Origin of the sequence: Vibrio sp. V33_P6A3T137 (assembly GCF_009904835.1) — a bacterium.
Classification (GTDB): domain Bacteria; phylum Pseudomonadota; class Gammaproteobacteria; order Enterobacterales; family Vibrionaceae; genus Vibrio; species Vibrio metschnikovii.
The window spans coordinates 1-57,671 of the sequence record NZ_WXWK01000138.1 but is presented as its reverse complement, the minus strand read 5'-3'; the positions used below and the strand labels follow the sequence as shown (position 1 = coordinate 57,671).

Here is a 57,671-nt window from a genome sequence, read left to right as displayed (position 1 = left end):
GTTATCATGGGTGATTGATGATCTGGGCATTTACTATGATGCTACTCGCCCGTCAGCTTTAGAGCGATTACTTGTTGAAGGTCAGTTTAGCGGACAAGATTTGCAAAGAGCTGAACGGCTGATTGAGCGTTTAGTGACGTTGAAAGTCAGTAAATACAACGTCGGTGATCATCATTGGCAGCGGCCTCAGCAGCAGCGGGTGATTTTGGTGCCGGGACAAGTGGAATCGGATGCCTCGATTCGTTATGGCTCGCCGATACTAAAAACCAATCTTGCCTTATTACAAGCAGTGCGAAACGCAAACCCTAACGCTTATATCGTTTATAAACCGCATCCGGATGTCCAAGCCGGCTTGCGTTTACAAGGGCAAGGCGAGCAAACCGCGGCTCAGTTTGCTGATGAGGTAATCGGCAATATTGATATGGCGTATCTGCTGGATCATATAGATGAAGTGCATACCTTAACGTCATTGACCGGTTTTGAAGCTTTATTACGCAGGATTCCTGTAACCTGTTATGGTCAGCCGTTTTATGCTGGTTGGGGGCTAACGGCTGATATTTATCCTCATGCTCGCCGCGAAATAGCTCGCTCTCTGCCAGAATTGGTGGCGGCAACGTTAATTTATTATCCTTTTTATGTCAGCCCATCCAGTGGCTATTATTTAACCCCAGAACAAACCATTGATTGGATGCATCAGCAACGTCAAAACACCGTTGAGCAGCGATCGCTATCGCGATGGCTGTTTCGTCAATGGCTGAAGTTGCGAAGAAGTTGAGTTGTTGGTCATTTTCTGCATCCCCATTTATATGGGGATGAATTTACTGACGATTCTTTTGCAACTTTAAGCCGCTCGGGCATTGAAGATTATAATAATTCAATACATTGCTTAGTATTTATTGTGGCCATTATCGCTTTAAACACGATCTCATGTCCGGCATCATTTAAGTGCACACCATCATAATCAAAATCGGATTTTAGAAATCCGTGGTCATTTTGTAAGTGACTGAACGTTTCTACAAAGCAAGGACTTGATAGCGGTTGGATGAGTTCATTAAATCGAATCAGTCTTTTTTGCAGCGATAAATTCTGTCTACGAGGTTGCGAGGATAAGATTAGGACTGGAATGTTTGACTCTAACAACTCACTACGTAAACGCAATAAATTGACTACGGGTTCTTGCTCTGCATAGTTTAAGGCTTGGTCGTTACCAGGGTAATTTAAGATAACTAAATCAGGCTTATAATTGAATGCACTATCGATATTGTGTCGTGGGTCCGGTTGGAAGCGTTTCCCATCAACACTACAACGTTTGCTCAGAGCATGATAAGTCGTGTGACCACCTTTTGCGATATTATGAATAGTGACCCCTTGTGGAGCTAATTCAGCTCGCAATAAACTAACCCAGTTTTTACTGGGGTGGCTTGCACCCGCACCCGCGGCAGAAGATGACCCCATCACGACCCAGAGCTGATTTGTATTTAAACGGTAAGGTAAGCGTTGTTGTGGATTGAGATTGAAACTACCACAATCGACTAAATCATTTTTTAATGGTGGCGCACTGGTGGGTTCTTCATCACTACAGCCTGATAGAGTAAAAATCAGTATAAGTAAAAATAAGATACGAGAAATCATGATGTCTTTTTAAAGTGGTTGATAATCATGATATTTTGTCAGAAAAACATCAAATATTAAACAAGTTTCATTTGAAGTGGCATTTAAATTTCTGAGGATTATAGCCTAGGTGTCGTAGATTTCGTTTACTATTCTGTTGTATACGGTATTCAGATCTTGGCCGCTGATTTTTTGAGTTTATGTAATGATCTTCATCATGGGTTCTAGATTTCCGTTTACATAGAACCTAGATCCTTCGATCCTTTATGTTTCGTTTCAACTCTCATTTCATACTAAATTCACAATTAAACCGTTCCAATTCATTCATCTGATCTATATTTTAATGTTGAGCATTTAATCAGCCAAGGCATTAAACTGGCGTGGACATCGGATCCCTCTCAGTCTTTTATCTGGCATGTTTCCGCAAGTTATTTACAAGCTCAAGACATGATGAGTGGCCGGTTACATGGGCAAGTAGGGCAAACGGGAAAGAATGATTATGATGGCCTACTCGAGTTAGATTATGCCTACAGTGAAGATGTATTATTAAAACGCAAGGTACAAGCGCCCTCCAGTTACTTTGGTTATACCAGTGATATCGGCATTCATTGGCAGTTCCACGAGCGAGCATTCCTCTCCTTACTAGCGCAAGATTTCTACAGCGGCATTTATTGGCGTGATATGCCTTATACGGTTGCTACCGCTAATACGGCAACGGCGGAGACCGATGAAAATGGTTTTGTTTCGATTAAACCTTTGGTGAATGGGGTCGAAGGATTTCGCGATTATACTCAGCGTCTCCCCGTTAAGTATCATGCTCGATTCGGTTATCTTTCTGGACAACATGCTTACAGCATCAAAAACGTTTATGTCGATCGACTCTGGTTAACCGACTTGGAATGGTCAACTCAATGGCGAGATAATCTCCGTTCCCGTTTGAGTTATAATTGGCAAACCAGAGCCATTGGAGTGGAAGGTCAATGGCGATGGTTTACTTTTGGTGTTCAAAGTGATCAACTGGATTATCAACAAGCAACAATATTGAATCTTAAGCTCGGTATGGTGATACCATTTTAATCTTCTTTATTGATCAGAACTTCGACTTTCTGTTTGTATTTAATCTCAATGCTTCACTCAGCCTTCGGTAACTGCGCTAATAAAAAGGGCAGTAACAATAAACCAATCACGCTGGCACAAAGAGCAATGGCGATGAAAAAGCCGTTCCAATGATAAGTTTCTAGAATCATCGCTAATGGATAACCGGCGAGGGCTGCGCCCATGTAGGCAAATAAGCCGACAAATCCGGTTGCAGCACCTGCTGAATCTTTATGTGAACACTCTGCGGCGGCCATGCCAATCAACATTTGTGGGCCAAACACAAAAAAGCCAATACAAAATAGTGCGGCGGATTGAAAGATAAAATGGGTCATTGGCATTAACCATAAGGCGGCCACAGAAAGGAAAATACCGCTGGCGAACAATAGATTCATTGGTCCACGATTGCCAGAAAAAAGCTTGTCCGACCCCCAGCCTGCGACAAGAGAACCAATAAACCCACCCACTTCAAACAGTGATAACGCGGCATTGGCATTAATCAGGCTGTAATGATGCTGCTCGGTTAAATACAAATTTCCCCAATCATTGATCGCGGTGCGCACGATATACACCAAGATATAACTCGCGGCAAGTAACCAGATATAGGGGTTACTAAAGACATATTGCGCTAAAATCTCTCGATAGCTCAGGTTCTTGCCTTCATTTTCTTGCGCAAGTTCAAGGGTGTCTTTGCGCCAGCGGCCGATGCTTGGTAAGCCTAATGAGACGGGTTTATCCCTAAGTCGCCAGCAGAGTACGATGCCGATCAGCACGCCAATCACTCCCGGCCAAATAAAGCCGTGTCGCCAGCCAAAATGCAGGGTTAAAAATCCGACTAAAATAGGGATCAATGCGCCGCCAACATTATGCGCCGTATTCCAAATGGCCCAATACCAGCCTCGTTCAGATCGTGAATACCAGGTGGTTAACAGCTTTGAGCAAGCTGGCCATCCCCAACCCTGAAACCAAGCGTTCAAGACCCAGAGCAAAATAAAGACGCTGAGCGAACTGGAAAAACCAAAAGCGATGTTAATCAATCCGGTGGCGATTAAGCCCAGCCCCATAAAGTAGCGAGGATTTGCCCGATCTGAGATGGTGCCAGAGAGAAACTTTGAACAGCCATAGGTGATATAAAAAAGTGTCCCGAGCAGTCCTAAATCGCCTTTATCCAATCCTAAATCAGTCAGCAAACTCGGCGCGGCGTAATTGAGTGTGCGCCGAGTAAAATAAAAGCCAGCGTAGCCCAAATACATGCCGATCATGATATGCAATCGCCAATGATCGTAGGTGGCTTTGATGGTATGTGGATTAGTCAGCGCTGGTGGCGTGGTTGAGTGATAAAGAAAACGAAACATAAGCGATGTCATACCCTAGGCAATTGAATGTGCAAATGGGTTCCGCTAGGAAGTATTGGTTGCGATTGTAGCTTAAAGTGTCCGCCGAGCGCTTGTACGCGCTCTTGCATGCCTTTAATTCCCATTCCCTTGAGTGGGTCGATTTTACTGATCCCGACACCATCATCTTTAATCGTCAAAGACACCTGTTTGTCGATGTTTAAGTCAATCTCAATATGGCGCGCATGAGCGTATTTGCGGGCATTATTAAGCGCTTCTTGGCAGAGTCGAAATACAGTGACTTGCAAAGTATCGCTCAGTTGCTCCGTTGGCCCTTTGCTAGTTAAACGAACCTCAATGCCATTGTGAGCAAATTCCATTTCACGAATGAGCTGCCCAATCGCTTCTAATAGCTGTAAATCATCCAATGATTGCGGCCTAAGTTTACTCAGCAGTCGTTTGGTGGTGTCATAAACGTTAAGCGATAAAGACTCGATAGTATTGGCACTGTCTTCACGCATCTGGGCTTGTTCGGTGCGTTTGATAATGCTCGCTTGGGTGCGAATGGCGGTGATGCTTTGGCCAATTTCATCGTGTAATTCACGCGCGACTTCTTTTCTGACCGATTCTTCGGCTCTGACCAATTGTTGAGAGAGTGACTGATTGCGGTATAACTCTTTACTCAGTTGGCGATTGAGATCTTGCAGTCTTTGTACGGCGACGCCAAGGAAAATGCCCGTCAGGCTTTGCGCGGAAATCGACAGCAGTAAATCGGTGATGGCTAAGTTAGAGACATCATTTCGCGTCGCGATTAAAGCAACGCTATTGAGTAGGGTTGCTAATAACGCGCCTTGCCAACCGTAGCGAAAAGCCAACACGATGATCGGGATAGCAAGACAAAAAGGGGCAAAGCGGCGTAGCTCTTCTGGTAGGCTGGTTTGTAGAATAATACTGACCGTAAATAAGAGACTACACAGCAAAACCGCTTTGACATTAAAACTGGGTTTTCGGCGGATCAGTTGTACGGAAAGTGGTAACCAACGTGTTTGAAACAGATAATTCCATAGTAAGTAGCAGGTTGGCACAAGCATTAATCCACCGGTTAAACTGACTAACCAAGTGAGGTAGATTGAAGGGACATGGAAGCTTACTGAAGCGGTATTGAGGGTGGCGCATAGCGCAATGGTCAGACAGATCACCGTTAAACGCCGCCATTGATCGCCATGATAATAGCGCTGAGCAAAAGCGGTGATCGGGATACTCAATCCACTGGCAATCAAAATTGTTAGCCACTGCGGTTGTGCCAAGAGCAGCGCTAAACTGATGGTCAGCGCCCACTCGGTGAAGTACAGAATCGGCCAATAGCGATGGGAACAATGGAGCGCAATTCCTAATCGCAAAGCAAAAGGGAAAAATAGGATCGCCAATTCAGGATCGTTGACAAAGTAAAAACCAATCACCCATAAGCAAAACCAAGTGCAAGCGATGAGGCAAAAGCTACATACGGCGGTAAAAGGATGTAAGCGCATTAGGTTAAGTTGTGATGAATGAGGTTCGCCAAAGCAACGGTGTTACTCACGCCGAGTTTTTCCATGCCGTTCGCTCGATGGACATGAACGGTTTTTGGACTCAGCCCTAATTGTTGGGCGATCGTTTTTACGTCGATACCATCGGCGAGCAATTGACACACTTCTCGCTCACGTGGAGTCAGTGATGATAGCGGTGAAACGGGATGTTTCGGTGTCACTAAACGGCTGGCAATATCGGCGGTTAGATAACAGCCACCACTCGCGCAGGTCTTAACCGCTTGGATTAATTCATCAGGGCTACAGCGTTTACTTAGGTAGCCTTTAGCACCGAGCTCCAACGCTTTTTCTACCATGGCGGGAGAATCGTGAACACTAAGCATAATCGCCGCCAGCCCGGAGGGCAGGTCCGCCAATAAACTAAAGCCACTTTCATTAGCCATTGAAATATCCAATATCACTACATCGGCATGGCAGCTTGGTAGACCTCGCCGAGCGTCATCAAGGGAACCAAAAGAGCCGACAACTTGAATATCTGGGTCTAAATTGAGCAGTTGGGCAAAGCCTGAGCGGACGATGACATGATCATCGACGAGTACCACGTTGTGCATAAAATTGAATCACTCTGTAACCAAGAGGGTAAATTAACGCTAAATAGGCGGACTGGCAATCGGTAGTTATTGAGCTTCTCCCCATCACATCGTGGATGGATGTCATAGGGAGAGTTGTGAAGAGGTTAAGCTTGTGAGCTTGCGAGAGATAATAAGCGTTTTTTCTCTTTACGGATTTTCTTCTCTTCGGCAATTGCGACAAACGCCAGTAGACCAATGCAGAGGAAAGCCGAGGTATCGAGCGCGGCAAAGGTGCCTTTCCAACCGGTTAAGCCAAAAATCGGCGTGCCATCAGCGATCATCCCTAAGCCTAATTTTGCAAAGCTATCACCAATCAGATAAGCAAAGGTGCCTTTGACACCATCGGCCACTGAGATGGCTTTTTTCGGCACGAAACCGACCGCAGCAACACCGATCAACAACTGAGGGCCAAACACTAAAAAGCCTAAGGCAAAGAGTGAAGAAAGGTACATCAATTCGCTGGTGGCGTGTTGATAAAACTCTAAGGTCATGATGATCAACGCAAGCGATACACAGGCAACTAAGGCCCGGCGACCATTCGCTAAATCGGATAAGTATCCCCACATTAAGGTTCCGACCAGCGCACCGACTTCAAACATGGTAAAGCCGGAAATCGCGACTTCTTTTGATAGTCCCAGCTCTTGGAAGGCATAAACCGTGGACCATTGGTCGATACCAATACGTACCACGTAGAGAAAGATGTTGGCAAAACAGAGCAACCAAATCACTTTGTTTTTTAGTATATATTCAACAAAGATTTGCCATTGTGTCATCTGGTTTTCTTCGGCGGCGGTATCTTCTTCGCTGATGGCCTCATTAAACAGTTCTTCTACTTTACCTAAACCATAGGCTTCTGGTGAGTCACTACCGTAACGTAGGCCAATAAAACCGATGACAATCGCCAGTAGTGAAGGGAAAACGAACATGCCGATCACATGGCCATCAAATAAGTAGTTAGCGCCAAACAAAGCGACCCCAGCTGCGCCAGCACCTCCCACGTTGTGTGACATATTCCACAGGCCCAAATAAGAGCCACGTTTATTACGCGGGGTCCATTTGGTGATGGTTGAATAACTCGATGGTCCACCAGTACTTTGGAATAGGCCGCTTAAAGAGTAAAAGGCGATCATCAAAAACAGACTGACGCTACCGCCGCCCAGACTGAAACTGAAGCCCAGCATGGCGATACCGGAGAGAATCAGCATAAAAGGCAGAAATTGTTTGGTATTTTTTCCATCGGCATAGTAAGACACCACCGTTTTACCGATGCCGTAAGTAATTGAGAAACCAAGGCCAATTAAGCCCAGCTCCGTCATCGATAAACCATAAGTCGAAATCAAATCATTTTGGGCAATATTGAAGTTTTTACGCACCAAATACATTGCCATATAGCCAATAAAGACCACCAAATAAGATTGGATAAAGGGTTTAAACCACATTTTCCGTCTGACTTCGAGTGGAAGATCTAACGTCGGTTTTCTGACCTGTTCTAGAAATTTCAACATAATACGTTCTCTTTGCCGTATAAATAAAAGGGGTATTTAAGCGTTGTCGCAAAGTGTATGGCTTGTTGGCTGGTTGAGCATGAGAGAGGGTCTTAGATCAACTAAGAAAAAGTCTTAGAAACGGCAAGGTGTTGTACAAAGCGTGAATGTAATCACGTTTAAATCGATTCACGGTGAGGTACGGATAATGAACGTCATGGTCTTCACTTGCTGTCAACGGATCACACCAAGTTACTTGAGTATCAGACTGCAAACAGAAAACCAATTTGAGAATTAGGCTAAATTTTTAAATTAAAAGAGACAAAAAGCTCCGGTGGTTTTAAAAAAATAGCCTACGGTTATAAGAACCACATAAATACCGTCATCGTTGTTCTCCTACATTTAGAAAGTCGTTTGTTCACCAAGGAGGTGAATTGTGAGTCTGTCGTTAAAAAGTAAACTGATTGGCACCAGCGTTTTCGCGGTCGCCTTTATGGCGCTGGTGCTGACGACGCTAGCCGCCAACCAATTAAAGCACGAAACGGCGGTCAGCTTGCAGGCTCGGGTCAATGGCATCGCCAAATCTGCCACTAGCGCAATTAACCAGTGGTTAACCATTCGTGGCAGCATTGTCACCTCGGTGATTCCGCATACAGGACAGGAGAATTTTTTACCTTTTTTACAGCAAGGCCAACAAGCGGGCGGATTTGATTTACTCTATTTTGGTACTGAGCAAGGCAGCATGCATCGCTCGATTCCTGAACGCGGTGCTTCTGATACCAGTTATGATCCGCGTACTCGCGGTTGGTATCGCGATGCGAAGGCGCAGAATCGACAGATATTGAGCAACGTTTATGCTGATGCGATTACTCGCCAATTAATGGTCACAATTGCTGAACCTATTTCTCGTAATGGACGCCTATTTGGGGTAATTGGTGCCGATGTATTGATTGAACAATTGGTTAAAGATGTGATTGCCATCGACGCAGGAGCAAAATCGTCGGCGTTATTGGTTAATGGCAATACAGGCAATATTATTGCTCACCGCAATGCCGATTTGATTTTAAAACCGCTCAACACTTACAGCTCGAATTTAACCATGGCGGTGATTAACCAATCGATTAAGGATAATCAGGTTCAAGAAGTGAAGGTCGGTGGCGTTGATAAGTTTTTCTTTTTCGCCAAAGTACCCGGCACTGAATGGCTATTAGGTATTGAACTTGATAAATCTGTTGAACTGGCCACGATGAGTAGCTTAATGCGTCAATTGATCATCACGGCCGTTATTATTACCGGTTTGGTGGCCGTCTTGGTTGCATGGTTAGTCGGTTTCCTGTTTCGAGATCTTAACCGTGTATCGAGCGCTTTGGCCGAAATAGCTGAAGGGGATGCGGATTTAACTCAGCGTATTGAGCCTCGTTATCAGGATGAAGTCGGTGCATTAGCCAATAACTTTAATAAATTTGTTAATAACATGCATAGCATGATCACCCGATTACAAGACGTATCGCGTGGCTTAAATTTACAAGCGGAAAGTACGGCAGAACAAGCTCATGAGCGAAGCTTACGGATCACCGTGCAACAAGACGAGATTAACATGGTTGCGACAGCGATTAATGAAATGGCGGCAGCCACTCAAGAAATCGCCAGTAATGCGGATAATACTGCGGCTACCGCATTGGATACGGTGAAAATATCTCAGCATGGCGCAGAGCAAGTTGAGCATACGCAAGCGTCGATAGGCAATCTTTCTAAAGAAGTCTTGGTGGCGAAAGGTGTCATTGAAAACCTCAATCAACATGCACAAAACATCAATGCCATATTATCGGCAATTCAAGGCATTGCAGAGCAAACCAACTTATTGGCACTGAATGCGGCAATTGAAGCGGCCAGGGCGGGTGAGCAAGGCCGTGGCTTTGCAGTGGTAGCAGATGAAGTGCGAGTTCTGAGCCAAAGAACTCATGACTCAACTCAAGAGATCCAGAAAACCATCGAAACGTTGCAGAAAACGACGGCACAGGCGGTGGGTATCATGAACGACAGTAGCAAGTTATCGGAAAGCAGTGTCGAAGATGCCAATGTTGCTGCGCAAAGTTTGGCGCAAATCAGCGCTTCTGTCGGAACGATCAGCGATATGGCGACTCAGATAGCCACTGCGGCAGAAGAACAAGCTTCCGTAACAGAGGAAATTACCCGTAATACACAAGCCATTCGTGATGTCTCTGATGGCCTCGCCAATGAAGCCAAAGAAGCGTCGCATCAAGCGTCGCTGCTATCGAAGTTATCTAAGGAACTACAAAGCGAAATTAACCGCTTTAAGTTGTGAGTCGATCAAGCCTAGGTTTGAGATGACCTAGGCTGCTTTGGGGCAAGTAAAAAGGTGTTGGTTAGCACCTGTGCCCCTTCTTGATTGCCGCTCTCGGTTTTTTCTACCATCCTCGCCGCTTTGTTGCTTTCCCCTCTCGTTATCCAGTACACTTTCAAGGTCTTTTTTCCTCCATCATTAGAGTGACTATGTTACAGAACCCTTTGCAGCTTCGTCTTGAGAAGTTTGAACCTTGGCAACAGATTACCTTTATGGCTTGCCTTTGTGAGCGCATGTATCCTAATTACGCTCTATTTTGTCAGCAAACAGAATTTGCTGATGCACGTCGTTATCGTGATATTTTGGATAGCGTTTGGGAATTAATGACCGTTAAAAATGCCAAGATTGACTTTGATCGTCAGCTAGAGAAGCTCGAAGAATTGATCCCAACGACGGAAGCGTTTGAGCTGTATTTAGTCTATCCGGCGATTGACGCTTGTGAAGCGCTAGCGACGTTATTGCATGGTTTGCTTGATCGAGATGATCTCTATGAATCGATGCAAAAAGTCAGTCAAATATCGGTGCGTACGGTGGCTCAGTTAGAAGAAGCGCAAACCGGTGAATTGATCACCAATGACAACCAAAAGAGCAATGAAGCGGTATGCGCCGAATGGGATGTGCAATGGGCGATTTTTAGACCCTTGCGTGAAGTTACCGAGCGAGACATTGAATTGATTAAAGACCTGCGCCATGAACTGCGTGATGACTGTATGAGCAATATTGGTTTAACGTTAGGCTAGTTACCCCGATACTCTGTTTATTTACGGCGCTACGTCGCTTGAGTATTGCGAGCGATATTCATCATCCAACCTCAATTTTAAGGAGTGTCCCATGCTGGAATCAATGGCTCAATGGCTGAGTCAGTATGATATTGAGTTATCAAGAATTATCCCTATTGCTGAGGCTTTGGGATTGATTGTACTGATTGCTGTTGCGATTCATGTATTCCTTCATCGGGGGGTGGTGAGATGGTTAAAACAACATGCCGATGACTCTCAAGCCTCTTGGCGACATGTGTTGTTTGCTGGCAATTTATTCAGTCGCATTGCTTTGTTGATCCAAGGTGCGGTCATCGGTGTGCAAACCCAACTGTGGTTATCACAAGACAGCGCTTTGCGTGAGGTGATACTGACCTTGGTGGCGTTATGGGTGGTGGTATATGGGCTGTTAGCCTTTTACTCGTTGCTTAATGTGTTGGAAATCTTGCTATCGAGAACCGCCGTTGGCCGCACGATGCCATTACGAGGGTTAAACCAAAGCCTCAAAATCATTTTATTTATTATTGCCACGTTATTAGTGACGTCGATATTAATCGGTAAGTCGCCGGTACTGCTTCTCAGTGGTGTCGGTGCGATGACGGCGGTGATCATGTTGGTGTTTAAAGACCCAATTTTGGGCTTAGTGGCGGGGGTGCAGTTATCAGCCAATAAAATGCTCAGTGTCGGTGATTGGTTAGAGATGCCCAAATATGGCGCAGATGGCGATGTGATTGACATCAGCTTAACCACGGTCAAAGTGCAAAACTGGGATCGTACCATCACCACAATTCCAACTTATGCGCTGATCTCCGACTCTTTTAAGAACTGGAAGGGGATGCGTGAGGCTGGTGGTCGACGCATTAAGCGCAGTGTTTTAGTGGATGCGACGAGTGTTCAGTTTTTAACGCAACAGGCTATTGAGCGCTTAACTCATGCCCAGTTATTAGAACCGTATATTAAGCAAAAAATACAAGAAATTACCGTTTATAATCGTGAGCATCAGGTTGATGAAAGTAGCCCTATTAATGGCCGAAGATTAACGAACTTAGGCAGTTTTCGCGCTTACTTAGAGCGTTACTTACGGGCTCATCCAGAGATTCATCAGCATATGACCTTGATGGTCCGTCAGCTTGCACCGACCCATGAAGGCATCGCCTTAGAACTGTACTGTTTCACTGCCACGACCGTTTGGGTTGAGTATGAGCGCATTCAGTCGGATATTTTTGATCATCTTTATGCGGTCTTACCTGAATTTGGTCTGCGTGTATCTCAAGCTCCGACGGGCAATGATTTTCGTCAATGGCAAAAAGCGTCGTAAGTCGACGCTTTTAACGGTCAGAAGATGAAGTTAGCGGCTATTTGGCTCATCCTCGTCTCGGCTTTCAATGACACCATGAGCCTGTTTCCATTGTTCCCAGCGTTCAGTCGCTAATTGCTGCATATCGGTGACTTTGTCTGCTTCGTCAAGGATCTCTTCACCGACAAGGTGTTCAAACACATCTTCTAGGGTTAGCAAGCCTTGCACGCTGCCATATTCATCGACGACTAACGCGAGCTGCTGACGTTTTTTCATCATCTGATCAAACGCTTTCGGTAAGGTTTGTGTGTTAAGCACAACATGCAACGGGCGCATCACATTACCGAGCTTCTGAGCGCCTTGATGGTTTTGTTGCCATTTGAATAGCTCTAGTCTGTGCACAAAACCAATCACATTATCTGTCTCTCCGCTATAAATCAGTGGTCGTGAAAATGGTGTGTCACTATGTTCATGCAAAAACTCATCAATGCTCATATCGGCACTGACTCTGAAAAGTACCGTTCGCGGTGTCATGACTTGAGTGACGGGAACATCGCTAATGGAGAGCAGATTGTTGAGTATTTTCGACTCTCCTTCGGCTAGCTCGCCGCTTTCGTTAGCCATTAATGCCATCGCGGAGAGTTCATCACGTAGTTTTATCGATGGTTGCTGAGGGGCTAAACGTTTCGTGATCTGTTGTGAAAACCAAATGAAGGAGCTTAAAGCCCAAATCATCCAATGCAATACATTGGCAGAGATAGGTGCTAATTGACGCCAATAGGTGGCACCCAAGGTTTTGGGGATAATCTCAGATAAGACTAAGATAGCTAAGGTTAGCAATGCCGAAAATAATCCCAGCCACTGGTTACCAAAAACAAGGCTTGCCTGAGCACCAGCACTTGCTGCACCGACGGTGTGGGCGATGGTATTTAAAGTGAGGATTGAAGCTAACGGGCGATCAATATCTGCTTTTATCAGCGAGAGTTTTTCAGCACTTGGGTGATCTTGCTGTCGCAATTGAGCTAGGTAGCTTGGAGTGATACTGAGCAGTACAGCCTCTAATACGGAGCAAATAAAAGAAACGCCAATCGCGATAGTCACGTATAAGCTTAATAGCAGCATAACAGCCTTAATAATAGGTTCATTTTCCGGATTATTGACACAGTATAGCTACTCTATATCGCTATACTTGTTCACTTCAAGGTCAAGATTCTCGTTCATTGCTACTGGCTGACTATTTCAAGTTATGGGTATCCAATCAGTAGAGAGTTTGATCGTCTTTGTCTATAAATAAAGGCGCTGGTGGGTTAAAACAAGGTCAGGCGAGGCTTGAAAATACAGTAAATTGTGAGTGAATACTCATATTATGGTTAAAAGTACGTCAGAGAAGCACAACGGATACGACAAACCTTTGCCAGATAGGGCATTTATGTTTTAGAGTGGGTTCGATTTGATAACCTATAAGAAGGGAAACCTAATGAACAAGACCCAATTAATCGACTTTATTGCAGAGAAAGCAGATCTTTCTAAAGTACAGGCTAAAGCTGCTCTTGAAGCGACTCTTGGTGCGGTTGAAGGTGCACTTAAAGAGGGCGACCAAGTTCAACTAATTGGTTTTGGTACATTTAAAGTTAATCACCGTGCGGCGCGTACTGGCCGTAATCCAAAAACCGGTGAAGAGATCCAAATTTCAGCCGCTAATGTTCCAGCATTTGTTGCCGGGAAAGCACTGAAAGATTCATTGAAGTAATTTATACTACGCCGAGATATTTTATCTCGGCGTCTCTATCATGAAAAAATTCCTCTCTCTTCTTCTTACCCTGCTTCTTATCGGCTGTGCTTCTTCGGTTCCTCATGCCAATCTTGATCAACGTAATGACTATGTTGGTGGTCAAACGATGGGCGATGCGACGCATTTCTATTGGTATACCGAATATCAAAACCGTCCGGCTCATGGAGCCGATCAGGTATTGATGGGTGACTATGGCTGGTATCAAACCAATTATCGCTGGGAATCGGGTTCTGTGCGTGAGGTGGTGCGCGAAGGCATGCAGCTAAGAGGCGCGCAATTGGTTCCTTACCGCGTACATGTGCGTTTTAACCAACAAGGCGAAGCGGTTTATCAGCAATTTCGTGTCGATGGTAAAGTGCTGCCGCTAAACTTAGAGCAACGTAGTGAGTATTTGCAGCAAGCGCAGCAACTGGTTGAAATGAGCAAGCAGCAAGCGCGTCAAGGCTGGTCTTTATATCAAGGCGTGTGGGACGGACAAAGCTTAACCAGCTGTACCGGACGTCGTTTTTCGCAAGTGCTTTGGCCGTTGACTACGCCAGAGCATGTCATGGAACGTTTGAAAACTCCTCATTATGTTGCCTTGTTGGGTCGAGTGAGCAGTGCTCAGTTGCAAGTCGACAGCGTGTTATCAGTGGCAGAACCTGACAGAGCTTGTATGACTCAACCAGCATTGATTGATGCCGATTAAATTGCTCGATAACCAGACAAGCGGTAGAGATGCTCGATTGAGATAGCCGCGAGAAAATCAAAAAAGCCGCTTATGCGGCTTTTTTGGTGATGACCGAGTCATCAGTGAGAGTAGTAACGCCTACTTTGCTTGCTCACGAGCAATCGCTCGGTAGCCAATATCATGACGATAGAACATGCCTTGCCACTCTATTTGCTGAGCGAGCTGATAAGCGCGCTGCTGAGCTTGGGAGACGCTTTCTCCTAATGCCGTGGCGCATAATACTCGTCCCCCGTTGGTCACCACAGCACCTGATTGATCACTGGTACCAGCGTGGAAGACTTTCTCTCCAGCGACTTCTTGCGTCGGCAAACCAGAAATTACGTCTCCTTTACGATAATCGGCTGGGTAACCACCGGCGGCAAGCACAATGCCAATCGATGCACGTGGATCCCATTTCGATTCTACTTGATCAAGTCTGCCATCCAGCGCCGCTAAGCACAGCTCAACCAAATCTGATTGCAGTCGCATCATAATCGGTTGGGTTTCAGGATCACCAAAGCGGCAATTGTATTCAATCACTTTCGGTGTGCCTTGAGCATCAATCATCAATCCCGCGTAGAGAAAACCTGTGTAAGGGTTACCTTCCGCTGCCATGCCGCGCACAGTGGGGTAAATCACTTCACGCATCACACGATCGTGTACGTCTTGAGTGACGACCGGGGCAGGAGAGTAAGCGCCCATTCCGCCAGTATTTGGGCCAGTATCAGCATCACCAACGCGTTTATGATCTTGGCTGGTGGCCATCGGCAGTACATTTTTACCATCGACCATGACGATAAAACTGGCTTCTTCGCCATCGAGAAACTCTTCAATGACGACGCGGCTGCCCGCCTCGCCAAAGCTATTATCCGCCAACATATCTTGAATGGCGTCTTCGGCTTCTTGCAGCGTCATCGCAACAATGACTCCTTTACCCGCCGCCAGACCATCGGCTTTGACGACGATCGGTGCACCTTGTTCACGTACATAAGCCAGCGCTGGCTCAATCTCGGTAAAGTTAGCGTAAGCGGCGGTCGGAATATTATGGCGAGCGAGAAAATCTTTGGTAAAGGCTTTTGAACCTTCTAATTGCGCCGCCGCTTGAGTGGGGCCGAAAATCGCTAGTCCTGCGTCACGGAATGCATCAACCACGCCAAGCACGAGAGGGATTTCAGGGCCAACAATGGTGAGGGCAATGTTTTTTTGCTGAGCAAAGGCGACTAAACCGTCAATATCTTCTACGGCAATATTGACGTTTTCTAGCTTAGGTTCAAGCGCGGTCCCCGCATTACCCGGAGCGACAAAGACGGTTTCAACTTGAGGATTCTGTGCGACTTTCCAACCCAGAGCGTGCTCACGGCCACCAGAACCAATAACGAGAACTTGCATAATGACTTCCTTAAATTTTAAAGGCTCTAGGACCTAGAGCCTAGAACCTAAATCAATGACGGAAATGACGCATTCCGGTAAAGATCATTGCCATTCCGTGTTCATTGGCGGCAGCAATCACTTCATCATCGCGCATGGAACCACCGGGTTGAATGACACACTTGATTCCCGCTTGGGCTGCTGCATCGATTCCGTCACGGAAAGGGAAGAAAGCATCAGAAGCCATTACGCAGCCTTCGACTTGCAAACCTTCGTCAGCAGCTTTAATACCGGCGATTTTAGCCGAATACACCCGGCTCATTTGTCCTGCGCCGACACCGATGGTCATATCTCCTTTGGCGTAAACAATCGCGTTCGATTTAACGTATTTCGCGACTTTCCAACAGAACAGTGCATCTTTAAGCTCTTCTTCCGTCGGTTGACGAGTGGTAACAACATTAAGATCATCAACAGTAACCATACCTTGGTCGCGATCTTGTACCAACAAGCCACCGTTAACTCGTTTGAGATCGAAACCAGTCGTTTTACTCGACCATTCACCGCACGCCAGTAAGCGAACATTCTTTTTCGCCGCGATAATCTCAGCCGCTTGCTCAGAAACGCTTGGAGCGATGATCACTTCGACAAATTGGCGTTCAATAATTGCCGTTGCTGTGTCCGCATCGAGCTCGCGGTTAAAAGCAATAATGCCACCAAAGGCTGAGGTTGGATCGGTTTGATAAGCGCGCTGGTAGGCTTGAAGAATATCGCTACCTAAGGCGACGCCGCATGGATTCGCGTGTTTGACAATCACACACGCGGGTTCAGCGAATTCTTTCACACATTCAAGCGCAGCGTCGGTATCGGCAATATTGTTGTACGACAATGCTTTGCCTTGAATTTGACGCGCGGTCGCGACTGAGGCTTCTTGTGGGTGAGCTTCTACATAAAACGCTGCCGCTTGATGGCTGTTTTCGCCGTAGCGCATGTCTTGTTTTTTGATGAACTGCGCATTAAAAGTTCTTGGGAACTTGGAGTCCTCATCCCCTTCTTGATTGTCACCATAAGAGGGAACCCGCGTGCCGAAGTAGTTGGCGATCATGCCATCGTAAGCGGCGGTATGTTCAAAAGCAGCAATGGCGAGATCGAAACGGGTATCTAGAGTTAGAGCGTTGTCGTTAGCATCCATTTCTGCAATCACACGTGAGTAGTCGTGGGCATTGACCACGATCGTTACGTCTTGATGGTTTTTCGCCGCAGAACGCACCATGGTTGGCCCGCCAATGTCGATGTTCTCAACCGCATCGGCTAATGTGCAACCGGCTTTCGCAACGGTATCAGCAAAGGGATACAGGTTTACCACCACCATATCGATTGGTTGAATGCCATGTTCTGCCATGATGGCGTCATCTTGACCACGACGGCCTAAGATTCCGCCATGCACTTTCGGGTGTAACGTTTTTACGCGTCCATCCATCATTTCTGGAAAGCCAGTATAATCAGACACTTCTGTCACAGTGAGGCCATGCTCGGCTAAAAGGCGAGCGGTGCCGCCCGTTGAGAGAAGTTCTACGTCACGTTCTGCAAGTGCTTGAGCGAATTCAAGAATACCCGTTTTATCAGAGACGCTGATCAGAGCGCGGCGAATAGGGCGAGCGTTGTTCATGCTTCCACTTTCCTTTCATTGATGGAGTGTATTTGCCCAAGCAATCACGGATGACTTGGGTATAATCAAAATGTTTTACCACAAAGCGCCTTCTCATCCCAAGCACGGTAATGTCATGCGCCGATGATGAGCGTTGTTCTTGTGTGAAGATGGCGCATATTCTAGCCAAATTCTGGTTAAAGGTCTTGCGCAATCGTTTGGCATGAGGAAAGTAATCGTTAAAAGTCATTTTTTCAAGTAAAAAATCCATTGGCTTTACGGAGGAAAATCAATGTTTCAGATCGGCGAGTTAGCTAAGCGTTGTGGCGTATCGAGCGATACCCTACGTTTTTATGAGAAAAACGGTTTAATCAAGCCTGCGGGGCGTAGCGAATCGGGTTATCGCTTGTACAGTGAGGCGAATCAGCGCCAAGTGAGCTTTATTTTAAAAGCCAAAGCACTGGGCTTGAGTTTGGACGAAATTAAAGAATTACTGGAAATTAAGCTTGAAGCGACCGAACACAGCTGCGCTGAAGTGAAATCGATCACCAGCGCGAAACTGACGTTAATTGATGAGAAAATTGCTGAGTTAACGCGTATTCGCATCGCATTAAAGAAGATCAATGATGCCTGCTGTGGTGACACCGATGATGATGCCAGTCACTGTTCCATTTTAGCGGCGTTGGAATAACCAACCTTAGTTTGCATTTTTAGTTTGTCGGATAATTAGTCGGTTGATCTAAATCTTTATATAATCCCGCCCTTCTGATTAAATGATATAAATGTCACTTAATCATTGCCTATCCCCCAACAACTGAATGTAGCAGGTCAGCGGCAAGTGAGTGAGCGTAGCCAACGCCACAGCAACGTCAAGTTGAAAGGGGATACTGATACTTCATGGTACACACATGGTTGGAATGCATTTTCAAATCAACGATTGGAGATTAAACGTTGATGAAAATAAATTGTATCGCCAAGATAGGGAAGTTTCGGTCGAGCCAAGATTAATTAACCTTCTGTATTTTCTTGCAAAAAATCCAGGGGAAGTATTTTGTCGTGAGCAGTTAATAGAGCATGTCTGGGGCGGTGCTATTGTCACCGATCAGGTGGTCACGCAATCTATTTTTGAGTTAAGAAAGCTATTACGTGATGGTCGAGAAGAAAGTATTCACTATTTGATCACGGTTCCCAAACGTGGTTATAAACTGGTTGCCAGCGTCACTGAAATTGCCCCAGAGCCGAGCGTTGACGCCAATCATACCCTTGTGGATGATGACTCAGAGCGTGATGTCGAACCGCATCAGCATCAAGAGTTGGATATTGGGTCTACGGATATGATCTTTCCAGCAGGGCCATTAACTCGAGCATTAAACAGCCGCAAGCCCGCCACTCGGCGAGATAAGATTGAGATTCGTCGCTGGAAATCAATAGCTTTTGATGTACTTTGGATCAGCGCCTTAATTATCGCTTTTGGGGTATTTACCTACTACCAATCCGAAACCAACATCACTCAAGCAATGGATACTCACTTAATTGAGTTTACTTTCCAAGAGACGTTGATTCAGGATCAAGACCATATCGAGTTATCGGATGGTTTAGTCCAAAAACTCGCGGCTAATATCGCCCAGGTGAGTCATTATCGAGTGCGACTGAGTAAGGCTCGTTTTGTGGCGGGCGTTTTACCGGGTAAGACCGTCACGGTGAAGATTCAGGATCAGGCGGGGCATACTTATCTGGATGTGGAGTATCGAAATAATGCTTCAGGGACTACGCTTTTTAGTCGTCAATATCCATTGGTCTTACCGCAAATCAGGCAGGTGATTGAGAAAGCCTCATCAGAATTAATGCAGGCTTTGGCCGTACCCGATGCAGAGAATAAAGCATCGTTATTGATGGCGGCGATGCCTGAGAACCAGCAAGCATTACTGAAGCTTGTTCGTGCACATCATTATTTGAACGTTTCTCAACCTTCGTCTTTTAAAGAGGGGATCCGACTACTGGAAGAGGCATTGCAAATGGAGCCAATCAATCACTATTTACAAGCGGAATTATTGGTTGCCTATTACGTACAAACGGCCCTCGACCCTAGACAATCACTGAGTGTTGACCGTGCTAATCAATTAACCCAACAGTTACTACTTGCTGTCGATCAGGGGCACCCTTTGTCGCAACCACGTATTTTTGAAGCTTTAGCATTGCATGAAATTATCCGCGACAATCCACTGCGGGCCGATGCGTATTTGCAACAAGCGCTCAGTGTTCGTGAATCGGTGTTTGGTAATGTGTTATTGGGTAAGCTTGCTGAATTACAAGGCGATACCGAGCGTGCCAGTGAAGCTTACAGTGAGGCGTTTTATATGGATATTTCGCTCGAAACGTACCTGTTATGTGAAAATTTAGCTTTTTATAGCAACCTTAAATCGATAGATTATGCGCTTTATCGTGCGGTGCATCCTTCGGTGACGACGGTGCTATAAACACAAGGCATAGATTTAAGTAACACAATGAATAATGACTTTATCGCCACTGTTGTCAGTACGTATATTGTGATGTTGATGTATTTATATTAGGAGCGATGTGCTCTTTTTGAGGCGATGATGCAAGGTATTCTTTCTATCCAATCTCATGTGGTCTATGGCTGCGCCGGTAACAGTTCTGCGGTGTTTCCTTTGCAACGCTTAGGGCATATCGTCTGGCCGATTCATACGGTTCAATTTTCCAACCACACCCAATACGCGCAGGGCTGGACAGGTCAGGTGATGCCATTGGGCTGCATCACGGAGCTGATTAATGGATTAATCAGTATTGATGTGACCCGCGACGTGAAAGCGATCATTTCTGGTTATATGGGAAGCGGCACGCAGGCTGATGAAATTTTAGAGACCGTTGAGCGCGTGAAGGCGGCGAATCCTAACGCTTTGTATATCTGCGATCCCGTCATGGGTGATCCGATGAAGGGCTGTGTGGTCAGTCCTGAGGTAACGGAAGCGCTCTGTGAGCGGATCATGAAACAAGCGGATATTATTGTACCTAACCAGTTTGAGTTAACCCATTTTACTGGGATCGAAATTACCGATTTGTCGTCGGCGATCAAGGCGTGTCAACGCGCCTTGACCATGGGACCGAAAATTGTCTTAGTCAAACATCTGCATAGTGCGTCAGAAGATGAATTTACGATGTTGATGGGCTGTGCGGATGGATTGTTCATTGTTACTCGGCCGTTACTGGACTTTGCCCGTCAACCCGTTGGCGTGGGGGATTTAATCACCTCGCTGTTTACCGGCCATTATCTGAATAATCATGATCCTGTAAAATCATTTGAGCTGTGTAACCACGCGGTTTATCGCGTTTTAAAAGAAACCGCGCATCGTGAGGAGTGGGAATTGCAAATTATTCCAGCCCAAGAGGCATTTGCCGATCTTTCGGCGGTTGATTTTATGGCGAGGCCATTATTGGCTTCTCAGGTAGAGTAACTACATATCAAAGCCTCTGCCTTGTATAAAGAAGCCACAAACTGCTGCAAAAATCAGCTCGAAAGATAAACAGACCCTAGGGATGGCGTTGGCTGTTCTATCTCTACTACGTTGTTTGATCTTATCTCTAACCCTTCTTTTCTCAATAATGCTCATCAGAAAACGCTGCTTGGCTTTTTCCTGATGAGCATTACTTTTGTCTCTACCCTATCAATCGATTGATAACGTCAACTTATCTCAGTCTCGCGATACCTTTATTATGATCTTTATCTTTTTACCTTTTGTGAGGTTTGGTTTTTATTGTATTTATCTATATGAAAAATATAGAGTTTTATTTTTATTTTTCTTGTCTTTATCTAAAGATATACGGATTCAGTCATTATTTTATTGATAACGATATCCTTATTTTTTCTACGACTTTTCGGCGTAAGCTGCAGCCAAATTCAGTAAGGCGTCGCAGTGGCCTATTCGCCAACCACGCATCTTGCTCATTATGGTTTGAGCCTGTGGCTCGTAGAAAATATCGGGAGACGTTATGTCATCGAATACCAAAAAAATTGGCGTCATCGCCTGTACCGGGGTAGTGGCGGGGAACATGATGGGCAGTGGCATTGCCTTGTTACCCTCAAGCCTAGCAACGGTTGGTTCTATTTCTCTATTTAGTTGGATTATCTGTATTATCGGCGCGCTGAGTTTGGCTTTTGTATTTGCTCGCTTAGCGACCAAAAACCCACAACAAGGTGGCCCGATTGCCTATGCAGGTGAAGTCTCACCAGTGTTTGGTTTTCAAGCCGGGGTGCTTTATTACCATGCAAACTGGATTGGTAACTTAGCGATTGCTATCACTGGGGTGTCTTACCTTTCTGTTTTCTTCCCCATTTTGAACAACCCTGTGCCAGCCGGACTGGCGACCATTGCTGCGGTATGGTTATTTACCTTAGTTAATTTATTAGGAGGTAGCTGGGTTAGTCGCTTATGTACTTTTGGCTTGGCATTAATTCTAGTACCTGTATTAGGAACGGCGTTACTGGGCTGGACTCACTTTGATATGGCAACTTATCAACAGAACTGGAACGTCTCTGCTGGCAGTGATAACCATGCGATCATTAGCGCGGTGCTGATTTGTTTGTGGTCTTTTGTTGGTGTCGAATCGGCCGCGGTGTCATCGGGTATGGTCCATAATCCTAAACGCACCGTGCCATTAGCGACTATGCTGGGTACCGCGTTAGCTGGGGTTATTTATATCCTCTCTACCCAAATGATCAGTGGTATGTTCCCCGCGGCAGAAGTGGCTGCATCCGGTGCTCCCTTTGCGCTTGCCACCACAGCACTCTTTGGCAGTTGGTCTGCTTCGTTCGTTTCAGCATTCACGGCATTAGCTTGTTTTACGTCATTAGGTTCTTGGATGATGTTGGTTGGCGAAGCGGGAAAACGCGCCGCAAGTGATGGCAACTTCCCGAAAATTTACGGTGATACGGATAACAATGGTGTACCTAAGAAAGGCTTAATTCTCGCATCAATCAAAATGACAGCATTGATGAGTATCTTGATGGTCTTTAGTTCTCAAACGGCGCACGCCGCCGATATCTTTAGTCAACTGACCACCGATGCGGTGTTACTCACCATGCTGCCGTATTTCTATTCCAGTATTAACTTGATTCGTTTTGAAGGTATGACCACTCGCAATGGGTTTGTGATGTTGTTCTCTGGTGTGGCTAGCGCATTTTGTATGGTGGCGTTAGCGGGAGCTGAAGGAACAACGTTAACTGCCACCTTCATCATGTCATTAGTGATTTTGATGTTCTACAGCAAAAAAGCAGGGCTGGCTCAGTACATGGAATTACATAAAAACGATCAGCCCGTGTCAGCGGCTTAATTTCTCACGCTAGGACATGGTTAACATCCACAGCTAGCGTTCATTTACCCCTTGGTGCTTCTTCTCCTCACTATCGCAATGGATAGGGAGCGCCTTTCTTCGTCTTGGAGATGTCCAAATGAATATTTTTGCTATTTTGAACCACATGGGTGTGTTCTTTAAAGAAGAGCCAGTTCGTCAGCTGCATGCGGCTTTAGAAAAAGCTGGTTATGACGTGGTTTATCCGGTTGATGACAAAGATTTGATCAAATTGATTGAGATGAATCCTCGAATTTGTGGGGTGCTATTTGACTGGGATAAATACTCTCTAGAGCTTTGTGAGCGGATCAGCGACGTCAATGAAAAGCTGCCTGTGCACGCTTTTGCTAACGAACAATCCACCTTGGATATTTCACTGACGGATTTGCGTTTGAATGTCAGCTTTTTTGAGTACGCATTAGGCATGGCTGATGATATCGCGATCAAAATTAATCAAGCGACGCAAGAATACAAAGACGCGATTATGCCTCCGTTCACCAAAGCGCTGTTTAAATATGTCGAAGAAGGAAAATATACCTTCTGTACTCCTGGGCATATGGGCGGTACGGCGTTTCAAAAAAGCCCTGCAGGAAGTATTTTCTACGACTTTTATGGCCCGAATACCTTTAAGGCAGATGTCTCCATTTCGATGCCTGAACTCGGCTCGCTATTAGATCACTCTGGCCCACACAAAGAAGCCGAAGAGTATATCGCTCGTACCTTTAATGCGGATAGTTCGTACATAGTGACGAATGGAACATCGACATCCAACAAAATCGTGGGTATGTATTCTGCACCTGCAGGAAGTACGGTGTTGGTCGATCGTAACTGCCATAAATCCCTGACTCATTTGATGATGATGACCGATGTCACGCCGATATATTTCCGTCCGACGCGTAATGCTTACGGTATTTTAGGCGGCATTCCACAACGCGAATTTAGTCGCGAAGTGATTGCAGAAAAAGTGGCCAATACTCCGGGTGCCAGCGCACCAAGTTATGCCGTTATCACCAACTCCACTTATGATGGCTTGCTCTATAACACGCAATTCATCAAAGAGTCGTTAGAGTGTAAACACATCCACTTCGACAGTGCTTGGGTACCTTACACTAACTTTAACTCCATTTATGACGGCAAGTGTGGCATGAGTGGGCAGGCGATGCCGGGTAAAGTGTTCTATGAAACGCAATCAACCCATAAGCTGCTGGCCGCGTTCTCACAAGCTTCGATGATTCATATCAAAGGTGAGTTTGATAAAGAGTCGTTTAATGAAGCCTTTATGATGCACACCTCGACTTCACCTCAATACGGGATTGTGGCGTCAACCGAAACGGCGGCGGCGATGATGCGCGGCAACACTGGGCGTAAGTTGATGCAAGACTCTATCGATCGTGCAGTACGTTTCCGTAAAGAGATCAAACGCTTAAAAGGTGAAAGTGACAGTTGGTTCTTCGATGTATGGCAGCCAGAGAATATTGATACGACAGAATGTTGGAAGCTAGACCCAAATGACAACTGGCATGGTTTTAAAGGTATTGATGATAATCACATGTACCTTGACCCCATTAAAATTACGTTGTTAACACCGGGAATGGATCAACAAGGTGAGCTTGAAGCATCAGGAATTCCTGCCTCTTTAGTGGCTAAGTTTCTTGATGAACGCGGTATCGTGGTTGAGAAAACGGGTCCGTACAACCTATTATTCTTGTTTTCTATTGGTATTGATAAATCCAAGGCGATGCAACTGTTACGTGCGTTAACCGAGTTTAAACGTGGTTATGATTTGAATTTAACCATCCGCTCGATTTTACCGGCATTGTATAAAGAATCGCCAAGTTTTTATGAGGGTATGCGTATACAAGAATTAGCTCAGGGTATTCATCACTTAATCAACAAATATTCGTTACCAGAATTGATGTACAAGGCGTTTGATGTTTTACCAGAAATGAAATTGACCCCACACGCGGCATGGCAACAAGAGTTGCGTGGCCAAACCGAAGAGATTTTGCTTAATGAGATGGTTGGTCGGGTCAGTGCCAATATGATTCTGCCTTACCCCCCTGGTGTGCCTTTGGTGCTGCCCGGTGAGATGGTGACAGAGCATTCACGTCCAGTCTTAGAGTTTTTGGAAATGCTCTGTGAAATTGGTGCCCATTATCCGGGGTTTGATACCGATATTCATGGTCTGTATCGTCAAAAAGATGGTTCTTATACGGTGAAAGTATTAAAGGTATAGTGAGCTAGTTTTATGCCTTGGTGGTTATTGACGGTGAATGCGTTCACTAGCCACTAAGCAAGAGCCTTTTATATAACCAAGAGTCTTTTCAGGCTCTTGGTTATTTTTTTGCTTTAATTATACGCCTTAGCCACTCGGCCTAAAGAACTTAACTGGTAGTGCTCGGTATAAGCAGGGATAAACACCGATTGCCCTTTATGGATGGTAATACTTTGTCCATCAGCGGCGGTTAAGGTGGCGTCATGATCGATCGCGAGCAGAATTTCTGCACTAGAGACGTTGACTAAGCACTGGTTCGGCTGCGGGTAAATGGCAAATTTAAAATCGGCGACGGGCACCGCAAAGAGTAAAACGTCATCCGTGACTTGAGGGGTAAAAAGTAACGTTGAGGCCGGTTTTTCGGCAAATCGTGTGCATTTCGCCAACTCTATAATGTCCATATGTTTAGGGGTTAATCCAGCCCGTAATACATTATCCGAATTGGCCATAATTTCTAATCCGGTGCCTTTCAGGTACGCATGAGGGGTTCGAGCATCAAGATACATCGCTTGCCCAGGCTTTAAGGTCAGAACATTGAGTATCAGTGGGGCAAATAAACCAATGTCATGCGGATAGGTTTCTGACAGCCGGATAATCAGTTGGCAAAGAGCATGTTCATGATGTGTCTGTGCATAAGCGATGAGTTGTTCGATGGCCACTTGTTTTTCCGAACCTGAGAATGATAACAGCTCGGTAAAAAACCTTTCCAGTCCGGCTTCCGTTTGATGTTGTTCTAGGTGTTCAAGCAAAGGCTGTAAAGGCTCAATCGCTAACCGTTGAAAGTGTTCAACAATCTCGTTTATCGGCCGAAAGCCGTTCATCGCTTGATAATCGGTCAGTGCGTACACCAATTCAGGTTTATGATTGGGATCTTTGTAATTACGGTGAGCAGCGGTGAGCGGTATTTGCGCCGCATTTTCTTTGGCAAAGCCTTGCTCGGCTTCTGATTTACTCGGGTGAACTTGAATTGAGAGCGCTTGCTCTGCGGCGAGTATTTTAAAAAGATAGGGAAGTTCGCCAAAGGTTTGTGCGGTATGAGCGGACAAAAAAGACACGGGATCGCTAGCAATCAATTCACTGAGGAGTGTCGGTTGACCTTGGTATTCTACCCGTGAGCAACCGTTAGGATGCGCCCCCATCCATAATTCGGCTTGGGGTTGTTGCTGAGGGTTCACTATCTCAAAAAGCTGTGAGAATGAATCAATACTACCCCAAGCATAATGCTGAATGGTATTACTCATTAAAAAGAAAGGTTTAGTCTCGATATCACTCATTGGTTTGAATCCTATGAAAAAAAACTCCTGGGATGAAACAGAAGTACAACGGATGGTGTTGCTTTTGCTGGTGGTTTAAATGTGATGAATGTGGTTAAGAAAACTTAACCACATTCTATCATTGATTACTGGTTATGCTGGTGGAGCGTTCAACGGTTTCACTCGCCGAGATTCTTTGTTATTGCTCGATTCAGTGGATGATTGATGCCAGTAATGAGGCCTAACCATCGTGAGAATCAGTTTTAAAAAGCTAAACCGCGGCCGCTAAGCGTTGCGAGTGACGCATTTTTTTCAGGCTAAGGCAGACAATCGCGGTGACCAGTGTACCAGCTAACATACAAATAATGGCTAGTAGGGGCTTATTCATCGCGCCAAGTAGCGCAACAACGGGGCCTCCATGTGCAACGCTATTGGTGATGCCAAAAGAAAAGGCCATCACCGCGGCAACCATCGAGCCGATCACGTTAGCTGGGATCACCGACATCGGATCTTGCGCGGCAAAAGGAATTGCCCCTTCAGAAATGCCGACCAACCCCATTGCGCCCGCTGCTTTTCCGGCTTCAATTTCAGACGCTTCAAACAGATTCAATTTACGTCCTAATACGGTTGCCAGACCCATACCCAGTGGTGCAACCGGAATCGCACAAGCCATTGCGCCCATAAATTGCGTTTGACCACTGGCGATCATTCCCACGGAGAAGAGGAAAGCTACTTTATTAAAAGGCCCACCCATATCAAAACCTGCCATGCCGCCAAGAACAATGCCCAATAATACGACGTTACCTGTACTCATGGAGGTTAAAAGCGCCGTTAAGCTGTCCATCAAACTGGCAATAGGAGCGCCAATAATAAAGATAAATAAGCCGGAAATGAATAGGGAGCCGACGATGGGGGCGATCATGATGGGTACTAAAGGTTGAATAAACTTATGGTAGTGAATGCTGGTGAGCCATTTCACAAAGTAACCGACCAATAAGCCCGCAATGATCGCTCCGATAAAGCCAGTGCCCGCTTCTGCGCCATAAAAAGAACCATTATTGGCGATCCAACCACCAATCAAACCGGGCGTTAACGCTGGGCGATCGGCAATCGCATAGGCGATATAACCTGCTAAAATAGGGATCATTAAGGTGAAGGCGACAACGCCGACATCCAGCACCTTATTCCACATGCTATCGGCAGGAATCGCCATGCCAGCTTCGGTAGGTTGGCCACCAATCGCTAACGATAATGCGATCAGTAGACCGCCCGTGACGACAAAGGGGATCATGTGTGATACCCCATTCATTAAATAACGATACAGGTCGGAGCGTGCTTGCGATGCTTTACTCTTATTATCTTGAGAATGATGACCACGAGTATCCGCTTGATAATGAGGGGCTTCTAAGGCTCGCTCAATCAAGGCTTTGCTATTACGAATCGGCTCTTTTACACCGGTTTCAATCAGTTTTTTACCAGCAAAACGCAAAAGATCGACCTGCTTATCGCAAGCGACAATGATCGCCTCCGCGCGAGCGATTTCCTCCGCCGATGGGCTATTTTTAACCCCTATCGAGCCGTTGGTTTCAACTTTAATCGTATAGCCTAATTCGGCTGCGCCTTTTTCTAACGCTTCGGCCGCCAAATAGGTATGAGCAACGCCAGCCGGGCAGCCAGTGACGCCAATCAGAAAGCCTTTATCGGCGGTTATGCTGGTGGTAGGTTGAGATTTGGCGAGTAGCAGTTCAAGAGCTTGTTGCTCGGTTTTAGCATCGAGAAAGCGTTCAATAAACCCTTCTTCAATCAGTTTTGAGGACAGTTCAGCGAGCACCTCAATATGGTGATTGTCACCGCCATCGGGGGAGGCAATCATAAAAAACAATTGTGAGGGCAGGCCATCTTCTGCGCCATAATCGATCCCTTGACGACTGACGCCGATCACTAGTGCTGGGTGGATTACTGCTGCACTTTTCGCGTGTGGAATGGCAACCCCTTCTTCAAAGCCAGTATTACCGAGCGCTTCTCGGGCATGAATATCGGCTAAAAATTGCTGTTTATCAGACAGACGTCCTTGTGACGCCAGTATTTCGACCAGCTCTTCCAGCACGCCATTTTTATCGGTCGCAGAAAGGTCGAGCTTAATCAACTGTTGATTAATCAGTTCAGTGATCATGTTTTTCCCTTACCTAGATGTTGTTTTAGTCGTCACATTTTGCACCTAGAGAGTGATCGGCTATAGTCTCCTAAAAATACATTTACTGGATTATTGTAACTTCATTGATTAACTGTGATCCAAATCCATTTTTATTGATAGTTATATTCTTATTGTCTAATGGTATTAATTTTTTATAAAACAGTTATTTAATGTCGTTTCTCTCTTTGTTTTTAATGTATCTGCGAAATTTAACGCATTAAATAAAATAAACAATAGGATTATTGTTTCATTATTCGAGTAGCCTATGAGTCAGGTATTCAGTCACATTATTGAAGCCATTTTGGCGGAGAGGGAGCAGGGCCAGAGAATTTGGTTTGCTGGTGATCATCACACGCCGCCTGCTTTTAGCTATCAGGTCAATTTCCCTCGCTTAGAGCTCGTGCTGAAAGGGTGCTATCGTAATTTGATCGAAGATGATGTGCATGGCATTGAATCTGTAGATATTTTTACAGGGGATGCGCTTTATATTCCGCCCAACTGTTGGAATAAACCCGATTGGCAAGAAGAGTGCTCAGTATTAAGTCTATTATTTGGTCGACGACAATTAGGCTTTAGTTTTGTTGCGAAACGTCAAGGAGAGAGCGGATTTTACGATGTCCAAAAATTCAGTATCAAAACTCGGACTGGTTATGCAATGGACAATATTTTAGAAAGCTTAAATGCCATCGCTAGGGAACCTAAAAAGTCGCCGATCGATGAGCATTTGTTATGTGCTCTGCTTGCCTATACGTTACGAATTCTTGAGCCTTCACAAGGTGCGCCGAAAAAGCGTGGAGAAGATCTTTATCAGGGTATCTGCATCTATATCCAGGAGAATTTTCACCGCACGATCACTCGAGATAGTATTGCGCAACGGTTTAATATTTCCCCCAACCATTTATCGCGCCTTTTTCGACAGCAGGGGCATATGACGTTAGTGGATTATTTGACTTGGGTACGCATGGAACGCGCGAAATTTATGCTTAAAAAATATCATTTTCGTCTGCATGAAGTGGCCACTCGGTGTGGCTTTCAAGATGTGAACTATTTTTTCCGTGTCTTTAAAGAGCGTACAGGGATGACGCCATCTCAATATCGGGCGCGTATTCAATGAGCCATGATATGTAACAAAAGACCTTTTAAATGGGCTTCGTTGGGTTGCTGAAAAAGCAATTGTTGGTGGTGGCTCTCAATCAGCCAGCGTGTTAATCGAGTGGCGGCCATGATTTCTTCTTTTTTGATGGGATTCCGCTTTGGTAAAATTAAACCAATAATGAATCGGGTCTCTGCCTGTGTACTCCCCCAATTAATCGCTTGATCTAACGTGAGTACACAAAGATAAGGTGTTGATATGTGTTCACTAATAACATGAGGTAGCGAAATACTCGGCGGTAGTGTTGTGGCGGCAATCGCTTCTCTGGCAAGGAGCTGACGGATTAACGCTGACTCATCAGCAGAATTGGCTTGCTGGGCAATATAGTGTAAGCAGTCTTTTTGATTAGCGAATTCAGCCTTTAATAAGCTGTGCCATTGTATGGTAAAGGGTAAACTAAACGTTGAGTGGTTGGCCAAGATGGCTTCTGCCGATGCGTTTTTGGTATGTGAGCTAGCAAAGAGCGTTGTATGTTGGCGTAGATATTCCGTGAGCACCATGCAAGCCAGTTCGGCATCTAGCCCTTCAATCGCAATTTGGCAAACATCATGTCGACAACTGCCAATACTTAATACATGAAGAGTATCACTCAGCGTTGCTTGTTGATCGCGAGTAATATTGTATAAAACAAACATCGAGCGAAAGTAACTCGTTAATTGCTTGATTTGATGGAGCTGCCAAGCTGTAAAGCCATTTCCCTCAAGGATAAAACTAATCCGACTGACCATCATTAAGACTTTAAACACCGATCGATAACAAGTTGCACATTGGTCAGCACTTCTTCAATTGAAAATGTCAGGGTTTCGCAGCCTTTGAAGCGTTCTTTTTCATCTATCTCAATATCAGAGACGATCAGTCGACGATCGGCATGCATGATGTCATGAAGGGTGAGCGGATTTTCAATGCCCATTGCGCCTTGGGTTTCGATTTTGATGGTGATGTTGCGTTTCGTGGCTTCTTTACGCAGTGCTTCCGCCGCCATATAAGTGTGAGCTATCCCTGTGGGGCACGCCGTTACCGCAATGATCTTCACTCTCTTTGCCTCAATAGTGGTGGTTGGAGAGTTTATCATAAACACTTTTAGTGCTCTTCCCCAGCTTTATCCATAACCGTTTTATGATGATGTAATGACTTTTGAGGTTTCCTCGATTGCACGCTAAACCGTGCAGTCGAGGAAAGAGGGGCAGAGTTAGTGCGCTATTTCAGATGGTTAAAAAGAGTATTGAGCACTTAAGTAAAACTGACGTGGTGCGCCGGGCATGATTTGCGTGGCTCCGGTGGCACTGACGTAATAGTCCTTATCCAATAGGTTTTCGACACTCAACTGCGTTTTCCAATCTTGCCATTGATAACCGATGCGCGCGTCAAGGCGGGCGTAACCGGGCAACGTGGTGGTGTTATTGGTGTCGGCAAAACGATCGCCTACTGCCGTTATGCCGGTTTCACCAAACCAACCTTGCCCATGTTGGTAAGCAAGGAAAAGCTGCCCATTAAGTTTGGATACCGCACTTGGGCGATTGCCTTGGGTATTGGCCTCTGATTTGATGATTTTGGCATCTTGCCAGCCGATCCCGCCGCGCAGTGACCAGTGGTCGTTAAGATAAGCTTTGATGTCTAACTCGACGCCATCAGTGCGTTGTAAACCAGTGAGGATGGTCACTTCAGGATCGAGTGGATCTTTCATGCGGCGATTGTACATTTCTAAACGATATACCGATAACGTGGTGGCGATTCGGCCATTGAGCCAATCACTTTTTACTCCCGTTTCATACAAGCGACTGTTCTCGGGATCGAGTTCATTGGCTGGGTTACCCGGAGTAATACCAATCAATCCGCCGCCAACCGGTGAGAAGGTTTTACTGTAAGAGACGTACAGGGCGTGATCGGTGACGGGATTCCACACCAAACCTAAGCGAGGGCTGAGTGTATAAGAGGTTTGGGTCTCTTGTTTGTTGGTATCAATACGTTGTGTATTGACGTAAAACTCATCGTAGCGCAGGCCCATTAATAGGTGCCAATCGTTGATACTGAGCTGATCTTGCACATACACGCCACTGGTACGAACCTTGTGCTTAGCATCACTCGATAAGGCCATCTCTCCTTGGTAAGTGGGCAATTGATCCGGTTGGTAGAGATCGCCAGCGGGGATGGATTGCTTATTACGATAGAGTGTCGGTGTGCGTTCTTGCCAACTGTGCTCAATACCTGTTAATAGACGGTGACGGATTGGCCCTGTCGTAAATTGGCCTTCCATTTCGAGTTGGTTGGTTAAAGTGTTCGCCTTGAGAAATTGTTGCCAGCGGTTTCTCACCACTTGATCGCCTTTGACTTGCACGACATAGGTGTTATCAAATTCACTATCGAGCTTGATGTAACTGAGTTGCTGGCGCAGTTGCCAACTATCGTTGATCTGCCAGGTTAAACGTGAACGAGTCGCTTCACTAACGTCGTTAATAAAGTCACGTGAGGTATCACTGTATACGGCACGGTTAGCGACCTCTGCTGGGCGACCATTAACACTAGGAATGCCGCGATCTGGCGTTCGGTCATGAGCGTTGCGCTCATATTGAATTAACCAGTTAAGATCGTCGTTAATGGTCCAATCCAACGAAGGAGCAAAGAGCGTGCGTTTGCTGTTGACGCCATCACGAAAGCTGTTGTTATCCTCTTGCGCCATGTTTAAACGCACTTGTACATCATCATGCCACTCACCGTTTAAATCGACGGCTAAGCGTTGATAATCATGGCTACCGATCCGAGCATGAATACTGGATTTTTGGCCTTTGTGGGGTGTTTTACTGACCCGATTGATGATACCGCCACTACTGCCTCGACCATAGAGTACCGCCGCTGGCCCTTTCAGAATTTCCACACTTTCAATGTTGCCTAAATCTCGGGTGTATTGCATATCATCACGAAAACCATCGAGATAAAAATCGTTACTGGCGCCAAAGCCGCGAATCATTACGCTATCAAAACGAGTATCGTTGACCGCATCAATACCAGGAGTACCAACCAGTGCGGTACTTAACGAGGCTGGTGCAAAGGCGGTGAGTTGCTCGGCAGATATACTATTGATGGTCTGTGGTATCAACTTAGCGGGGGTTTCGGTACGCGTCGCCGTTGATACGATTGGATGTTGACTACTTTGACTGGTAATCGTTATGGTTTCAGGTTGAGTGTCCGCTTGCGTGAAGGTTGCGACAATCGCCAGGCACAGCAAGCTTGGGCGAAGATAATGAGAGATAAGGTGCATATAAGTACTGACTAAAAAGTTGTTTATCTCTTACCCACGTCATCGACGACGAGTGAGGATTATTGACTCGCCTAAGTATTAACGTCATGAGTTATCGACGTAGTGTAAGAGTAATGATCAACGGGTTAATAACAAGGTTGTGAATAGTAATTGTTATTATTTACATTTCAAGTGTTAATTTATCTTTGAGGCTTAATTAATACGATCGGTGTATGAATGACAAGGAGGGAGTGATGATCAAGCGGCAATGGTGGCATCTTGCGCCGACACCACCAAGCTGCGTGACTCAGAGAAACATTAGCGGTAGGTCATCAGATTCATATCTTCAAACCATTTGGTCAGCTCCGCTTTGGAAAGGTGAGCGGTTTGCTCGATCATTGTTCGAGTCAAGTGAGGGGCGAATTTAGCAATAAAATCATACATGTATTGCTGTAAAAACAGGTTTTTGCTGTAGCACAACCAAGCATAGCAGTCTGGTACTAAGCCTTCGAGAGAGCGAACGACAATACTATCGCTCATCGTGTGGGTAGCAACAGAGGCGATAAGCCCCACTCCTACGCCCAGCCTGACGTACTCTTTGATCACTTCGGCATCCATGGCGGTAACGATATACGTCGGAGTCAGCCCACGTTGAGTAAATGCGTCATCGATGGCCATGCGACCGGTTGATTTTAATTCGTAGCTGATTAATTTTTCTTGAGCCAGTTGCTCAAGAGTGATGTTTTCGACGTCAGCCAAAGGGTGGTTGAGTGGCAAAATTAAACTCAGTGACCATTTATAGGCGGGTAGCACGGTTAAATCAGCTTGCTCGTCAATTTCTTGGGCAACGACAGAGAAGTCATACGGGCCTGTTGGTAGGGTATTACCACGGCTATCAGGTTCGATGGTGCCCATGTGCAGCGAGACTTTAGGGTATTTATTCATAAAGTAGCGCACGGTTTCGGGCAGTAAAAATTTCGCGATAGCGTTGGTGGTATGAATGTTCATTCTTCCGCGATCGGGTGCGGTAACGCTGGCCGAAATGGCTTTGATTTTCTCTTCAATTTCGAGCATTTTGCTCGCTTCTTGAATGATTTGTTGACCAATTTCGGTGGCACCAGACAGATGCTTACCTTGTCGCTCAAAAATTTGTACGCCGAGCTCTCCCTCAAGTAATGCCACCTGTTTACTGATCCCCGGCTGTGAGGTAAACAGTTTTTCTGAGGTTAACGAGATATTATAGCCATTGCGCTGTATCTCTCGGATGTAGCGCAGTTGCTGTAATTTCATGGGTGATCTCCTGAGGTTGACTCGGCTGTATCATCGGGCATCGCCAGTTCTTGGCATGCTTTTCAGTTATATAGATAAGGGATTGTTATAACAATATTTATCTTATCAGAGCAAGTGAAGAATCAATAAAAAAGGCTTACCGTGGTAAGCCTTGATGAATTTTGTAGCCTGATGCTGAAATTAATTCATGCCGTATTTTTTCAGTTTCTTACGAAGAGTGCCGCGGTTGATACCCATCATGGTTGCTGCGCGAGTTTGGTTACCGCGAGTGTATTGCATGATGATGTCTAATAGTGGCTGTTCAACTTCGGCTAGAACTAATTCGTAGAGTTCAGTCACTTCCTGACCATTTAACTGGGCAAGGTAGTTTTTAAGAGACGCTTTAACGGAGTCGCGCAATGGTTTTTGCGTGATTTGATCTTGTGAAGTTACGGTAGTTACGGTTAAAGCTTCTGAAGTCAGATTTTGTTCGAACATATTCGGTCTAGCTCTTCTCTTAATTATGATGCAACGTTATCAAAATAACCTTCAAGTGCTTCTATCTGCAGCGGAGCTGCTTCAAGGGCATTGAAGATACGGCGAAACTCACTGGCTTGTTCATGTTCTTTTAGGTACCAGCCTACATGCTTACGCACAATTCTAGGACCTAAATACTCACCATAAAACTGATGGAGAGCGTGCACATGACCAAGCAAAATGTCTTTTACTTCCTGAGCCGGAAGTTCAGGCATGGTGGTACCGCTTTCCAAATAGTGTTGGATTTCCTGAAAAATCCATGGACGACCTTGGGCAGGTCGACCAATCATTAAAGCGTCAGCACCGGTATAATCCAGCACCTGTTTCGCTTTTTGCGGAGAATCAATGTCTCCGTTCGCGATGACAGGAATGCTGATCGCCTGTTTAACGGCTTTAATACTGTCGTATTCTGCCTCTCCTTTGTACATACAAGTACGAGTTCGCCCATGAAGCGCAAACGCCTGTATGCCGCAGTTTTCGGCTAATTGAGCGATATAAACACAGTTTTTATTGTCTGTGTCCCAGCCCGTTCGGGTTTTGAGGGTGACAGGAACCTTGACTGCATCGACGACCGCTTTAAGAATGTGTTCAACCACATCCGGATAACGGAGTAATGCAGAACCCGCGAGCTTTTTATTCACTTTTTTTGCAGGACAGCCCATATTGATATCGATGATTTGCGCACCGTTTTCAACACTGAACTGTGCTGCTTCTGCCATCTGCTGTGGATCGCTACCTGCAATTTGTACTGAGCGAATGCCCGATTCGCCTTGATGCACCATGCGGTTTTTCGATTTATCGGTTTTCCATAGTGCGGGATTGGAGGACATCATTTCGCTGACGGCCATTCCTGCACCATAACGGAGACACAACTCACGAAACGGCCTATCGGTGACTCCAGCCATCGGAGCCACGATGAGGTTATTGTTAAGTTGATGATTTCCGATTTTCAAAACGTCTTCACAGCTTCATACCAGTAAGGGCGCGCATTTTACGCATTTTTTTACGGTGTGAAAAGACTAATATTTGAGCATTGGGCAATTGTTTTTGTAAATTGCCCATATTTCAATCAATTAACTGATAAACTCTTCATTAATCTTGCTTGCGGCCAGTGATCCGACACCACTCTTCTTGCTCAATAATTGGGTCTATGTCTAATTGATCACGATAATAGGTCGCCACGTCTTCGGCTTGTGTGTTCAGCACACCAGACATTGCCAACAGACCACCTGGTTTAATTAAGCTTTTAATTACCGCAGAAAGCTCACGTAATGGGCCCGCTAAAATATTGGCAACGAGGACATCAGCGACTAAATTCTCTGGTTGATTTTGCGGTAGGTAAACCTCAATTTTATCGGCGACGCCATTGCGCTCAGCATTGTCTCTGGATGCTTGCAGTGCTTGCGGATCGATATCAATACCGATCACTTTCGCGGCACCGAGTTTAATCGCAGCAATCGCAAGAATACCGGAGCCACAGCCAAAGTCGATCACGGTTTTTCCGCTCAGATCGAGTGAATCAAGCCATTGTAAGCACAGTGCGGTTGTTGGGTGTGTACCGGTACCAAACGCTAAGCCTGGGTCAAGTAGCACATTGACGGCGTTAGGATCGGGGATGTCGCGCCAGCTTGGGCAGATCCATAACCGTTCACCAAACTTCATCGGATGGAAATTATCCATCCATTCCCGCTCCCAATCTTTGTCTTCTATTTGCTCGATTTTGTACGAGAAGTTGTCGGCAAGGAGTTGGCTGTCACGGATTTGAGCAAGGATACTTGGAGTATCGACTTCGGCATCATACAAGGCTAATAGGTCAGTATCGCCCCACAAACGAGTCTCACCCGGTAGCGGTTCAAAGACAGGGGTATCTTTTGCATCGAGTAAGGTTACCGATAAGGCACCGGTCTCTTCCATTAACATATCGCTGATCGCTTCAGCATTTTCATTAGTAGCATTCAGTTTGATTTGAATCCAAGGCATGGCATGGGCTCTCTTTTATTCGCGGTTATTGGCGCAGAGTTTAGCAGGTTTGTCGGCTCGCTTCCTACCTGAAGTTATCTCGACGGAAAGGACGGGACTGATGAGCATCCTACGAGGGGAGATAAGAGGGTGGTAGCCTGCAAAAAAAATGCCCACCGAAGTGGGCATGATAGCAATTGAGGCGCGAGGCTATTATTTCATACCGAGTTTCTTCTCGAGATAGTGGATGTTGGTGCCACCATTTTGGAAGTTTTCGTCATTCATAATGATTTCTTGCAAAGGAATATTGGTTTTAATCCCTTCAATAATCATTTCATCGAGCGCATTACGCATGCGGGCTAGCGCGACATTACGGTTTTCACCATAGGTGATCAGTTTGCCGACCATCGAATCGTAGTAAGGCGGTACGGTATAACCTGCGTAAATGTGTGATTCCCAACGAACGCCCATGCCACCTGGAGAATGGAAACGAGTGATCGTGCCCGGAGAAGGTAAGAATCGCTCCGGATCTTCAGCGTTAATACGACATTCGACGGCATGGCCGCGGATCTTAATATCGTCTTGCGTAAAGGAGAGTGGTTGGCCAGCGGCAATACGTAATTGCTCTTTGATCAAATCAACCCCAGTGATCATTTCGGTTACGGGATGTTCAACCTGAATTCGGGTGTTCATTTCAATGAAGTAGAACTCGCCGTTTTCATACAGAAACTCAAAAGTACCAGCGCCGCGATAGCCAATTTCAATACAAGCACGCGTACAGCGTTCACCAATGTACTTACGTACTTCTTCATTGATGCCCGGTGCTGGCGCTTCTTCGACCACTTTTTGGTGACGACGTTGCATTGAGCAATCGCGTTCACCAAGATGAATCGCATTACCTTGACCATCGGCCAGTACTTGAACCTCAATATGACGTGGGTTTTCGAGGAATTTTTCCATATAAACCATGTCATTATTAAAGGCACCTTTGGCTTCTGCACGAGTCATGTTGATCGCGGTGATCAACTCGGCTTCTGAGCGTACCACGCGCATGCCTCGACCGCCGCCGCCGCCAGAGGCTTTGATGATCACGGGATAGCCGATGCGTTTCGCGTGGGCTTTATTTTTTGCTTCGTCACCATCGAGAGGACCATCCGAGCCAGGTACGCAAGGTACGCCGGCTTTTTTCATGGCGTTAATGGCTGATACTTTATCACCCATTAAGCGGATGGTTTCTGCTCTTGGGCCGACAAAGATAAAGCCACTGCGCTCGACTTGCTCAGCAAAGTCGGCGTTTTCAGACAGAAATCCGTAACCGGGATGAATGGCAACCGCCCCCGTCACTTCTGCGGCAGAAATAATGCGTGGGATATTGAGGTAGCTATCGATGCCTTTTGCTGGGCCGATACAGACCGTTTCATCCGCGAGGAGAACGTGTTTTAGGTCACGGTCTGCGGTGGAGTGAACCGCGACCGTTTTAATCCCTAATTCTTTACAAGCGCGAAGAATACGAAGCGCAATTTCGCCTCGGTTCGCGATAACTAATTTATCTAGCATAACCATTGGCCTCGATTATTCGATGACGACAAGAGGCTGATCAAATTCAACGGGTTGACCATCTTCGACAAGAATTGCGGTAACGACGCCAGATTTATCTGCTTCGATTTGGTTCATCATTTTCATCGCTTCAACGATACACAAGGTATCACCAGCGGAAACACTTTGGCCGACTTCAATAAAGCTTTTTGACTCTGGGCTTGGTGAGCGGTAGAAGGTACCAACCATAGGTGACAATACTTGATGACCCGTTGGCACTTTGGCGACAGGAGCGGCTTCAGCCGTTGCAACGGGAGCCGCTACGGGTGCAGCGACAGGAGCAGCCGGTGCTGCAGCATAATGAACTTGAGTGGTTGGAGCTGGGCTATGACGGCTGATGCGTACAGACTCTTCGCCTTCAGAGATTTCTAACTCAGAAATGCCAGACTCTTCCACTAATTCAATCAATTTCTTTATTTTGCGAATATCCATTGGTTCTTTCTCTTTTATCTTGTGAGTAAGACAGCCCTATTAGGACTGTAGAATGTTGTGCGTTACTTTGTTTGCAGTGCGTGAATCGCTGCCAACAGAGCAAATTCATAGCCTTGTGCACCTAGACCACAGATCACGCCTTGTGCCTTATCAGACAAATAGGAATGATGACGAAACGGTTCGCGTGCATGCACGTTAGAGAGATGCACTTCGATAAATGGTATAGCGACACCCAGTAAAGCATCACGGAGTGCCACGCTGGTATGGGTAAAAGCGGCTGGATTGATAATGATGAAATCCACCTTATTGTGCGCTTGGTGAATCGCTTCAATCAATTCATACTCACGGTTCGATTGCAGGTGATCTAACGCTACATCGGCCTGTGCTGCTTGTTGGCGCAACTTATCGATGATCTGGTTGAGTGTTTGTGCGCCGTAATGTTCCGGTTCACGTAAACCCAGCAGGTTTAAGTTTGGACCATTAAGGACAAGAATGCGTAATCTCGCGGTCATTATGTAGCTATCGTCCTCTATCGTGAGATGTAACCTGATAATTTCATATTATGGCACTTTCGACCTACTTTTTTTGTCAAAAGTTCGCTGTTTTTATGAAATTGACCACGATTATAGCTAATTCGTCGCAAATGGCAGCAATTTACTGGTCTAATGACTATGGCGGGTGTTTTTTTGAACGACTATTGCTGGCTGAGACTGGAATTTAGAACTTTGGAAAGGGCTGGGTCTAGGAAAGGCAGGTTCTAGGGAAATCAAGAACTAGGTCCTAGGAAAAAAAGATTAAGATCAAGGTTCTAGGGAAGAGCAGGTCCTAGGAAAAGCAGGTCCTAGATCCTAGGGGAAAAACAACACCAGAACCCAAAACTCCAAACCTAAAGAGCCAAAGAACCTAGGACCTAGGACCTTGAACCTAGAACCTAAAGCTGCGCTTGTTCAGCAATCAACTTATCGACCACGCTTGGATCGGCAAGCGTTGAGGTATCGCCTAAGTTGCTAGTATCTCCAGTGGCAATTTTACGTAAAATACGGCGCATGATTTTACCTGAGCGAGTTTTCGGCAGCGAGTCGGTCCAATGCAGTACATCTGGTGTGGCGATAGGGCCAATCTCTTTACGCACCCAATCTTTGACTTCTTTGTGTAGCTCAGCGCTAGGGTAGACGCCATGATTAAGGGTAATGTAAGCGTAGATCGCTTGCCCTTTAATATCGTGTGGGATGCCCACAATCGCCGCTTCGGCAATTTTATCAAACGCAACTAGGGCCGATTCGATCTCTGCGGTACCCATTCGGTGGCCAGATACGTTTAAGACATCATCGACTCGTCCGGTTATCCAGTAATAGCCATCTTCATCACGACGTGCGCCATCGCTAGTAAAGTACATACCTTGGAAAGTAGAGAAGTAGGTTTGTTCAAAGCGTTCATGATCGCCGTAGACGGTGCGCATTTGCCCAGGCCATGAATCGAGGATCACTAAGTTACCTTCACTTGCGCCCTCGATAAGGTTACCCATATTGTCGACTAATGCGGGTTGAACACCAAAGAAGGGACGTGTAGCTGAACCCGGTTTTAAAGCGGTCGCGCCAGGTAGAGGACTGATCAGAATGCCGCCTGTTTCCGTTTGCCACCAAGTATCGACAATCGGAGATTGCTCGTTACCAATCGTTTTGTAATACCACTGCCAAGCTTCGGGGTTAATCGGTTCACCCACCGAGCCCATGATGCGTAAGCTGCTACGGTGCGTCCCTTTAATGGCCTCATCACCTTTGGCCATCAAAGCCCGAATCGCGGTTGGTGCAGTATAAAGGATATTGACTTGGTGTTTATCGACCACTTGGCTCATACGGTTAGTGTCGGGATAATTTGGCACACCCTCAAATAAAAGGGTTTTGGCACCATTGGCTAATGGACCATAGAGGAGATAAGTGTGGCCAGTTATCCAACCCACATCGGCGGTGCACCAGAAAGTTTCTTGGGGCTGATAATCAAAGATGTATTTAAAGGTCATCGCCGCATACACCAAATAGCCACCAGTGGTATGCAATACACCTTTTGGTTTTCCTGTCGAGCCTGACGTATAGAGAATAAACAGTGGATCCTCGGCTTTCATCTCTTCGGCTGGGCAGTGTTCAGAGACGCTAGCCATGGCTTCATGCCACCAGACATCTCGATGTTCGTGCCAGTCGACTTGACCGCCGGTGCGTTGAAAAACAATCACCTTATTAATGGTTTTAATCTCAGGATGAGTCAGCGCTTCATCGACGTTTTTCTTCAAGGGGACAGCGCGGCCAGCTCGCACGCCTTCGTCGGCGGTGATCACTAAGGTGGCATCGGAGTCGATGATCCGTCCAGAGAGGGCTTCCGGCGAAAATCCGCCAAAAACGACAGTATGTACGGCCCCAATTCGGGTACAGGCTAACATCGCCACAGCCGCTTCCGGTACCATGGGCATGTATAAACACACCACATCGCCTTTACGTACTCCTTGAGCTTTTAATACGTTAGCAAATCGGCAAACTTGTTGATGGAGCTGACGATAAGTCAGAGTGGTATCATTCGCGGGATCGTCGCCTTCCCAAATAATGGCAACCTGATCGCCACGCTCTGCTAAATGACGGTCAAGGCAGTTTGCCGAGACATTCAAGGTGCCATCTTCAAACCAACGAATGTCAACGTGTCCGGTATCAAACGAGGTGTTTTTCACTACGCTGAAGGGTTTTATCCAATCAACAATTTTGCCATGTTCACGCCAGAATCCTTCCGGATCGGTAACCGATTGTTGATACATCGCGAGATAAGTGTCGTTGTCGGCATGGGTACACGCTTTGACACTCTCTTTGACCGGATAAATATGGGCATCACTCATGACTAACTCTCCTTGTGTAAGCGGTAAATTCCCTTGTGCTCTGAGACCAACTTGAGGATCCGTGCTGTCGTTTGATCAAAGCGCTTTAACTGGCTGGTTGAACATCATTAATGGGAAGCTTTTTATGCCTTTAACTGTTAGTCACCAGCAAGATTTACACAATTAGACTTTAGGATGAGGCCTCGATTAGCTAAGAGCTGGGCTGTGCTGATAAGGGCTTTTTAGCTTCGGTAATCCGCCTTTACTGAGGCGCACAAAAACTAATGCAGCGGTAATCGCATCTTGCAAGGCATCGTGCTTGTCTTGCATTGGCAAGTCTAGATGATGGCAAATCGCTGCAAGGCTTAGATCAAAGTAGGCATTGGGTAACTGTTTTTCCAACTGTTGATGATAAAGCTGGCTGACTTCGATTAATGGATTAGGTAGTGGGAAGCCCAGTTGTTTACGACAGGCGATATCAAGAATCGTTTTATCATAACGAATGTGATAACCGACCAATGGACGATTACCGATAAACGCGAGCAACTGTTGTAAGGCTTGCTGCTCCGACAAACCATTAGCGAGATCTTGATGACGTAACTGATGAATGCGCACCGAACCCGAATCTAAGGACGTTGGAGCGGCGAGACGAATATGGAAAGCTTGGCTGGTAAGAATTCGATTGTCGATGATTTTTGTTGCGGCAATACTGACTAGCTCGGCACGTTGTGGATCAAGGCTGGTGGTTTCACAGTCTAAAGAGATCAGTTCGGTTTTGAGGGGCGCGGTAAACAGATCTTGATAAGGTGACCCCGCTAATTTGTGGTGCCAATAATATCTCGCCAGCCAGTTCATTAGCGTTACTCCCTAATTTGGTAATGATAACTCAACCATTGCTTAAACTTTTTCACGACATGCAGGCTGTGACGCAGTAAGTCTCTTTCAGTGCGATCGAGCTGACCAAGCTGAATATGATTGGCGTGATGTTGGTTAGTGATTTGTTGCGCTAGGCGCAATTTTAAAAACAGCTTTAACGCTTCTCTTAGGTTATCAGCGGTCTGTTTTTCTAATGCCTGTTGTGCCTGCAGTGCTTCAATGCGTTGAAAGGTATTCGTGCTGCTGATCTGATATTCAAGACTTAGCGCCCGCACGCCATGAACAATAGGAAAAATCCCCCCTTTCTTAATGTCCAGGCCGGATTTACTCGATTTAAGGTGGCCAAATAAGGTCAGGGGTAGCGAAAAATTCAGTGCTGGACGAGTAAACTCAGCCAATACCGCATATTGCCCGTAGATGCGGGTCTGTAAATGGTGTTTTACTGGTGCGAGTAAGGCTTTATTTCCTGCTACTGGGTAGGCATCAGCAAAGATAGCGAGGTTGAGCATGTGCTCGGGTCGCCTTGTCTGAATCCAATGGCTGATGGTCGTTTGCCAATCGGTTTGTGATTGTACCCAGTGAGGATTATTGACCATGACTTTACCCGGACACAGTGGGTAGCCAAGCTGGACTAAAGTGTGGGTGAGCGTTTCTAGCCATGGTGTAGAGTGAGACCATTGAGCTTCATCGGCGATGATTAATGCATTGTCTTGATCGGTTTTGAGGATCTGCTCACCGCGCCCTTCTGAGCCTAAGACCACAAAGCAGCACTGCTGTTGCGCTTCACTGGGTACGATCAGTTGGAAGGCTTTTTCGATGATCTGCTCATTAACTGCCGCGATCAGTTCCATGATAAAGCGCGTTCTTATTCCTCGGTTGAGTAGGCTTTCGACCAGTTGCTGCTGCTTGTTCGCCGCAAAAGCCAACTCATCAATGCTCGTGGCGCGAGCAATGGTGAGCGTTAAAACGTGGGAGTGAGTCGAAAAAGCACTTAAGATTTGGACCATCGATAAAATACCCACGGCTTTACGTCCTTCACAGACCACCAAGCGTTTGACCTTGTGCCTCGTCATGCTGATCATTGCGTTAAACAGGAAATCGCCTTGTTGGATATGCAGGATGGGAGAGGTGGCTATCTCGCCGACTTCAGTCTGTTGTGTATGACCTTCTAACATAATTGCATGTAAAAGATTACTGCGGGTAACGATGCCATAGGGGGGAGTATCTGAGGAGTCTGCGCGTCGATCACCGATAGGCCATTCGACTAAGGCCGCATCCACGCGGCGACTTTTCATCTCTTGAGTGACTTCAGCTAAGGTCTGATCGGGTTTGACCAACGTTGGCGCAAGGTAGAGCTCAGGTTCTATTTTGGTCAGAATAAACTCAGCCAGATTTTTCTGCTGCTGGGCGACTTCAATCAGCTCTTGACGCTTGGCCAAGTTGGTTTCGAAATACGCCGAAAATTGGCGATTTTCACGGCACAGAGTCAGAAAAACTTTTTTGGGTAGCAAATAACTTAAGGTGTCTTCTAGTGCGACGTATTGATGCTTGGCGGAGGTTTCAAACAGAGCTCGCACGTCAAACATATCTTCATTAGTGTAGTGAGCATAGAGCATTTTACCGTCCACAGAACGCTCTTCTACCGTGCCTTTGATCAGAATCCACAGTTGATGACACGCTTGTCCCTGTTGGATCAACACGTCGTGCTCACGATAGTAAGCAATATCTAAAGCGGCGCGCAATCGCTGTTGTTGGGCCTCGGTTAAGCTGCTAAAGGGAGGCGAGAGCATGTTAAATTTGTCCGGCATAGTTAACTCACCTTGATAAGTGGGATGCTTGCTCTTTGCTCTGTCTGTTTTACGACGCGAATCAATCCGCCGCACTTATCGATAAGTGTGGCTGCTTTTCTCAAGCTCTCCAGACGACTTTGGTCTAATGTTGGTGCAATCGAATTGGCGACAATCGATGGACTATCGACAGTTATCTGTTTTTCTCCTCTGAGATTCTAGGGTCTGTTTATCTTTCGCGGTTAAATTTTGTTCGAGATAAAAGTGTTTTAGCCGAACCCTTCGGGCAGCGTTTGTGGCTCCTTTCTAGGGCGTTATCGGCTTCTCAGGTAGAGTAACTACATATCAAAGCCTCTGCCTTGTATAAAGAAGTCACAAACTGCTGCAAAAATCAGCTCGAAAGATAAACAGACCCTAATCATTGACCGCTTAGCGTTCGTCAAACAACAGGGAAATCGACAAGGCGATGAAAGATCCCTTTTTAGTTTTAGGGACTTATTGCATAATCGCCGGTTATTATCGGTGTCCGATGTGCTTTCTCTGTGGGTGATGTTCAGTGCGGTTAGCGGCGAGTGACGCGTTGGCAGGGACCCTGCGCTTTGGGCGATGAATTATTTAGGATCTGTTATGTTGAACCCTTCCCCTTTTGGGTGGATATCCCAATACTTTATTGGTTTCTTTTTTGCTTACGGGGTTTATTTACCGTTTTGGTCATTGTGGTTTGCCGATCAAGGTGTGTCGGCGACGGATATTGGCGTATTAGTTGGGATTGGTTTTGCAACCCGCTGTGTGGCGAATTTACTGTTTACACCACGGATCCATAAAGTCGAACATTTGTTACCTGCTTTACGTTGGCTCAGTTTAGCGGCGTTATTATTTATCGCGTTTCACTTTTTTACTGGCGGCAGTTTTTGGCTAATGGCCTTGGCAACGGTGTTATTTAACCTCTGTTGTGGACCGATTGTTCCGCTTTCTGATGCGATGGCTAATTTTTACGCGAAACATCAATTACTTGATTACGGTCGTTCTCGTTTATGGGGATCGGTGGCTTTTATTGCCGGGTCGACAGTGGTTGGCTATTTGGTGGCGTTATACGGCAGTAGCATGATCCTCTATACCGCCTTATTTGGTGCGGCAATCACTTTGCTGTTCAGTCTGCGTAACCCGCAGGTGATGCCTGTCACTGAAAGTCACGCTCACGCTGTGCGCCCTAAATTAACGCAGTTACTGCGTGAATTACCTGTGATTAAGTTTTTGTTATTGATGGCTTTGATTCAAGGCAGTCACGCCGCTTACTACAGTTTTAGTGCGATTCACTGGAAGCAAGCTGGGCACTCGGAAGCGATCATCGGCTATTTATGGAGCTTGGGGGTGGTCGCTGAGGTTCTGGTGTTCGCCTTAAGTAAGCGTTTATTTGCCGGATGGAGTCTACGAGCGTTGTTCGTGGTGGCCGCCCTAGGGGTCATGTTGCGTTGGGGACTGACCGCTTCGACAACGGCGATCATCGCGTTAGTCGCGATTCAACTGCTGCATGGCGTCACGTTTGCGATGGCGCATATTGCCGCGATTCAATATATTCAGCATTCGCCTCAAAATAAAATGGTGGCTTTACAAGCGCTGTATAACGCTATTCCTCTTGGTGCGGTTATTGCGTTGCTAACCACGCTCAGTGGCTGGGGATACGATCACTTTGGTGCGGGAGTGTTTTGGGTCATGGCAGCAATGGGTGGGCTAGCACTATTGATTAAGGTTGAGTTACCGAGTTCAGTTATACAAGATGGACAAGCGGTTAAAGCTGAGCCTGAAGCACAGAATTGATGCTCAGTGATTGAGTTGTGAGCGAATCCTTTGTTAAATAACCTCTCCTTAAGGAGAGGTTATTTTAGGCGCAGAAAAAAGGATTCCTAATGCATGGATGGATCGTAATCCCAGTTTCGCTGATGTATTTAGGCGTACTCTTTTTGATTGCGTGGTATGGCGATAGACAAACGCGCTGGTTAGCGCACTGGCGGCCCTGGATTTACAGCCTATCGATTGCGGTGTATTGCACGTCATGGACCTTTTATGGCACGGTCGGTCAAGCCAGTGCCAATCCTTGGTCTTTTTTACCTATCTATCTAGCACCGATGCTGGTGTTTATTTTTGGTTGGCGGGTATTAGCACGGCTGATCTTGATTGCTAAACGTGAGCACATTACCTCGATTGCCGATTTTATCGGTGCACGTTACGGCAAGTCGCAAGGGTTAGCCGTCACGGTGACCTTAATCGCGGTTGCCGGAATATTGCCTTATATCGCTTTGCAGTTACGTGGCATCACCATGGGACTGAATGTGGTTGCTCCGGATTTGTACGCTCAATTTGGCTATCAAGATGACCATATTTCTTGGTTTGTGGTTTTGGCGTTGGCGTTATTTACCATGTTGTTTGGTACGCGCCATATTGATAATACCGAGCATCATCGTGGCATGATGATGGCCATTGCGTTTGAATCGATAGTAAAATTGGTGGCCTTTTTGGCGGTGGGCTTGTTTGTTGGTTATGTGATTTTTTCGGATCACACCATCGACGTGTTGGCGATTGCCGAGCAAACGTATCAAGCCCCTAATTGGCCGACATTATTGGTCCATACTCTGTTAACCATGCTGGCGATTGTCTGCCTACCACGCCAATTTCATACCATGGTGGTAGAAAATGAGCGACCGCAAGATTTGCACACCGCCCGCTGGCTTTTTCCTCTGTATTTAATGTTGATGGGGCTATTTGTTTTACCGATAGCTTGGGTTGGTCAAGCGCTACTACCTAATGCTCCTGCCGATACGTTAGTGCTGAGTATTCCTATGCACGTCGGGGCTGAGCAGATTGCCTTATTGGCTTTTTTAGGCGGTACTTCGGCTGCGTCGGGGATGGTGATTGTATCGACGATAGCGTTGGCGATCATGGTTTCGAATGATCTTGTTATGCCTCTGTTGTTACGCCGCATGCGCTTAACACATCGTAACCACCGTCATTTCTCTGGTTTATTGGTGATTATTCGTCGCACCCTGATTTTATTATTGCTATTGGGCGCGTGGGGATTTTATCTTGCCCTCGATAGCATTCCTTCTCTGTCTGCGATTGGCTTTCTTTCTTTTTCGGCGATTACCCAATTTGCCCCAGCTTTGCTTGGGGGAATGTACTGGCGAGATGGCAATCGCAAAGGCGTTTATGTGGGGTTAGCGGTTGGGTTCACCTTGTGGCTTATCACTCTCATGAGCGCAACACAAATGCTCGCTGGGGATGCGCAAAATAACGTTTTATTATGGTTGATCACTCCGCCTTCATGGTTATATGAGCTGGGAATGAGTCGCGTCGATTGGGGAATGCTACTCAGCGTATCACTCAATACGCTGTGTTATGTTGTCGTATCGTTAGTGACTCGCTCAAGCTTAAGTGAGCGCTTACAAGCGGCTTCATTTATTGGCACGCCACTGCCTGAAAATGAAAACATGAGCCTCTACCAAAGTCGGGTTACGGTGGCTGAGTTAGAAATGCTTGCGGCGCGTTTTGTCGGACGTTCCCGGGTGCGCAGTGCTTTTGCTCAGTTTTGGGCTCAGCAAAACGTCAGTTTAATGCCTAATCAACAAGCGCCCGCAGGATTGATTCGCCATACAGAACGTGTGCTAGCGGGGGTTTTTGGTGCTTCTTCGGCTAAGTTAGTCCTGACTTCGGCGCTACAGGGCCGAAAAATGCAGTTGGAAGAAGTGGCGACCATCGTTGATGAAGCCTCTGAGCTGTATGATTTTAGTCGGGGTTTGCTACAAGGCGCGATTGAGCATATCGGACAAGGGATTGCGGTAGTCGATAAACAGCTTAGGCTAGTGGCTTGGAACCAACGTTATTTAGAGTTGTTTCATTTTCCTGCTGGGTTAATCCAAGTTGGGCGGCCGATTGCCGATATTATTCGTCATAATGCTCAACAGGGATTATGTGGGCCGGGTGATCCTGAAGATCATGTTCGAAAGCGCGTCGAGTATTTACAACAAGGTTCAAGGCATACCTCATCCAGAATGCGCAGTGATGGGCGAGTAATTGAAGTGCAAGGCAATCCGATGCCCGGTGGTGGGTTTGTGATGAGCTTTAGTGATATCACGGTATTTCGTAATGCTGAACGTAACTTAAAAGAGGCCAACGAACACTTGGAAGAGCGAGTGGTTGAGCGGACGCGAGAGTTAGAAAAACTAAACCAACAGTTGGTTGTCGCCACTCAAAAAGCAGAGCGTGAATCACAATCGAAATCGCGTTTCTTAGCCGCGGTGAGCCATGATTTAATGCAGCCATTAAATGCGGCTCGTTTATTTGCATCGTCTTTATCTGAAGTGGCTAAAGAGCAAGAGTCTCAACGGTTAGCGCATCATATCGAAAGCGCGCTTAGCGCTGCGGAAGATTTAATTGGTGATTTACTGGATATCTCACGTTTAGAGTCGGGTAAGTTAGATATTCATCAGCGTACCTTCCCGATCCATACCATATTAACGAACTTACAGGCCGAGTTTAGTGCGTTGGCTAAGCAGCAGCAGGTACAATTTCATATGGTGCCGTCTTCGTTATATGTTCAGTCGGATCCGAAGTTGCTGCGTCGCGTCATTCAAAATTTTCTCACTAATGCTTTTCGCTATAGTCCGCAAGGACGAGTCGTACTTGGGGTGCGCCGCAGTCAAACCATGGTGCGTATCGAAGTATGGGATAACGGTTTTGGGATTGCTGAAGATAAACAGCAGGAAATTTTTGAAGAGTTTAATCGCGGTGGGCAGATTCGTTCTGATCAAGGTCTCGGCTTAGGTTTAGCGATATCAAAAGGCATTGCTCAGGCATTAGATCATGCTATTACCATGCGTTCTTGGCCAGGTAAAGGCAGCGTTTTCTCGCTTACTTTACCTCGTTCGCAAGCGATCTTTGTACCAACGCCTAGGCTGAAAGCGACGGAAACGTTATCTGATCTGAGCTGTCTGCGAGTGTTATGCGTTGATAATGAGCCGGATATTTTAGTCGGGATGCGACAATTATTAGAGCGTTGGGGCTGTGAGGTAAAAACCGCCGTTGATTTGTTGTCAAGCTTGCAAGCATTAGAACAGCAATGGGTTCCTGATGTTATTTTATCCGACTATCGACTCGATCATGGCCGAACCGGCTTAGAAGTTTTGCAACAGTGCCGCTTAAGGTTAGGCGATTGTTTTTTTGGGGTGATCATCAGTGCTGATCGTAACCCAGACATTGTCGAAGGCATTCAAGCTGGAGGTTTTAGTTTTATGGCTAAACCAATCAAACCTTTGAAATTGCGTGCTTTATTGAATCAGTGCCGATAAATCATCCTACCCCTGAGTCGTCGGGGGTAGGATGAGTTGACGGAGTGCTCGCGCTACTGGTCGCTATTGATCGTTAATGGCCAACCAATGTCGGTTTGACGGTTAGCTTCCAGTTCCAATTCACTACGAGTGAGCGGATTGTCTTGTAACCACTGTTGATTGATGGTTAACGTTAAATTATCGCCTTGCGCCTCAAGCTGCACTTCAGGCTCTAAGGCCGGATGACGTCGGTGGCTGAGCAGCACCGCCAAACGCAACAAACGTAATAAGCGTTTTCCCGTGGTTCCAGAAAGAGCATGCTGCTCGGGTAGTGAGGTCAGTTGTTCTCGGTAACGACGGGTGAGCTCGGCTAAATATTGTTTTTGCGCACGGGTGTAACCGGGTAAATCGAGATGTTGTAGCAAGTACGCGCTGTGCTCGCCCCCTTTGCGAAAATCAATCGCTAAACCAATTTCATGCAATTGTGCAGCACTGCGTAATAACATTTCCGCTTGTGGTTCAGGAGCCCAGCTCTCTCCGCCACACTGGGCAAGCAGTCGACTGGCGAGAGTGGCCACCTGTTGAGCGTATTGACGGTCAATCTGATAGCGTTTTTGGATGCTTTGAATGGTGCGAGCGCGGATGTCCTCTTGACGAAGAGTCTCGACCATCTCATAGACTAACCCTTCACGTAATGCGCCACCGGCCAGTGTCATGGCTTCAATATTGAGTGACTCAAAAATAGCGATTAAGATCGATAAGCCGCTCGGAAAGACTAAAGCACGTTCTAAAGTTAAACCTTCAATATCCAATTCTTCAAGGTGATCCGCTAGCATCGCCTGCTTTTGCAAGCGTTTGAGTTTCGGGAGGGTGATGATCTCATCCATCCCTTGCGCCAACATGATCTCTTGTAGCGCTTGAACGGTACCGCTGGCTCCGACGCAGACATTCCAACCCAATTGGCGATAAGTATCCAATATGGGGTCTAGCATTTGCTTTGCCGCATAAATGGCATTGTTAAAGTTACTGGTATTGAGTTGGCGATCTTTAAAATATCGCTCTAACCACGTAACACAGCCCATTTTTAAGCTGGTTAACGCATTAGCTTCAAACCCTTCACCAATAATCAACTCTGTGCTAGCACCACCAATATCAACCACTAATCGCCGACCCATACCCCCAGAGGTATGAGCTACACCTTTATAAATGGTTGCCGCTTCTTCTTCTCCGGTAATAACTTCGATAGGGTGACCTAAAATGGCATTTGCTTTTTGCAAGAATTGCTCAGCATTGATTGCCGTGCGTAGCGTCGCGGTACCGACAATCTTAATGTGTGGTGCGGGAATATCTTGTAGGCGCTCGGCAAACAAACTTAAACAATCCCAGCCACGCTGCATCGCTTCTTGACTTAATGCATTCTGTTCATCCAATCCAGCAGCTAAGCGAACCTTGCGTTTAATTTTCGCTAGGGTTTGCACACTGCCATCGACGTGACGAACCACCAACATATGAAAGCTGTTAGAACCTAGGTCGATAGCCGCATAGAGCGGTGAAGAAGTGTGGTGACTCATAGATAAATTACGAATCCTTTTTCGGTCGTGGTGCACGTGGACGACGTTGTGGCTTTCGGTTACCTGAACGTGATCCTGTGGTGTTAGTCCGACGTTGCTGAGATGAAGAACGCAGAGTTAATGGCTTGGGTAAATCGGTCAATAGCGCGGTTGGATCGTAATCCGACATCGGAATCGAGTGCTCAATATACTCTTCAATCGCAGGTAGATTGACGGCGTACTCTTCGCAGGCAAAACTGATCGAAGAACCACTTTCTCCCGCTCGACCTGTTCGGCCAATACGGTGGACATAATCTTCGCTATCGTCAGGTAAATCATAGTTAAAAACATGAGTCACTAAAGGAATATGCAATCCACGAGCAGCAACATCGGTAGCGACCAAAATGTCCAATTCACCTTGGGTAAACTGTTCTAAGATACGTTCACGTTTTTTCTGGGGTACATCACCAGTCAGTAGACCCACTCGATGTCCGTCAGCGGCTAAACTTCCCCAAACCTGTTCACAGCGATGTTTAGTATTGGCAAAAACAATCGCTTTATCTGGCCATTCTTCTTCAATAATGGTTTGTAAAAGGGCCATTTTATGTTCATTTGAAGGGTAGAACAGCTCTTCTTTAATGCGGTGGCCGGTTTTTTGGGTCGCTTCCACGACCACATGCTCTGGATTATGCATGTGCTCAAAGGCCAGTTCCTGAACACGATAAGACAACGTGGCAGAAAAGAGCATATTGAGACGTTCTTTAGGCTCGGGCATGCGGCGGAATAAGAAACGGATATCTTTAATAAAGCCTAAATCAAACATCCGATCGGCTTCGTCCAACACAACGGCTTGAATATGGTTAAGGTTGAACGCTTTTTGTTTATAGAAATCGATGATACGTCCGGTGGTACCGATTAATACATCGACGCCTTCTTGAATTTTAGCCAGTTGCTTATCGTAGCTTTCACCACCATACGCTAGCGCAGTTTTTATGCCCGTAGTTGCAATTAATGATTCTGCATCGTTATAAATTTGAATCGCTAATTCACGCGTCGGGGCCATGATGATGGCGCGAGGCTGATTAGGTTTTCGTCCTTCCGCTTCAGGGGTCGTCAGTAAGTGATTGAAGGTAGCAGTAAGAAACGCAAGGGTTTTACCAGTGCCCGTTTGGGCCTGGCCTGCAATGTCTTGGCCGGTGAGCAGGACCGGCAACGCCAAGGCTTGGATCGGGGTACAATATTCAAACCCTTTTTTATCCAATCCTTCAATGACTTGCGGGTGTAAACCGAAGTCGGCGAACTTTTGCTCTGTGATGTGTGTCTTTTTCATTGCTATAGAATATCAGCTTACACTTGCAATACGGAAGTAAATACATTCCAATAGAGCATCTAATTTACTGGTTGTTATGCAATCAGTTCAGAAAAACACATTGGAGTGGAAGATGAGTGATAAAATTTTGCAGCTTTCTGATGAAAGTTTTGAGAACGATGTGATCAAAGCTGCAGGCCCGGTTCTAGTCGATTTTTGGGCAGAATGGTGCGGACCATGTAAAATGATCGCCCCGATTCTTGATGAAATCGCTGAAGAGTACCAAGGCAAACTCACTATCGGTAAATTGAATATCGACCACAATGCAGGAACGCCACCTAAGTTCGGTATTCGCGGTATTCCTACCCTTCTTTTATTCAAAGATGGTAGTGTTGCAGCAACTAAAGTTGGCGCGTTGTCTAAAACTCAATTGAAAGAGTTTTTGGACGCCAATCTGTAGCGCAAAGTGTAAAACCGCACCTCACGTGCGGTTTTCTTTTGCAAAAAACATTTTCTAGACTACGCTTATTTTTAGTGTTAGTTTATCGCACGTTAATTAAACAAGTGTTCACTTCTTGGTCAATCCTGAGACCAAATCCATCTTAACTAGAAAATAGATCCTATTTTGACTAAACAAGTATCCACCACAATGAATCTAACAGAATTGAAGAGCAGACCTGTGTCTGATCTTGTGAAACTTGGTGAGAGCCTAGGCCTTGAAAACCTCGCGCGTCTAAGAAAACAAGACATCATCTTCGCTATCCTTAAAGCACATGCAAAAGGCGGTGAAGATATTTTTGGCGACGGGGTCTTGGAAATTCTTCAAGACGGTTTTGGTTTCTTACGCAGTGCAGACAGCTCCTACTTGGCTGGCCCTGACGACATCTATGTGTCACCGAGCCAAATTCGTCGCTTTAACTTGCGCACGGGTGACTCGATTGCTGGGAAAATCCGTCCACCCAAAGAAGGTGAACGTTACTTCGCACTGCTTAAAGTGAACACGGTTAACCACGACAAACCTGACAACGCCCGCAACAAAATTCTTTTCGAAAACTTAACACCTTTACACGCTAATGAACGCATGGTGATGGAACGTGGTAATGGTTCTACGGAAGACATTACTGCTCGAGTTCTTGATCTTGCCGCTCCGATTGGTAAAGGACAGCGTGGTTTGATTGTTGCTCCGCCAAAAGCGGGTAAGACCATGTTATTGCAAAATATTGCCCAGAGTATTGCTAACAATCACCCTGAGTGTGTTTTGATGGTATTACTGATTGATGAACGCCCAGAAGAAGTCACGGAAATGCAACGCCTTGTTAAAGGTGAAGTGATTGCTTCTACCTTTGATGAACCAGCATCGCGTCACGTACAAGTGGCTGATATGGTAATCGAAAAAGCCAAGCGTTTGGTTGAGCATAAAAAAGATGTCGTTATCTTACTCGACTCCATTACCCGTTTAGCTCGTGCTTACAATACGGTTGTCCCTTCATCAGGTAAAGTACTAACGGGTGGTGTTGACGCTAACGCTTTGCATCGTCCTAAACGTTTCTTTGGTGCCGCGCGTAATGTTGAAGAGGGAGGCAGCTTAACCATTATTGCTACCGCTCTTGTCGATACAGGCTCAAAAATGGATGAAGTGATTTACGAAGAATTTAAAGGGACAGGTAACATGGAACTGCACCTTAATCGTAAAATTGCTGAAAAACGCGTCTTCCCAGCGATAGATTTTAACCGTTCAGGTACGCGCCGCGAAGAGTTGCTCACGAAGACGGATGAGCTGCAAAAAATGTGGATTCTACGTAAGATTGTTCATCCAATGGGTGAAACTGATGCGATGGAATTCCTGATTGATAAGTTGGCAATGACCAAAACCAACGATGAATTCTTTGATGCGATGCGCCGTCAATAAAGTGAAGTAAAATCCTCTAAAACACCACACTATTAGCGTGGTGTTTTTTTTTGGAAAAATCCAACCTTGTACGCTGATTTTAACTAAATAGACAAAGAGATGTTGGAAAGAGCGCTGAAATAAAGCGCTTTTTTGTTATACTAAGTTCAAGGTAATCAACGACAAGAAAGCTTATGAATTTTAAGGATTTACGTGATTTTATTGACTATCTTGAACAGCGTGGTGAGTTAAAACGCGTTGCTCATCCGGTTGATCCTCATTATGAAATGACCGAAATCAGTGACCGTACACTGCGAGCGGGCGGACCAGCGCTGTTATTTGAAAATCCAATTGGCTATGACTTGCCAGTATTGACCAATTTATTTGGTACTCCCGAACGTGTTGCCATGGGGATGGGCCGAGAAAGTGTACAGGATTTGCGTGAGGTTGGTAAATTGCTCGCTTATCTTAAAGAGCCTGAGCCTCCGCGTGGTTTTAAAGATGCCTTAGATAAGCTGCCCGTTTTCCGGCAAGTACTTAATATGCCCGTTAAGCGTTTACGAAAAGCACCATGCCAACAAATCATCTGGCAGGGTGATGAGGTTGATTTAGATAAAATCCCAGTCATGAGTTGTTGGCCTAATGATGTCGCACCTTTATTAACTTGGGGATTAACGATTACTCGTGGCCCCAATAAAAAACGTCAGAACTTAGGCATTTACCGTCAACAAAAAATTGCTAAAAATAAAGTTATTATGCGTTGGTTAGCGCATCGTGGTGGTGCACTCGATCTGCGAGATTGGATGGAAACACATCCGGGAGAGCCTTTCCCTATTTCGGTCGCTTTTGGCGCTGATCCTGCAACGATTCTTGGTGCGGTTACTCCGGTGCCTGATACGCTATCTGAATATGCTTTTGCTGGTTTATTACGCGGTAGCAAAACAGAAGTGGTTAAATCGGTGAGTAATGACTTAGAGGTCCCTGCGAGTGCTGAAATTGTCCTTGAAGGTTATATTGACCCTAATGAGTTTGCTGATGAAGGACCTTATGGTGACCATACCGGTTATTACAATGAAGTTGAGCGTCATCACGTCTTTACGGTTACTCATGTAACCATGCGCCAACAACCGATTTACCACAGTACTTACACCGGACGTCCACCTGATGAGCCTGCCGTACTAGGGGTTGCATTAAATGAGGTGTTTGTCCCGATACTACAAAAACAGTTTCCTGAAATTGTTGATTTCTATTTGCCTCCGGAAGGTTGCTCGTATCGCATGGCGATAGTCACGATTAAAAAACAATATCCAGGTCATGCTAAGCGAGTAATGATGGGAGTTTGGTCGTTTCTCCGTCAATTTATGTATACGAAGTTTGTGATTGTCTGTGATGAAAGCGTTGATGCTCGAAATTGGTCGTCGGTCATTCAAGCGATGTGTGAGCATATGGATCCGGTTCGCGACAGTTTGATGATTGAAAACACCCCCATCGATTCGCTAGATTTTGCTTCGCCGGTGGTGGGGTTGGGTTCTAAAATGGGCTTAGATGCTACTCGTAAATGGCCAGCAGAATCAGTCAGTGATAAACCCAATCCATCCTATACCTTTGCATCGTTAACAGAACAGGACATTACGGTCTTTAAAGAGCAGTATCCACAAGTGATCGATCTGTATTTGCCTGAAAGTGCTCACAATCAATTTGCGCTCGTGGCAATGGAAAAAGTCCAAGCTGGACAATCTCAACGGATACTTGAAGCGGTATGGCAGTTTTTATCTCAGTTTGCTCACGTTAAATTTGTGGTACTTTGTGATGATGATGTTAATGTTCGTGATTGGAATGATGTTATCTGGGCGATTACCACCCGTATGGATCCTGCACGTGATACGGTGAGCGATAAGAATCACAATGCCTTTGTCAGTCAGTTAGGTTTCGATGCCACTAATAAATTTGCTGGAGAAGTCGAGCGTGAATGGGGGACTCCGATTAAGAAGGATCCTCAGTTAGTTGCTAAAGTCGATCAAATGTGGCCTTTGTTAAAGATCGATTAACCTATCGTCTGCGTATTTGTCAGGTCTGGTTATCAAACATTCATTATTTTTATCGGTGAAGTCAGTCATCACCCCAGCAAGGATGCCTACCAAGAAAAGGTCGCTGGGGTAAAAGGTTACTGGCTCAGTCTTTTTACGTCATATAGCACTTACTTTGGTTAAGTAAGGAAGAGGAAGTCATGACCATTCAATGTAAAGTGAAGTTGATTCAGCCTTTGGCCAATCATACCTATCAGATTTTACTGCAACCGACTACACCAGTTGCTTTTAAAGCCGGCCAGTACCTTATGGTGGTAATGGGTGAAAAAGATAAGCGGCCTTTCTCAATAGCCAGTAGTCCATGCCGTGATAATGGAGAGCTGGAACTTCATATTGGCGCTGCCGAACATAATGCTTACGCACAGGAAGTGGTGCAGGTTATGCAACAAGCACTTGAACAGCAAGGTGAAGTAACGATCGATGCGCCTCACGGAGAGGCATGGTTACAAGAAGATGCGAAACGACCATTACTCTTGATCGCAGGCGGCACAGGATTTAGTTATGTTCGCTCGATTTTAGATCGCTGTCTAGCACTGGGCAATATCACACCGATTTATCTTTACTGGGGAGCCCGAGATGAAGAGCAGCTCTATGCTTTGCAAGAGCTACAAACGATAACAGATCAATATGCCCATGTTCACTTTGTTCCTGTTGTTGAAAAAGCACCGGAAGAATGGTCAGGCAAAATTGGCAATGTATTACAAGCGGTGATGGCAGATTTTGACTCATTAGCAGAATTTGATATCTATATAGCCGGTCGATTTGATATGGCGGGTGCAGCGAGAGATCAATTTACCCAACATAAACAAGCAATCAGCGAGCGGATGTTCGCCGATGCTTATGCGTTTATATGAGAAAAGACATCGATTGATTAAAACACGTACAGTGATGTTCAATAATTGGTCGCTTGTGCGTTTTTTAAAGATATTTTGATAAAAAGCACTTGCCAAGCCAAACGAACTCCCTATAATGCGCCCTCACTGACACGGCAGACGCCGCAAGGCTTCAGGCAGTGTTGGTTGAGGGAAAGCTTCTAAAAAAGAAAATTTGAAAAAGTGTTTGACTCTTCAAATTAACTCGCTAGAATTCACCTCCGCTTCGAAGCTCAAC

Annotated in this window: 45 protein-coding genes (1 of these 45 running past the window's edge); 19 read left to right on the top strand and 26 right to left on the bottom strand. The window is 45.9% G+C overall.

Annotated elements, in window-relative coordinates; genetic code table 11:
* Positions 1 to 775: the 3' portion of a capsular polysaccharide biosynthesis protein gene (locus tag CAG60_RS13065; RefSeq protein ID WP_161439117.1), read on the top strand. Its footprint begins 1,253 nt before the window's first position; the window shows 775 of its 2,028 coding nt (coding positions 1,254-2,028); its start codon lies off the left edge, out of view; its stop codon occupies positions 773 to 775.
* Positions 776 to 864: 89 nt separating this feature from the next.
* On the opposite strand, the gene CAG60_RS13060 is transcribed toward CAG60_RS13065, so the two are convergent.
* Positions 865 to 1,632, bottom strand: a complete 768-nt coding sequence (locus CAG60_RS13060; protein ID WP_158144383.1) for an SGNH/GDSL hydrolase family protein — start codon at positions 1,630 to 1,632, stop codon at positions 865 to 867.
* A 426-nt stretch (positions 1,633 to 2,058) separates the two neighbouring features.
* On the opposite strand from CAG60_RS13060, the gene CAG60_RS13055 reads away from it, so the two are divergent.
* Positions 2,059 to 2,688 carry a hypothetical protein gene (locus CAG60_RS13055; RefSeq protein ID WP_161439116.1) on the top strand — a complete coding sequence of 210 codons (630 nt, stop codon included), beginning with the start codon at positions 2,059 to 2,061 and terminating at the stop codon, positions 2,686 to 2,688.
* Positions 2,689 to 2,741: 53 nt separating this feature from the next.
* Here CAG60_RS13055 and CAG60_RS13050 read toward each other — a convergent pair whose 3' ends face one another.
* The 4 genes from CAG60_RS13050 to uhpT all read right to left on the bottom strand — a co-directional run bounded on the left by CAG60_RS13050 (position 2,742) and on the right by uhpT (position 7,703).
* Entirely contained in the window at positions 2,742 to 4,061 is a 1,320-nt protein-coding gene (locus tag CAG60_RS13050; protein ID WP_161439115.1) for an MFS transporter, read from the bottom strand.
* A gap of 8 nt (positions 4,062 to 4,069) precedes the next feature.
* Positions 4,070 to 5,569 carry a signal transduction histidine-protein kinase/phosphatase UhpB gene (gene uhpB / locus CAG60_RS13045; RefSeq protein WP_161439114.1) on the bottom strand — a complete coding sequence of 500 codons (1,500 nt, stop codon included), beginning with the start codon at positions 5,567 to 5,569 and terminating at the stop codon, positions 4,070 to 4,072.
* Entirely contained in the window at positions 5,569 to 6,177 is a 609-nt protein-coding gene (gene uhpA / locus CAG60_RS13040; protein WP_158144375.1) for a transcriptional regulator UhpA, read from the bottom strand. Before uhpA ends, uhpB begins: the two co-directional genes overlap by 1 nt.
* A gap of 125 nt (positions 6,178 to 6,302) precedes the next feature.
* Complete coding sequence (uhpT, locus tag CAG60_RS13035) at positions 6,303 to 7,703, bottom strand: hexose-6-phosphate:phosphate antiporter (RefSeq protein ID WP_154169420.1); 1,401 nt, start codon at positions 7,701 to 7,703, stop codon at positions 6,303 to 6,305.
* Positions 7,704 to 8,118: 415 nt separating this feature from the next.
* Here uhpT and CAG60_RS13030 point away from each other — a divergent pair, with 415 nt between their 5' ends.
* The 3 genes from CAG60_RS13030 to CAG60_RS13020 all read left to right on the top strand — a co-directional run bounded on the left by CAG60_RS13030 (position 8,119) and on the right by CAG60_RS13020 (position 12,123).
* Positions 8,119 to 10,008, top strand: coding sequence for a methyl-accepting chemotaxis protein (locus CAG60_RS13030; protein WP_161439113.1), 1,890 nt, complete (start codon positions 8,119 to 8,121; stop codon positions 10,006 to 10,008).
* 188 nt (positions 10,009 to 10,196) lie between these two features.
* On the top strand, positions 10,197 to 10,787 hold the full coding sequence (locus tag CAG60_RS13025) for a YjaG family protein (RefSeq protein ID WP_161439112.1): 591 nt from the start codon (positions 10,197 to 10,199) through the stop codon (positions 10,785 to 10,787).
* A 91-nt stretch (positions 10,788 to 10,878) separates the two neighbouring features.
* Entirely contained in the window at positions 10,879 to 12,123 is a 1,245-nt protein-coding gene (locus CAG60_RS13020) for a mechanosensitive ion channel family protein (RefSeq protein ID WP_161439111.1), read from the top strand.
* 30 nt (positions 12,124 to 12,153) lie between these two features.
* Here the strand turns inward: CAG60_RS13020 and CAG60_RS13015 are convergent, their stop codons facing one another.
* Positions 12,154 to 13,224 carry a CNNM domain-containing protein gene (locus tag CAG60_RS13015; protein WP_161439110.1) on the bottom strand — a complete coding sequence of 357 codons (1,071 nt, stop codon included), beginning with the start codon at positions 13,222 to 13,224 and terminating at the stop codon, positions 12,154 to 12,156.
* A 355-nt stretch (positions 13,225 to 13,579) separates the two neighbouring features.
* Here CAG60_RS13015 and hupA point away from each other — a divergent pair, with 355 nt between their 5' ends.
* Positions 13,580 to 13,852: a nucleoid-associated protein HU-alpha gene (hupA, locus tag CAG60_RS13010; protein WP_004397369.1), complete on the top strand. Its 273-nt coding sequence runs from the start codon at positions 13,580 to 13,582 to the stop codon at positions 13,850 to 13,852.
* Positions 13,853 to 13,892: 40 nt separating this feature from the next.
* Positions 13,893 to 14,582, top strand: coding sequence for a DUF1481 domain-containing protein (locus tag CAG60_RS13005; protein ID WP_161439109.1), 690 nt, complete (start codon positions 13,893 to 13,895; stop codon positions 14,580 to 14,582).
* 120 nt (positions 14,583 to 14,702) lie between these two features.
* Here the strand turns inward: CAG60_RS13005 and purD are convergent, their stop codons facing one another.
* The 3 genes from purD to CAG60_RS16875 are packed head-to-tail and all read right to left on the bottom strand — an operon-like array spanning position 14,703 to position 17,887.
* Positions 14,703 to 15,992 (bottom strand): phosphoribosylamine--glycine ligase, encoded by a 1,290-nt coding sequence (gene purD / locus CAG60_RS13000; protein ID WP_161439108.1) that lies wholly within the window; start codon positions 15,990 to 15,992, stop codon positions 14,703 to 14,705.
* 52 nt (positions 15,993 to 16,044) lie between these two features.
* On the bottom strand, positions 16,045 to 17,637 hold the full coding sequence (gene purH / locus CAG60_RS12995) for a bifunctional phosphoribosylaminoimidazolecarboxamide formyltransferase/IMP cyclohydrolase (RefSeq protein WP_158137695.1): 1,593 nt from the start codon (positions 17,635 to 17,637) through the stop codon (positions 16,045 to 16,047).
* Positions 17,591 to 17,887: a hypothetical protein gene (locus CAG60_RS16875; protein ID WP_233268193.1), complete on the bottom strand. Its 297-nt coding sequence runs from the start codon at positions 17,885 to 17,887 to the stop codon at positions 17,591 to 17,593. Before CAG60_RS16875 ends, purH begins: the two co-directional genes overlap by 47 nt.
* Positions 17,888 to 17,908: 21 nt before the next feature.
* Between CAG60_RS16875 and zntR the strand changes: the two genes are divergently transcribed.
* The 5 genes from zntR to CAG60_RS12965 all read left to right on the top strand — a co-directional run bounded on the left by zntR (position 17,909) and on the right by CAG60_RS12965 (position 25,219).
* A complete protein-coding gene (gene zntR, locus CAG60_RS12985; protein ID WP_004397353.1) occupies positions 17,909 to 18,307 on the top strand; it encodes a Zn(2+)-responsive transcriptional regulator in 399 nt (132 codons plus the stop codon).
* 217 nt (positions 18,308 to 18,524) lie between these two features.
* On the top strand, positions 18,525 to 20,093 hold the full coding sequence (gene cadC / locus CAG60_RS12980; protein WP_161439107.1) for a lysine decarboxylation/transport transcriptional activator CadC: 1,569 nt from the start codon (positions 18,525 to 18,527) through the stop codon (positions 20,091 to 20,093).
* A gap of 120 nt (positions 20,094 to 20,213) precedes the next feature.
* Positions 20,214 to 21,089, top strand: coding sequence for a pyridoxal kinase PdxY (gene pdxY, locus CAG60_RS12975; protein WP_161439123.1), 876 nt, complete (start codon positions 20,214 to 20,216; stop codon positions 21,087 to 21,089).
* A gap of 535 nt (positions 21,090 to 21,624) precedes the next feature.
* Complete coding sequence (gene cadB / locus CAG60_RS12970; protein ID WP_161439106.1) at positions 21,625 to 22,965, top strand: cadaverine/lysine antiporter; 1,341 nt, start codon at positions 21,625 to 21,627, stop codon at positions 22,963 to 22,965.
* Between the two features lie 118 nt (positions 22,966 to 23,083).
* Complete coding sequence (locus CAG60_RS12965; protein ID WP_161439105.1) at positions 23,084 to 25,219, top strand: lysine decarboxylase CadA; 2,136 nt, start codon at positions 23,084 to 23,086, stop codon at positions 25,217 to 25,219.
* Positions 25,220 to 25,332: 113 nt separating this feature from the next.
* Here the strand turns inward: CAG60_RS12965 and manA are convergent, their stop codons facing one another.
* Positions 25,333 to 26,532 carry a mannose-6-phosphate isomerase, class I gene (gene manA / locus CAG60_RS12960; RefSeq protein ID WP_161439104.1) on the bottom strand — a complete coding sequence of 400 codons (1,200 nt, stop codon included), beginning with the start codon at positions 26,530 to 26,532 and terminating at the stop codon, positions 25,333 to 25,335.
* Positions 26,533 to 26,782: 250 nt separating this feature from the next.
* Entirely contained in the window at positions 26,783 to 28,684 is a 1,902-nt protein-coding gene (locus tag CAG60_RS12955) for a PTS fructose transporter subunit IIABC (RefSeq protein WP_161426136.1), read from the bottom strand.
* Positions 28,685 to 28,970: 286 nt separating this feature from the next.
* Here CAG60_RS12955 and CAG60_RS12950 point away from each other — a divergent pair, with 286 nt between their 5' ends.
* The gene (locus CAG60_RS12950) at positions 28,971 to 29,819 is read left to right on the top strand and encodes a helix-turn-helix transcriptional regulator (RefSeq protein ID WP_158137700.1); all 849 of its coding nucleotides are present in this window, start codon (positions 28,971 to 28,973) and stop codon (positions 29,817 to 29,819) included.
* On the opposite strand, the gene CAG60_RS12945 is transcribed toward CAG60_RS12950, so the two are convergent.
* The 13 genes from CAG60_RS12945 to CAG60_RS12885 all read right to left on the bottom strand — a co-directional run bounded on the left by CAG60_RS12945 (position 29,813) and on the right by CAG60_RS12885 (position 44,427).
* Positions 29,813 to 30,604, bottom strand: coding sequence for a PTS sugar transporter subunit IIA (locus CAG60_RS12945; protein WP_161439103.1), 792 nt, complete (start codon positions 30,602 to 30,604; stop codon positions 29,813 to 29,815). The two genes, CAG60_RS12950 and CAG60_RS12945, sit on opposite strands and share 7 nt — an antisense overlap.
* On the bottom strand, positions 30,589 to 30,891 hold the full coding sequence (locus CAG60_RS12940) for a PTS fructose transporter subunit IIB (protein ID WP_158144365.1): 303 nt from the start codon (positions 30,889 to 30,891) through the stop codon (positions 30,589 to 30,591). Before CAG60_RS12940 ends, CAG60_RS12945 begins: the two co-directional genes overlap by 16 nt.
* 177 nt (positions 30,892 to 31,068) lie before the next feature.
* Complete coding sequence (locus CAG60_RS12935; protein ID WP_161439102.1) at positions 31,069 to 33,114, bottom strand: TonB-dependent receptor; 2,046 nt, start codon at positions 33,112 to 33,114, stop codon at positions 31,069 to 31,071.
* Between the two features lie 297 nt (positions 33,115 to 33,411).
* Positions 33,412 to 34,383, bottom strand: coding sequence for a LysR substrate-binding domain-containing protein (locus CAG60_RS12930; RefSeq protein ID WP_161439101.1), 972 nt, complete (start codon positions 34,381 to 34,383; stop codon positions 33,412 to 33,414).
* A gap of 180 nt (positions 34,384 to 34,563) precedes the next feature.
* The gene (gene fis, locus CAG60_RS12925; RefSeq protein ID WP_004397332.1) at positions 34,564 to 34,860 is read right to left on the bottom strand and encodes a DNA-binding transcriptional regulator Fis; all 297 of its coding nucleotides are present in this window, start codon (positions 34,858 to 34,860) and stop codon (positions 34,564 to 34,566) included.
* Between the two features lie 23 nt (positions 34,861 to 34,883).
* Positions 34,884 to 35,852 carry a tRNA dihydrouridine synthase DusB gene (gene dusB / locus CAG60_RS12920; RefSeq protein WP_158137708.1) on the bottom strand — a complete coding sequence of 323 codons (969 nt, stop codon included), beginning with the start codon at positions 35,850 to 35,852 and terminating at the stop codon, positions 34,884 to 34,886.
* A gap of 139 nt (positions 35,853 to 35,991) precedes the next feature.
* Positions 35,992 to 36,879 (bottom strand): 50S ribosomal protein L11 methyltransferase, encoded by an 888-nt coding sequence (gene prmA / locus CAG60_RS12915; protein WP_161439100.1) that lies wholly within the window; start codon positions 36,877 to 36,879, stop codon positions 35,992 to 35,994.
* 192 nt (positions 36,880 to 37,071) lie between these two features.
* The gene (accC, locus tag CAG60_RS12910; protein ID WP_040905716.1) at positions 37,072 to 38,415 is read right to left on the bottom strand and encodes an acetyl-CoA carboxylase biotin carboxylase subunit; all 1,344 of its coding nucleotides are present in this window, start codon (positions 38,413 to 38,415) and stop codon (positions 37,072 to 37,074) included.
* A gap of 15 nt (positions 38,416 to 38,430) precedes the next feature.
* Positions 38,431 to 38,886 (bottom strand): acetyl-CoA carboxylase biotin carboxyl carrier protein, encoded by a 456-nt coding sequence (gene accB / locus CAG60_RS12905; protein WP_154169385.1) that lies wholly within the window; start codon positions 38,884 to 38,886, stop codon positions 38,431 to 38,433.
* Between the two features lie 62 nt (positions 38,887 to 38,948).
* On the bottom strand, positions 38,949 to 39,398 hold the full coding sequence (gene aroQ, locus CAG60_RS12900) for a type II 3-dehydroquinate dehydratase (protein WP_161439099.1): 450 nt from the start codon (positions 39,396 to 39,398) through the stop codon (positions 38,949 to 38,951).
* A gap of 419 nt (positions 39,399 to 39,817) precedes the next feature.
* Positions 39,818 to 41,764 carry an acetate--CoA ligase gene (acs, locus tag CAG60_RS12895; RefSeq protein ID WP_154169381.1) on the bottom strand — a complete coding sequence of 649 codons (1,947 nt, stop codon included), beginning with the start codon at positions 41,762 to 41,764 and terminating at the stop codon, positions 39,818 to 39,820.
* A gap of 186 nt (positions 41,765 to 41,950) precedes the next feature.
* The gene (locus CAG60_RS12890) at positions 41,951 to 42,598 is read right to left on the bottom strand and encodes a 3'-5' exonuclease (protein ID WP_158137710.1); all 648 of its coding nucleotides are present in this window, start codon (positions 42,596 to 42,598) and stop codon (positions 41,951 to 41,953) included.
* A 5-nt stretch (positions 42,599 to 42,603) separates the two neighbouring features.
* Positions 42,604 to 44,427 carry a DUF294 nucleotidyltransferase-like domain-containing protein gene (locus tag CAG60_RS12885; protein WP_161439098.1) on the bottom strand — a complete coding sequence of 608 codons (1,824 nt, stop codon included), beginning with the start codon at positions 44,425 to 44,427 and terminating at the stop codon, positions 42,604 to 42,606.
* A 606-nt stretch (positions 44,428 to 45,033) separates the two neighbouring features.
* Here CAG60_RS12885 and CAG60_RS12880 point away from each other — a divergent pair.
* Together CAG60_RS12880 and CAG60_RS12875 are read left to right on the top strand one after the other, a co-directional pair.
* Entirely contained in the window at positions 45,034 to 46,224 is a 1,191-nt protein-coding gene (locus CAG60_RS12880; RefSeq protein ID WP_158144362.1) for a 3-phenylpropionate MFS transporter, read from the top strand.
* An 89-nt stretch (positions 46,225 to 46,313) separates the two neighbouring features.
* On the top strand, positions 46,314 to 49,748 hold the full coding sequence (locus tag CAG60_RS12875; protein ID WP_161439097.1) for a hybrid sensor histidine kinase/response regulator: 3,435 nt from the start codon (positions 46,314 to 46,316) through the stop codon (positions 49,746 to 49,748).
* A 53-nt stretch (positions 49,749 to 49,801) separates the two neighbouring features.
* Here the strand turns inward: CAG60_RS12875 and gppA are convergent, their stop codons facing one another.
* Both gppA and rhlB read right to left on the bottom strand, forming a co-directional pair.
* Positions 49,802 to 51,298 (bottom strand): guanosine-5'-triphosphate,3'-diphosphate diphosphatase, encoded by a 1,497-nt coding sequence (gene gppA, locus CAG60_RS12870; RefSeq protein WP_161439096.1) that lies wholly within the window; start codon positions 51,296 to 51,298, stop codon positions 49,802 to 49,804.
* 7 nt (positions 51,299 to 51,305) lie between these two features.
* A complete protein-coding gene (gene rhlB / locus CAG60_RS12865; protein ID WP_004397313.1) occupies positions 51,306 to 52,607 on the bottom strand; it encodes an ATP-dependent RNA helicase RhlB in 1,302 nt (433 codons plus the stop codon).
* Positions 52,608 to 52,719: 112 nt separating this feature from the next.
* Between rhlB and trxA the strand changes: the two genes are divergently transcribed.
* The 4 genes from trxA to fre all read left to right on the top strand — a co-directional run bounded on the left by trxA (position 52,720) and on the right by fre (position 57,415).
* Positions 52,720 to 53,046: a thioredoxin TrxA gene (trxA, locus tag CAG60_RS12860; protein ID WP_004397310.1), complete on the top strand. Its 327-nt coding sequence runs from the start codon at positions 52,720 to 52,722 to the stop codon at positions 53,044 to 53,046.
* Positions 53,047 to 53,235: 189 nt separating this feature from the next.
* The gene (gene rho / locus CAG60_RS12855; protein ID WP_040905638.1) at positions 53,236 to 54,495 is read left to right on the top strand and encodes a transcription termination factor Rho; all 1,260 of its coding nucleotides are present in this window, start codon (positions 53,236 to 53,238) and stop codon (positions 54,493 to 54,495) included.
* Positions 54,496 to 54,668: 173 nt separating this feature from the next.
* Positions 54,669 to 56,522, top strand: coding sequence for a 4-hydroxy-3-polyprenylbenzoate decarboxylase (ubiD, locus tag CAG60_RS12850; RefSeq protein WP_161439095.1), 1,854 nt, complete (start codon positions 54,669 to 54,671; stop codon positions 56,520 to 56,522).
* A 179-nt stretch (positions 56,523 to 56,701) separates the two neighbouring features.
* On the top strand, positions 56,702 to 57,415 hold the full coding sequence (gene fre, locus CAG60_RS12845; RefSeq protein WP_161439094.1) for an NAD(P)H-flavin reductase: 714 nt from the start codon (positions 56,702 to 56,704) through the stop codon (positions 57,413 to 57,415).
* Positions 57,416 to 57,671: the final 256 nt, after the last annotated feature.

What these genes read in the sequence shown, in the direction of transcription:
- aroQ (WP_161439099.1), bottom strand. Translation starts at nt 39,398, where the DNA reads ATGACCGCGAGATTACGCATTCTTGTCCTTAATGGTCCAAACTTAAAC.
- CAG60_RS12930 (WP_161439101.1), bottom strand. Translation starts at nt 34,383, where the DNA reads ATGAAATTACAGCAACTGCGCTACATCCGAGAGATACAGCGCAATGGC.
- CAG60_RS13020 (WP_161439111.1), top strand. Translation starts at nt 10,879, where the DNA reads ATGCTGGAATCAATGGCTCAATGGCTGAGTCAGTATGATATTGAGTTA.
- cadC (WP_161439107.1), top strand. Translation starts at nt 18,525, where the DNA reads ATGGTTGGAATGCATTTTCAAATCAACGATTGGAGATTAAACGTTGAT.
- pdxY (WP_161439123.1), top strand. Translation starts at nt 20,214, where the DNA reads ATGCAAGGTATTCTTTCTATCCAATCTCATGTGGTCTATGGCTGCGCC.
- CAG60_RS13050 (WP_161439115.1), bottom strand. Translation starts at nt 4,061, where the DNA reads ATGTTTCGTTTTCTTTATCACTCAACCACGCCACCAGCGCTGACTAAT.
- uhpB (WP_161439114.1), bottom strand. Translation starts at nt 5,569, where the DNA reads ATGCGCTTACATCCTTTTACCGCCGTATGTAGCTTTTGCCTCATCGCT.
- CAG60_RS12955 (WP_161426136.1), bottom strand. Translation starts at nt 28,684, where the DNA reads ATGATCACTGAACTGATTAATCAACAGTTGATTAAGCTCGACCTTTCT.
- CAG60_RS16875 (WP_233268193.1), bottom strand. Translation starts at nt 17,887, where the DNA reads ATGGATTTTTTACTTGAAAAAATGACTTTTAACGATTACTTTCCTCAT.
- CAG60_RS12935 (WP_161439102.1), bottom strand. Translation starts at nt 33,114, where the DNA reads ATGCACCTTATCTCTCATTATCTTCGCCCAAGCTTGCTGTGCCTGGCG.
- accB (WP_154169385.1), bottom strand. Translation starts at nt 38,886, where the DNA reads ATGGATATTCGCAAAATAAAGAAATTGATTGAATTAGTGGAAGAGTCT.
- gppA (WP_161439096.1), bottom strand. Translation starts at nt 51,298, where the DNA reads ATGAGTCACCACACTTCTTCACCGCTCTATGCGGCTATCGACCTAGGT.
- CAG60_RS12965 (WP_161439105.1), top strand. Translation starts at nt 23,084, where the DNA reads ATGAATATTTTTGCTATTTTGAACCACATGGGTGTGTTCTTTAAAGAA.
- accC (WP_040905716.1), bottom strand. Translation starts at nt 38,415, where the DNA reads ATGCTAGATAAATTAGTTATCGCGAACCGAGGCGAAATTGCGCTTCGT.
- CAG60_RS12880 (WP_158144362.1), top strand. Translation starts at nt 45,034, where the DNA reads ATGTTGAACCCTTCCCCTTTTGGGTGGATATCCCAATACTTTATTGGT.
- fre (WP_161439094.1), top strand. Translation starts at nt 56,702, where the DNA reads ATGACCATTCAATGTAAAGTGAAGTTGATTCAGCCTTTGGCCAATCAT.
- manA (WP_161439104.1), bottom strand. Translation starts at nt 26,532, where the DNA reads ATGAGTGATATCGAGACTAAACCTTTCTTTTTAATGAGTAATACCATT.
- zntR (WP_004397353.1), top strand. Translation starts at nt 17,909, where the DNA reads ATGTTTCAGATCGGCGAGTTAGCTAAGCGTTGTGGCGTATCGAGCGAT.
- CAG60_RS12890 (WP_158137710.1), bottom strand. Translation starts at nt 42,598, where the DNA reads ATGAACTGGCTGGCGAGATATTATTGGCACCACAAATTAGCGGGGTCA.
- CAG60_RS13060 (WP_158144383.1), bottom strand. Translation starts at nt 1,632, where the DNA reads ATGATTTCTCGTATCTTATTTTTACTTATACTGATTTTTACTCTATCA.
- CAG60_RS12950 (WP_158137700.1), top strand. Translation starts at nt 28,971, where the DNA reads ATGAGTCAGGTATTCAGTCACATTATTGAAGCCATTTTGGCGGAGAGG.
- uhpT (WP_154169420.1), bottom strand. Translation starts at nt 7,703, where the DNA reads ATGTTGAAATTTCTAGAACAGGTCAGAAAACCGACGTTAGATCTTCCA.
- CAG60_RS12875 (WP_161439097.1), top strand. Translation starts at nt 46,314, where the DNA reads ATGCATGGATGGATCGTAATCCCAGTTTCGCTGATGTATTTAGGCGTA.
- CAG60_RS13055 (WP_161439116.1), top strand. Translation starts at nt 2,059, where the DNA reads ATGATGAGTGGCCGGTTACATGGGCAAGTAGGGCAAACGGGAAAGAAT.
- uhpA (WP_158144375.1), bottom strand. Translation starts at nt 6,177, where the DNA reads ATGCACAACGTGGTACTCGTCGATGATCATGTCATCGTCCGCTCAGGC.
- cadB (WP_161439106.1), top strand. Translation starts at nt 21,625, where the DNA reads ATGTCATCGAATACCAAAAAAATTGGCGTCATCGCCTGTACCGGGGTA.
- acs (WP_154169381.1), bottom strand. Translation starts at nt 41,764, where the DNA reads ATGAGTGATGCCCATATTTATCCGGTCAAAGAGAGTGTCAAAGCGTGT.
- CAG60_RS13025 (WP_161439112.1), top strand. Translation starts at nt 10,197, where the DNA reads ATGTTACAGAACCCTTTGCAGCTTCGTCTTGAGAAGTTTGAACCTTGG.
- CAG60_RS12885 (WP_161439098.1), bottom strand. Translation starts at nt 44,427, where the DNA reads ATGCCGGACAAATTTAACATGCTCTCGCCTCCCTTTAGCAGCTTAACC.
- rho (WP_040905638.1), top strand. Translation starts at nt 53,236, where the DNA reads ATGAATCTAACAGAATTGAAGAGCAGACCTGTGTCTGATCTTGTGAAA.
- prmA (WP_161439100.1), bottom strand. Translation starts at nt 36,879, where the DNA reads ATGCCTTGGATTCAAATCAAACTGAATGCTACTAATGAAAATGCTGAA.
- ubiD (WP_161439095.1), top strand. Translation starts at nt 54,669, where the DNA reads ATGAATTTTAAGGATTTACGTGATTTTATTGACTATCTTGAACAGCGT.
- purD (WP_161439108.1), bottom strand. Translation starts at nt 15,992, where the DNA reads ATGCAAGTTCTCGTTATTGGTTCTGGTGGCCGTGAGCACGCTCTGGGT.
- hupA (WP_004397369.1), top strand. Translation starts at nt 13,580, where the DNA reads ATGAACAAGACCCAATTAATCGACTTTATTGCAGAGAAAGCAGATCTT.
- rhlB (WP_004397313.1), bottom strand. Translation starts at nt 52,607, where the DNA reads ATGAAAAAGACACACATCACAGAGCAAAAGTTCGCCGACTTCGGTTTA.
- CAG60_RS13015 (WP_161439110.1), bottom strand. Translation starts at nt 13,224, where the DNA reads ATGCTGCTATTAAGCTTATACGTGACTATCGCGATTGGCGTTTCTTTT.
- trxA (WP_004397310.1), top strand. Translation starts at nt 52,720, where the DNA reads ATGAGTGATAAAATTTTGCAGCTTTCTGATGAAAGTTTTGAGAACGAT.
- CAG60_RS13005 (WP_161439109.1), top strand. Translation starts at nt 13,893, where the DNA reads ATGAAAAAATTCCTCTCTCTTCTTCTTACCCTGCTTCTTATCGGCTGT.
- fis (WP_004397332.1), bottom strand. Translation starts at nt 34,860, where the DNA reads ATGTTCGAACAAAATCTGACTTCAGAAGCTTTAACCGTAACTACCGTA.
- purH (WP_158137695.1), bottom strand. Translation starts at nt 17,637, where the DNA reads ATGAACAACGCTCGCCCTATTCGCCGCGCTCTGATCAGCGTCTCTGAT.